This window comes from Vibrio sp. HENC-03, from assembly GCF_000305755.2.
GTDB lineage: Bacteria > Pseudomonadota > Gammaproteobacteria > Enterobacterales > Vibrionaceae > Vibrio > Vibrio owensii.
Map to the genome: position 1 here is coordinate 181,217 of NZ_JH976128.1, position 57,671 is coordinate 238,887.

Below are 57,671 nucleotides of genomic sequence, written 5' to 3' on the forward strand. Positions count from 1 at the left end.
GCGCGAACGTATTTTATTTGTGAAAATTGAGCGCCTAGTACAGAGTCATCAGCGGGTGGGGTAGATAAAAAGCCAGACACATCGACATTCGCCCCTGTGGCATCGAGGTAAGTGATTTCTAAATTATTCGCACTAAATCCAGAGGGGTACAGATCTGATACTGCGGGTAAGTTAGGAATATCATCCCGATCTGCGATGTAACATACCGTCGCTAATCTGGCAGCTCGACGCGTCACTTCATTGACCATCTGAACAGAAAAGAAGTACACCGCAAACTCCATGATCAGAAAGAGCACTAATATGACGGCCAATGCGATAAGAGAGAACTCTACTTGGGTAACACCTTTTTGCTTAAAGCGATTTATGATCATGGCCCTGTCCTCATCGTCGTTGTTGCACCGATACTGAACTGCAATGATTGACCGGAGAACGGTAAGCTAGAAAAGATAGGGACATAATTGTAAGTCGCAGAAAGTGTCACGACCTTGTTGGCCAATGTAGGCTGCGTAATCGTAATGTCACCGACGGATATATGATCGATGATCGGCGTCGTACTCGCTGTTGGGCTGCCGTAAACGACGACATTTTTAATGCTCGTTTCATCGGCTATGGCGTCAAAAGTTAGCGTGCCATACGTGTCGACAACCGCATAACGAGCACCATTTTGTAGTGCTTTATTAACCTCAGTGTATTGAATAAAAGCTCGACACACATCAATCACCAGCACAGTAAGCATCAGCAATATTGGCAGCGCCACAATAAACTCAACGATCGCGAGGCCCGCTTGTTTTTTTTGCTTAATAGTTTTATTCAACATATCAAGATGCCCCGCTAAACGGATCTTTGTAGAGTTGGATGCGATAGAAGCCTTTGTCTGTCGGATCAACACCAGTAGAGCCGTTATTGATTAAGCAATCATATAAGAACTGCCCAAATACTGAGGATTGTCCTGAGTTACTCACTTTCTGTAATAAGAAGAAACAGCCAAATCCCAAAACATCAAAGTCAGTTTTACCTGTCGACTCGGTGCAGTTGACAATAGGAATGCGCAAAATACGACGTCCATTTAATCCGCCATCACCCATGTAACTCGAAGTATCACACGGAGACGACCCACCACTACATGCACTAAGCTCTTGTAAGTAATTTGCGTAATACAAATTACCGGCATAAGTCTCATCCGTTGCCGCTAATACGTCGGGCTCTCGTACATACTTATCCGGCAAAACGGTACCATCATTTTTGATCGGCCCAGAAAAGTCGTTCAGCCGAACATTTAAACCTTGAGCGACAGGACCAGCACTATTACCAGGTTTGGTTGTTACCGTATCGCCTATTGCAGCGCAACCGTTATATGCACCGGACAAAGCATCTCTCACTAATGCGGCACCGCTGTTGCCTGTTCCCTGACCAAAATCCAATAGTTGGAAGTTACCGGGCCCCATGTCTGTATTGTTCTGGTCTCCGACTTTTAGTTCATGTACCAAAGATGGATCCGTGTCCACATTAGGATCATAGTTAGCAGGTTTATATCCCCATGCATCTTCTGCACTGCCTGTCGGCTCACCGCACATGGCGATCGGCGTCAGGTTGCATGACTGGGTAAACCCTGCACTTCGCCCTGCCATTGCACTTGCCGAAATGTTTTTGTTAATCCCAAACACACCACTCAAAAACTGTGTCAATCCAATCTCGGTAACAGCAACACGAACGTAGATATCATAAGCGCCAGCAGGAGCAGTAAAACTCGCAGCGTCAACAAACGTCGTTCTATCAAGTGAGAAAGTTATGGATGTATTACTGTCATCAAACACCAGTTCTGAGTTACCGGACGAAGCACTAATACCGTTCAATGTGGCAGTTGCAACGGCCTCTGCCGCTACCACGTCGCCATTTTCATCTGCGGCAACCGCGCCAGCCAATGCCGCTGCATCAACGGCATTTTGAAGACGCGTTTTATTTAGGACTTGGTGGTTAAGGTCAATACCAAACGCCGCCACGCCCAATAGGATCAGCAATACCATGCTGATCAGCACCAAGGTAATCCCTTTTTGGGCTCGTCTTGTTGCCCTTTGCATTTTCCGTCGCATAGCCCCTCCTAAGTGAATAAATCACTTAATCATCTTTGGCTACCCCATTATTGTCGTATACCTCTAAACTCGTTTGCGTACGTTGTCCGCTACCTTCTGGTAAATATCCCAAATTCTCATACCAAGCTTCTGGATTAAGAGTTTGCTCTGCACGCAATTGACTGACAGAGATACCAAGCTCAGGGTCATTCGCACAGCCAAACAAGCCGAATGAAGTGAAACAAATGGTCATTATCATTATGTTTTTCATCTTATTCTCCACTTATAAGCTGTGCCCAAATTTGCCCTCAGAGCCACCATCTGACGAACCAAACTGATCGAAACTTTCAAACGTTTCTTCTTCTCTTATGTCGTTGAGTTGGTATCGGTCGAAATCCAACTCAGCACCTTTACCTAACAAATAAAACTCAACATCGTTAGGGCTTACAAAACCATCGGTCGGCAAGGTAATACGACGACGGTCAATAGGTGTTGCAAGTCTTGGAGTAACTAGGATAACGAGTTCGGTTTCACCAGAAGTGAACTCTTCACTCTTAAATAGTCGGCCAAGTACCGGTAAATCACTCGCTCCCGGAATACCATCGGCAACATTACGTGCGTTCTCACTCAATAAGCCCGCAATACCGATCGTCTGCCCGTCAGCAAGCTCGATGGTGGTTCCTGCACTTCGTTTTGTAATCGGTGGGATGAAAAAGGTCGCATTCACTTCATTAGGATTGAAGGTCAATACACCAGAGTTGGAGATTTCACTGACGTTGACGTTCATCTTTAGATTGATGCGCTTATCACTCAAGATGTACGGAACAAAGTCCAGTTGTACACCGTACTCTTTGTAGTCAATGGTAATACCATCTTCGTTTGGCACAGGGATTGGGAACTCACCACCAGCAACAAACTCAGCTTGGGTTCCGCTCAGAGCCGTCAAGCTTGGCTCGGCAAGGACTTTTGCTACACCGTTTTGACGCGCAACGTCTAACGCGAAGGTAAACAGTGTATTACTGTCGATAAAGGAACCGAGGAAACCAAAATCATCCACTGCAGGCACATTTAGAATTGGCCCAATATTGTCGATGCCACCACCAGCGGTAGTTGCCCCCCAAGTGAAGTCTCCGCTTTTCTGGAAGAAGTGGAAGTTCGAATCAAAGCGACGTACTAACGTGCGCTGCACTTCGGCAACCGTGACTTCTAGAGTAACCTGTTGCGCGCCACCAATGTTCAAGAGGTTAATGACCATGCTGTCGTCTCTTGAATCGTCTTCCCCTTCATCCGCAGCATCGCCTGCGGCAAAGGTTTCAGCAATCTTAACGGCGGTATCCATGTTTTGCTGAGTGCTGACCAAACCTCTTAACACGACTTTTTCTTGGGCGCTGTGCACCTCAATACTTTCATCTGGTAAGAATTGATAAAGTTTGGATTTTAGGGTGTTTAAGTCGTGAGTGACTTCAACGTTAAACTGCTCAATTAAGCGGCCTCGACTGTCCCAAACAGACACATTGGTTGTTCCAAGCTTTTTGCCCACCAAGAACAACTCATTGGAACGCAGCACAATAATATCCAGAACTTCCGGATCCCCTAACGTCACTTTTTTCGCTTTACCCGAAATAATCAATTGTGTTGATTGGTGGTGTGCAACGCTAACTAACTTCCCTGACTGCGCAGGCGCTGCATTTACAGACAAGCTGACAAAAAGTAACTGGCTAATGAGTAATATTATTCTTTTCATAAGTCACCTAATTACTGACTCGGACATTCGATGCCTGAGATCCCTTAATAATGGTCACACTAGGTCGAGGTGTATATTTGCGTGCAACAGGTGGTTTATCGACTTCATGAGGGTTACGTAATGCAAGTTGAATCTTGCCTTTACTGTTCTCCGATAAGAGTTTTTCCGCTTCTTTTGGTGTGACTTCTAACGTCACTGCTCGAACAATAACTGGCTTGTTATCGTTGGTTTTTGCGGTTTGGTCGACGGCCAGTACTTTAATATTTTTGAGCACGGTTTTAGTCGAAGCACTTTTCCCCTTACCCGAGCTGATGGTATTGAGGATATCGACCTTGTTACCCGGAAGTAGGAAACCAGCCACACCAATAACGTCGTTAACACGAATGGTAATCGCACGTTTGTTTTCAGGGATCAGGGCTGCTAATGTCGCCCCTTCACCAGGTAATGCAAGTCGGTTTGGGTTCACCATTTCACCGGAGTAGATGGTGTTGGCAACAATACGCCCCAACGCTTGCTCAGAGACTTTTAAGGTATCTTCTTCAATCCACTCCACTTCCATTAACTTGGTCGTGAGGTGTTTTTCTTCTAAAACCGTTCCTGGCTCCAGCTCCATCGCAGCCACTAATACTGGGTGCCTTTCTATCTCTTCAAGCTCTACTGTTGGTTGGTTTTGCCCATCAACCCACTGCTTTGCAATCAAAACAGCCGCAAGACCAAACACAATGGAGAGCAGTAATAGCATGACAACTTGCGTCTTACTCATAACGAAATCTCCCTATTCATCCACTGTAAAATACAGCGCCCAAGCACGGGTTAGTGTGTCTGCAGAGACAAGCTTCTTTTTGTCTTCAAACACTAAAATATCGCGGCTTATCCCTAGCAAATCTTTTGGCAAACATGGAAAGAAAGGGACGTTGTTGTCGCGGTGCAACTGATGTAACTGGTCGAAAAAATCTGGGGCAAGCGCCATTTTCAAGTCGCCGGACAAACTCAACCATAGCGCCTTGTAGTCCTCAGGGCTCAAAGGGCTAAACTCGATTTTGTATCCTAGACGACGTAAAAAGGCGGGATCGGCTAACTGGCTCGGGGCAAAGTTGGATGAGAATGCTAATGTCAGCATAAATGGAACCGTGATCTGCTGCCCATTGGGTAGTGCCAAGTGATCGAACAAGTATTCCATCGGCACTATCCAGCGGTTTAGCAATGCATCGACGGGCATTGCCTGACGCCCCAAGTCGTCAATGACCAAAATGCCGTTGTTTGCCATCATTTGCAGAGGCGCATTCCAGACTCGGTTGTGCTCACTGTGGTTGACTTCCAACATATCCATGGTCAGCTCACCACCAACCTGAATATTTGGGCGTTCACACAAAACCCAGCGTTTGTCATAGTGGGTTTCAAGCTTAACAAACACTTTAGAATGGGAGTTGTCCAATCGACGATGGTGCTGCTCAGAAAACACTTTGATGATGTTCCCATCAGCATAAACCGCATAAGGAATGAACACAGACGTGCTCATTGCGTTGAGCACTCTTGCCGCAACGTAACTTTTACCCGTGCCGGCATGGCCGTAGAGTAACATTGCTCGGCCAGAGTTAATGGCAGGTCCTAAAATAGGAATCAACCGCTCAGAGCCAAAAACATCACTAAGAGCGCGTTCAACATCCACACGAGTAATAGGATGCTTGCGGAGATCTTGCCCTTCCACCACTTCCCAGTACTCTTCCAAAGAAACAGGAATAGGGCCAACGTAGGCATCTTTACGAAATGCAATATCGGCTTCCGCTAAACCAAGCTCAGTCAGGCTGTATCGAACGTTAGTGTAAGAGCTAGACAATTTTTCTGCTGTCGGCTGATACACTTCAACCCAACTGCGTTTTCTCAGCTGTGCTAACGCTAAATCGACGATCGTAGAGACGACTCCCAATCGCTGAGTCAACTCGACTAAATCGATTTTAGGAAAAGCAGAAAGATGTTTTAGTACCAAATTTTCGACAACCGAAGCCGGTATGCCAAGCCCTTCTATATTAGCTGGTACTTTAGGCGGCGTTATTTGTGGCACGAGCTTATCCCAATACACTGACCCCATGACAATTCCCCTCTGTCGTTGCCTAGTCAACTGATGTCTAACGCCAAGTTATTTATTTTTATTAGATTTAGTTTAAGTAAGAAAAGTAAGCTAATCCGATAACGATCACGGGAGCAAAAGGAATGACTAGCGGTTTTGATGCTTTTAACCCAGGCGTTACTTTTTCCAAGCAATAACCTTTTACTTGGTCGGATAGATTAATATTAGAAGACGCAATATGGAGAGCGAGGTAAAACAAGCTCACTACTCCGCCAGCCATCACAATACCTATTGACGCTGCTCCTAAGTTACTCAGCCCTATCCAAGCCCCTAATACGGCGAGTAACTTAACATCTCCTCCAGCCATCACTTTGCACAGGTATAGAACAAAGCAGACTGCAAACGCGACCAGTCCACCATACAAATGATCTAAACCATTCGAATTAGGAACGAGTACTACGCTTGCAGCGACTACGACTAATAAAAGCAATACGGCTTTGTTAGGGATCTTATGCTTTTGTGCATCAGATACTCCTATAGCGAACAGCAATGACCAGATGACAATCTCTAATGTCATTACGAACTGCTGATACGTGATGCAACAGATGAGAATTTGCTAGATAAAGTATCCCAGAAGCCTGAGGTCAAGAATGCAGTAACGATAAGTGCCGCACCTAAGATGTATTCTAGAAGCGTTAGACCCTCTTCGTCTTCCATGAAGTCATTGATTAGTTTGCGAAAGTTTTCCATAAGATTTCCCCTCTTTAACAGTCTCGCTTGTTGATGATTCGACGCGTGGGTGTGTCTGAATCATGACTAAACCTTAGTCATCGAGAATGTTGGGGGTTAGGACTTTTTTGCCAAACACTAGCACTTTCTTGCTAGATCTGCTGGCAAAGCACGAATGTAGCATTTTTGAGACACCCCTTCGGGCGATATGTGACGTATTTCACACTTGCAGACTTTCTATATAAGCCTAAGCTTAATAAACGAAAGGTTTAGTTTTTGCTCGCAAGGATGCGGGTCAGTTGAAGCCTTCTACGAACACCCTTCGGCAAAGTTCACTATAAATGGAAATAATATGACAGAACTTATCAAAGCCTACTGGATCGGACAAAGCCCACAAGCTCTTAATCACGATTTTCGTTCAGAACTGGAAAAGTCCTTTACTCTCATTAAGAGCGAAGGAGATGTCTCCGTGCTAAGCGATAAAGAGTTCACCCACTTCTTTTACTGTCCAACATCGGAGCATCGATGTTTACAAAAGAGTTTGTTGACCCTTTGTGAGAACCTAGATAAAAAACTCATTGTGATTCATGACGGAGAAGACCATAGCCGTCTCCCCCCCAAGCATATTGTCGCCGAATATTGCCAAGCAAACGCATGTTCACCAAACGAGTGGATATCGCAAGTAAAACTCAAGTACTTCTCACCTACGGCACTCGATGAGCAATACTTGTCATCCGACACCATGCTATTCAAAAGTGGCAAATCAAACTTTGTCGATGTGGTCCATTACATTGCAAATAATGTACATAAAGATTTAAGAGAAGAGGAAGCTGCGGCACTTTGCCACTACTCTCCAAACTATTTTTCGAAGCTTTTTCGTAGAAAGGTTGGTATGTGTTTTCGTGATTACGTCACAGAAAAGCGCATTTCTCTAGCGAAGAAGATGCTACTCGAAGAGGATTCGATGAAGATCGCCTACATCGCTTATCAGTGTGGCTACCGAGACGTTTCATATTTTTCTCGTATCTTTAAAAAGAAAACTGGGCTCTCCCCGGCGACCTATCGGCAACAATTTTAAGTAATGATAACTACGGCAGCTTTATCCTCTCTAACGCTACCTTTCCCACAGAATTCATCAAAATGCATTCCCGTATAATGATTTAACATGCTAAAGTTAACAATGTTTTAACAACTATAAATACAAACGAGAGAAGACATGGAGTCATCTACAATGAATCAGCCTAACCTAGAACATACCGCTGGTTGCGCTCTCCCGCCGCCGAATGAAATGATCCTTAAATGGGCAGAGGAACGCCCAAATGAGGTTTACTTAAAACAAATCATTAATCGACAGTTTGTTGAATTTACTTACGCCGACGTAGCCGATAAGGCGCTTAAACTGGTTACAGCCCTGCGCAACTTGGGTGTACAGCCCGGTGAAAAAGTCGCATTAGTATCGAAAAACTGTGCAGAGTGGTTCATCTGCGACTTGGCCATGATGCTTGGCGATTACGTGAGTGTGCCAATTTTCCCAACAGCCGGTGCAGACACCATTGAGTACTGTGTGACCCACAGTGAAAGTAAAGCACTGATTGGCGGTAAGTTAGATGATCCAGCGGCAACGCAACAAGTGATCGATTCAATGCCAGATTTAATTAGCATTGCACTTCCTTACGACACGGCGCCGAAATGCCAATATCAATTTAACGAGATTATTGCGGACGTTGAGCCAAGTGCAGAGCGCCCTCAACACCATGATGACAAGCTAATGTCTCTCGTTTACACCTCAGGTACGTCAGGCCTGCCGAAAGGGGCAATGCTGACGTACGGCGCGTTCAGTTGGTCCGTTCAACAACTGATCAATCACATTGGCATCCAAGAAAACGATCGATTGTTCTCTTATTTACCACTCGCTCATATCACAGAACGAGTTTACATCTTTGGTTCATCGATTATGGGTGGCGTAACGACGGCTTTCCCTGAGTCACTCGATACTTTCATTGAAGATGTAAAAATGCACCGCCCGACACTCTTCATCTCAGTACCTCGACTATGGACATTGTTCCAACAACGTATTCAAGACAAGCTTCCACAGAAAAAGCTCAACATCCTGTTGAAGATCCCATTCGTTAATTCATTGATTAAGAAGAAATTGGCGGACGGTCTTGGCTTAGATCAAGCTCGCGTGCTCGGCTGTGGCTCTGCCCCAGTGTCACCAGCACTACTTGAGTGGTACCGCAGTGTTGGCCTGAACATCACTGAAGCTTGGGGTATGACAGAGTCTTTCGCCTACAGCACACTAAACTACCCATTCCGAGCCGATAAAATTGGTTCTGTTGGTAACGCCGGACCAGGTATTGAACTTAAGATCGCCGACGATGATGAAATCATGGTACGCGGCAAAGGCTTGTTCTCTGGTTACTACAAAAACGACATCGCGACACAAGAGTCATTTGATTCAGAAGGATGGCTTCATACTGGTGACATTGGCTCAATTGATGCGGATGGTTACCTCACCATTCAAGGTCGTAAAAAAGACACCTTCAAGACTGCCAAAGGTAAGTTTGTTGCTCCTGTACCTATCGAGAAGAAGCTGTTTGAGTACAGCCGCGTCGAAATGATGTGTTTGATCGGCTTAGGCTTACCTGGACCAATATTATTGGTTGTGCCACATGACTTCCCGAACTTTGATAAGGAACGTTACGCCCGAACAACACGTAAGGTTGTTGCTCGCATGAACGAAGAACTGGAGTCACACGAGCAGATTAAAGGGGTATTGATGATCCAAGACCCGTGGAGTATTGAAAACGGCATTCTAACGCCAACCTTGAAAATTAAACGCCACGTTCTTGAACAGAAATATCATGAAATCGGACACAACTGGCCAAAAGGCGAATTGGTTGTGTGGGAAGAGGATTTGTAATTCTTACCCACCTAGGTAATCAATAAATCAAACGCTCCCCACAAAGGGAGCGTTTTTCATTCCCACGTTAATCAATCTCGCCAAAACGGTTTCTGAATCTCCTTTTGGACTTCGGTTTCGTTGTAACCGATATCATCCAAAAGGTGGCGAGGTAACTCAGACAAATGACGGCGTGTACGATAGTTCTTTCTCCATATGGCTAACTTGGAAAAGATATACTGAACTAAACTCTTGCGTGGCTTCGACGCTAACTGGCCACAGGTTTGCGTTGCATTGTTCATATATCCTCCTCGATTCATTCACATTGACCACTTAATAATCAGTGACTACCCTGCTATTCTCAAACGATAGAATCTGACACTGAGTTAAGGAAAACTAATGTGAAAGAACGTATGCCTCCGTTACAAGGGCTGTACTACTTCTACATCGCGGCAAAGGAAGGCAGTTTTAAAGCCGCTGCCAAATACTTATTTGTCACACCAGCCGCGATTAGTCAGCAGATACGTCAGTTGGAAGAGTTTCTTGGTACCGACTTATTTGTCCGCCAACATAGAAAGATACTCCTTACCGCAGAAGGCGATTTACTGTTTGCCCAAACTGAGCGAGGGTTCAACCACCTTCAGCAAGGTGTACGGCTGATTAATCAAGATCCCAACCCGAACCACCTCTCCATCTCTACGCTTCCCTCTTTTGCACACCATTGGTTAGTACCAAGAATCACCGCTTTTCGGCTGCGTCATCCGGATATCTCTTTACTGATGGAGCCAACCAACGAGTTGGTGTCATTTCAAGACAGTCAGATAGACCTTTGCGTTCGCTATGGGCATGGCGACTATCCGAACCTTGAATCACAGTGGTTGATGGATGAAGTTTTCTACCCTGCTTGCCATCCCATTTACCAAAAAGAGCACGGTATCTACCGCGTTGAAGATTTAGGTAAAGCAGAATTAATCGAAGACCTCTGGCCAGATTTAGACTGGAACTTGTGGCTCAATACACTAGGTCATCAAGCGGCGAAGCCAACCCTCAAATACAGTGGTTCACATTTGGTCTTGGAAGGCGCTTTGTCGCTGCAAGGCGTAGCTTTGGTTAAGCACAGTTTGGCTTATCGATATATCCAAGAAGGAAAACTGGTAAGAATTGGAGACATAGGCATTCAACCGAAATACGCGTATTACCTTTGTGCACCGACTGGTTACTTAAAGCGCCAAAAAGCACAGCTGTTTAGCCAGTGGATAAAAGAAGAGATTGCTGATTTCGAACGCAACACTGTCCGAGATTTTGAAACGATTCAGTTAAAAGAAGAATAAAGTCAGTAATCGGTATAGCAAGGCCCCATAGATGGGTTTACCGACAGACAGTAAAAAGCCCCGCACTAGGCGGGGCTTTGATGTCTTACAGAGTTAACTTAAGAATTACTTCTTAGCGTTACGCTCTTTAACGTCAGCAATTACTTGCTCAGCAACGTTGTTTGGACATGGCGAGTAGTGTGAGAACTCCATAGAGAACTGACCACGGCCAGAAGTCATAGTACGTAGAGTACCGATGTAACCGAACATTTCTGATAGAGGTACATCACCCTTGATACGTACGCCAGTAGTACCAGCTTGTTGGTCTTTGATCATACCACGACGACGGTTAAGGTCACCGATTACATCACCAACGTGATCTTCTGGAGTGAACACGTCAACTTTCATGATTGGCTCAAGAAGTTGCGCGCCAGCTTTAGGCATAGACTGACGGAATGCGCCTTTAGCAGCGATTTCGTAAGCGATAGCTGAAGAGTCAACTGCGTGGAAACCACCGTCGAATAGTTCAACTTCTACGTCTAGAGTTGGGAAGCCAGCTAGAACACCAGTTTCCATCATAGATGCGAAACCTTTCTCAACTGCAGGCCAGAATTCTTTAGGTACGTTACCACCAACAACTGTTGATTTGAACGTGAAGCCTGAACCAGTTTCACCTGGTTTGATACGGTAGTCGATCTTACCGAACTGACCAGAACCACCAGACTGCTTCTTGTGCGTGTAGCTGTCTTCGATTGCTTGAGTGATTGTTTCACGGTAAGCAACTTGAGGAGCACCTACTTCTAGCTCAACGCCGTAAGTACGTTTTAGGATATCTACCTTGATGTCTAGGTGAAGTTCACCCATACCTTTCAGGATAGTTTCACCTGAATCTTCATCAGTCTCTACTTGGAATGATGGATCTTCTGCAACCATCTTACCGATCGCGATACCCATCTTCTCAGAACCGCCTTTATCTTTAGGCTTAACTGCGATAGAGATTACTGGATCTGGGAAGATCATTGGTTCTAGAGTACATTCGTGCTTAGGATCACATAGAGTGTGACCAGTTTGAACGTTCTTCATACCAACTACAGCGATGATGTCACCAGCTTGTGCTGAATCGATTTCGTTACGCTCGTCTGCGTGCATCTCAACCATACGGCCGATACGCTCAGTTTTACCAGTTGCAGAGTTAAGGATTGTGTCACCCTTCTTCATGCGGCCTGAGTAAACGCGGATAAACGTTAGAGCACCGAAACGGTCGTCCATGATCTTGAACGCAAGCGCTTTTAGTGGCTCGTCTGCAGATACTTTTGCAACTTCGCCAGTTGGTTCGCCAGTCTCTGGGTTAGTTAGAGGCTGAGGATCAACTTCTGTTGGTGATGGTAGGTAATCTACTACCGCGTCAAGAATAAGTTGGATACCTTTGTTCTTGTACGCTGAACCACAGTAAGTTGGGAAGAATGCTAGGTCACGTGTACCTTTACGGATACAACGTTTGATGTCTTCTAGAGATGGCTCTTCGCCTTCTTCTAGGTAAGCCATCATTAGATCTTCGTCTTGCTCTAGAGCAGTTTCGATTAGCATTTCACGGTATTCAGCCGCTTTCTCAACTAGATCAGCAGGGATGTCTTGAACTTCGTAGTTCTCTGGCTGGCCAGACTCGTCCCATACGTAAGCTTGTTGGCTTAGTACGTCAACAACACCTACGAAATCTTCTTCGATACCGATAGGTAGAGTCATTACTAGTGGAGTAGCACCTAGAACGTTTTGTACTTGGTCAACAACTTTGTAGAAGTCAGCGCCCATACGGTCTAGTTTGTTAACGAAGATCAGACGAGATACGTGTGATTCGTCAGCGTAACGCCAGTTAGTTTCTGACTGAGGCTCAACACCACCAGAACCACAGAATACACCGATACCACCGTCAAGTACTTTTAGAGAACGGTAAACTTCGATAGTGAAGTCAACGTGTCCAGGAGTATCGATGATGTTTAGACGGTGATCGTTCCAGAAACAAGTTGTTGCTGCAGACTGGATTGTGATACCACGCTCAGCTTCCTGCTCCATGAAGTCAGTAGTAGTTGAACCGTCGTGAGTGTCACCGATCTTATGGATCTTACCAGTTAGCTTTAGGATACGCTCTGTAGAGGTAGTTTTACCCGCGTCTACGTGAGCAAAAATACCAATGTTTCTGTATTTTGATAAATCAGTCATTGTCTTACTCTGTTAATAAGGTATAAAGTGCGCGCAGAGTATATCACATTCTGTCAATACTGATACCCTTGCGTGCGGATGGAAGAAAAAAAATTTTAACGTAAATTTTCCGTCCTCAAATAATAGTCAAACTTAGCAATTTGTGTGCTCTATTCGATAATAATGAGGACAGATTCAACATTATTGTTACCCCTTAAATTGGGGCACAAAGTGGCGTTTACAACTCATCAAATGCTTCAATCGCTTCTGATAATTTTTTCACGCCGTGGATTTGCATACCAGGAATGCCACCTTTAGGCATATTTGCCGCAGGGACGATTGCTTTCTTAAAGCCATGCTTGAATGCTTCATTTAAGCGTTCTTGTCCACTTGGTACTGGGCGAATCTCACCCGCCAAGCCAACCTCACCAAATACGACCACATCTTTCGGTAATGGGCGATCGCGGAAGCTCGACAAAAGCGCCATAACTAACGCAAGGTCAGCACTGGTTTCTGTCACTTTTACGCCACCGACGACATTCACAAATACATCTTGGTCAGCCATTTGAAGGCCACCGTGCTTATGCAGGACAGCGAGTAATAAAGAGAGGCGGTTTTGTTCCAAGCCAACGGCAACACGACGAGGGTTGGCCAGTTGCGAATAATCCACCAGCGCTTGAATCTCTACTAATAGAGGGCGCGTGCCTTCCCATACCACCATAACAGAAGAACCCGAAGTTTCTTCTTCACCGCGGGAAAGGAAGATAGCCGATGGGTTATTGACCTCTTTCAGCCCCTGCCCCGTCATGGCAAATACACCTAACTCATTCACTGCACCGAAACGGTTTTTGTGACTGCGAAGTGTACGGAAGCGACTATCGGTGCCACCATCGAGCAGCACAGAACAGTCAATAATATGCTCAAGCACTTTCGGACCTGCAAGGGTACCATCTTTTGTTACGTGACCAACAATAAAGACGGCAACATTGTTTTGCTTTGCGTAGCGAGTCAAAGCGGTCGCTGATTCACGCACCTGCGCCACACTGCCCGGAGAAGACTGAACATCCGAGACGTGCATTACCTGAATCGAGTCGATAACCATAATTCGAGGCTGCTCTTTCTCTGCGATTTGGCAGATTTTATCGACATTGGTCTCCGACAACATCTTTAGATGCTCTTTTGGTAAACCAAGACGAGAAGCACGCATCGCGACCTGCTGAAGGGATTCTTCACCCGTTACATAAAGCGTTGGCATTTGCGCTGAGAGTAAACACATGGTTTGCAATAGCAAGGTCGACTTACCTGCACCTGGGTTACCACCGATCAGAATGGCAGCACCAGGCACCACGCCCCCACCCAGCACGCGGTCGAGCTCTTTAAAGCCACTGGTGAATCGCGGAACTTCTTGCAGATCAATCTCAGACAGAGTTTGAACTTTTGATTCCGTTGCAGATCCTGCATAACCAGATAAGCGCTCGTTGCGCGCGACAGTTGGCGATGCCGCTATGCGAACTTCGGTAATCGTATTCCATGCACCACACGCATTACACTGCCCCTGCCAACGTGGGAAATCCGCGCCACAATCATTACAAACATACGCTCGTTTTGCTTTCGCCATGATGCCTCGATTTTTTCAACAAATGTGACCAAACACAGCCATGTCTGACCTTATCGGACATGAAGTATTGATATACTTAAGTTTTGCTTTGCTTAGCCGATATAATTCGAATAACGACATACTTTAACAGAAATAATGCAGCAATCTGAAATTCTCTCGCTCGCAGAACGACTCATCCCTGTTTATGGCACTGATGACTTTGACTTTGTCCTTGGTCAATTGACCGAGGGTGAGCCGCCGTCAGCCAAAATCCTAGTTAAGATGGAACTCAACCGTGTCATGGCACCTTGTAAAAAGAGCATTGATTTACGAGGTCGAGTGAAAGGTGAATGTCGTGAATACCTATTAGATGGCATCCCGCATTGGTTGGATGACGTTGCTTTTAATGCTTACCACAAGAACCTGAAGAAGTTTGGCGCTTATACCGAAGGTATGTGGGAAGCCTTGGTCAACACGCGCAATAACTTCCGCGTGATGAGTAAAAACAATGGTAAAAGTGAAGAACAATCACTGACCGATCCGAAAAGCCCATTTCTGGCAGAACCTGTCCACCTTGGTTATGACCTAAAACGCCAAGAAAAACGCTTAAAGGTACAATCTCAAGTCGAAATCATCCGCCCTAAAGGGCAAGTGATTCACGGTTTGAGTATCGATCTTTCCAGTTCAGGCGCAAAATTCAAGGTTCCAAGCGCTTTCAAATACAGTTTGGGCGAAGTCATCCAAGTCACTTTTACTGAGTTTGCTAGCAAATCTCAGGTTGCGGGCGTAGAAAAGCCAATCACTTATCGCGTCTTAGCCGTGGACGATTGCTACGAAAATGATGCCGTTCGTTACTTAAGAACCATTCGTTTAACGGAAACGAATGTCGTTGCTCGTGTGATTGACGAAGCACTCAACAGCGCGGCAAAACGCGCTCGCCATGACAATCAAGATAAAATCATCCGTGCCCGCACGCGTGGTTATGAGCACATTGCACTCAAGCACACCAGTAACCTACCGCTGTTTTTCGAAGGCAGTGAACTCAAGCTGGCAATGCTAACGCCAAACAACCAAAAGCTTTGGCAATACTGGCATGATGAACGTAACCAACAAGTGTTTGGTTCGCTATTCAATCCAAAGAGAATGGCTTCCCTGATTGCACCCGGCGTGAAAGGTGCAACGAACGTGTTGTATTCCTTCACTCATGAACATGAGAGCAAAACCTACTTCTATTCAATGCTGCGCCCAGAGGCAACCAGAGAACAACGTCAATTGTTCTGGCACCTAGGAGCAAAACGAGCAAGTTGGCGTGCTTTCCGTATCTCGATTTTCGAGCTGTCACAACAGGAGAAAGAAGACCTTGCAGCGTTTTCTTCTGAGTTGGCCGAAAGCTCACAAAAGCTGACTCACGTGGGTATCTTGCAAGAAATTGCCGATGAGAAGTCAGGCCAAGATTACTTGCTGACCGAAAAGCCTCGTGTACCTGCAAACACCTTGAATGAGTTTAGGCAACCAAGAAAAATCCTTGGTAATCCAAAAGGAATTTACTTCGATGCTCAATCTCGCCGTAAAGAACCACGCTACCGTTTTAAAACCCCTTTGGTTCTTGATACTGGTAACACTAAAGCTGCTGGCTTTACCGCGGATATTTCTAAGCGAGGTTTAGGCCTCAGATTGGATGAACCGACCGCGCTGCGTTCAGGACAAGAGGTTCGGATAAACTTTAGAGAGTTACAGCTTTACGATAAGAAGTTGCCACTTTCAGAGGTGCCTTACCGTGTCATTCGCGTTAGCCCTGATGGTCGAAGTGTCCAACTGGTGATTGATGAACAAAGCAAGACCATGAAAGTGATCGCTTTCTTCAACAGTATTATTGAGCACAACCAAGACAAGCTGATCCCGCAGAAAGAGATGCTGCCAAGCAATGCGCTACTAGAAAGACTGCACAGTGTGTTGTTATCACGAACGCTGAGCACGCCAATCTTCATCAGTAAAAGTGCCGCATCTTCAGTGAAGACCCCTGTAATTGGGGTGAACTTACCGTTAGCAAAACATATCGAGTTGTATGCTCGCCTTGGTCACAATCAGCAATATTCGTTAGAGCCCCTTTTTAAAGGACGCTCAAACACATTAATTGCCGACCCAATAAAGCGTATTGATGGAGCACAAGCTCGACACCAAGACATTTATATTAGCGTAAGTAAAGTAGGCAATAAGATCACCGCTATTGAATCGAAAATGCAGCAAGACTTCACCAGCGTCAAAGAGCGTATTCAGTTCATTAAGAAAGCGCGCATGATGGGTGAGTTTTACGCGACACGAATTTCAACGGCGCCGATCTTCGATCCAATGACATCATTACTACGCCAAGACTTGAGCGACTTAACCCAATTTGGTGTTCATCAGGCGAGTAAGTTAGAAAAAGAGCTGACCGCCCTAGTTGGTTACAGCGAATTTGAAGACATTACTGAAGAAGTGATTGTTCGCTTAGAGCTAACGGAATAACAAAACACCGCCGAGATGGCGGTGTTTTTCTATGTTAATTTGGAAGAAGCTCCAGCTAAGGTTTCGCTTTCCAGCTGATTTTCTGCTGCTTAACCAAAGCGCCAGAAAGAATACACAGCACACCACCAAGACCTGCAAATCGAACAGCGGTTTGCGCTTGTTCTTCAACCTTAGGTTTAGCGTGATAAGCCACACCAAGGCCAGCCGCAGCCATCATCACCAAATCGTTCGCACCATCTCCCACGGCAACGGTATTGTGTTGTTCGATTTCGTACTCTTCCGCAAGTTCAACCAAGATATCCGCTTTTGTCTGAGCAGAAACAACCTCACCCAGTACTTCACCGGTCAATTTACCATCCACGATTTCCAGTTGGTTGGACTGCGCAAAGTCTAATCCTACTTTGTCTTTAATGAAGTCTGAGAAGTAAGTAAAACCACCCGAGGCAATGGCGGTCTTCCAGCCAAGCGCTTTAAACGTTGCAATCAGCGCTTCGAAATCTGGCATAAATGGGAGTTGGCCACGTACCTGTTCAAGAATGGCTTCATCGGCGCCTTTCAGTTTACCCACACGTTGACGTAAGCTTTGTTCGAAATCCAACTCACCTTGCATGGCGCGCTCAGTGACTTCTGCAACTTCTTCGCCGACACCGGCCAGTTTAGCGATTTCGTCAATACACTCGATTTGAATCGCAGTTGAGTCCATATCGAACACGACCAAACCCGGAGCAGAAAGATCTGGCACTTCTTGCAGAGCGGCGTAATCCAGATTTAAGCCTTTCAGAATGGTTTCATGCTCTGGTGTCAGGTTGCCCGCCATGAGAGCCACTTCATATTGACCAACTTTCCAAGTGTCTAAAATCGGGTTGTAGAAGCCAGTAAAGAAGTCGATGTCTTCAAAGTTGCGGGGTTCAAGATGTTCACCAAACACAATCCAATTCGCCTTGGCTTTATCAAGCTGTGTCGCGAAGCGAGTTTCGGGTAGTCGTTTTAAAAGAGTCGTATGCCTTCTGATAGGCAAGCTTTTTGACGCGTCCATGTATATAATCCCTTGTGACTTTGCTAAAACGTTACCTTAACAAGCTAAAAAGGCAAGTCTTTGTTTTGATTTGAATGGACGAGTAAAGAGCATGAGTGAATCCTTGTTCTCAGTAAGGAATGCCCTACGAATTCTGGCTCTGATCCTGTTATGTGTGATGCTTTTTGTCACCATCAAAAACAGTGTCGTGATCAGTAAGGGTAATGAGAAGATACAAGCACAGCAGCTTGAAACCCTGACCAAAGTTTTGATTTCGCAGGCGTCATTATCAGCCGGCGAGATGATCATCAATAAAGACCAAGAACGTCTACTCAAGCTCACTAACCAGCTTGCCCAAGACCGCTTGGTATTTGATGCAACCATTTATGATGCGCAAGGTGTGCGTTTGGCATCGAGTGAAGAAGCATTGTCAGTACGTGAGGTGTTGGGATTAGATACCCCACTCGCGACCGCCTCGATTGGCCGCCAACAGCTCGTGGAGCCAGTGTTGTCGGATGGCGCAGTGATTGGCTTTGTGCGAGTGACCTTCGAAACTGGTCGAGTCACCGCTATTTCTGATCACCACTACCGCAAGAGTGATCGCTACATGTACATGATGGTACTAATGAGCTTCGCGTGTGGCATGTTGTTCATCATGATTTTACGCAGACAACCGATCCGTCGTAAGAAAGGCGAAAACTTGTTGCTAACCAAGTAACTCGAAAAGCAAATTCCGAAAACAAAACAGCCCGCGACATGCGGGCTGTTTTTTTATGCTAATAAGCAAAAGAATAGAAGACTGTTCGTCCTTATTCTTCGTCACCTAGCAATACTGAATCTAGTGCGATTAGCATCATGTCGTTGAACGTAGTTTGACGCTCTTCAGATGTCGTTTGCTCGCCGGTTTTGATGTGGTCAGAAACAGTACAGATAGTCAGAGCTTTCGCGCCGTACTCTGCTGCAACGCCGTAGATACCAGCCGCTTCCATTTCAACACCCACAATACCGTACTTGTCCATTACGTCGAACATTTCTGGATCTGGCGTGTAAAACAACTCAGCAGAGAATAGGTTACCTACTTTCACGTCTACGCCGCGAGCTTTTGCTGCTTCTTCTGCTGCGCGAACCATTTTGTAGTCAGCGATAGCGGCAAAGTCATGACCTTTGAAGCGAATGCGGTTCACTTTAGAGTCTGTACATGCGCCCATACCGATAACAACATCACGTACTTTGATGTCTTCGTTCACAGCGCCACAGCTACCTACACGGATCACTTTCTTCACACCAAAGTCTTTGATCAGTTCAGTCACGTAGATTGAACAAGATGGGATACCCATACCGTGGCCCATTACCGAGATCTTGCGACCTTTGTAAGTGCCTGTGTAACCAAACATATTACGAACGTCACACACTTGAACTACATCTTCAAGGAAAGTCTCTGCGATGTATTTTGCACGTAGTGGGTCACCCGGCATTAGAACGACGTCTGCGAAAGCACCCATTTCTGCATTGATATGTGGAGTTGCCATGTTTCTTTTCCTTAACCTGTCTCTAGCGATCCGCACTGCTATCGGCGGCTTAAGCTAGAATATTCTCATTTCCGACAAGCAACATTTTCATGCTGCGAACATAAAACTAGGAGCAATCAAGCTCCTAGTTTTCAAAAACCTATCTAATTATAGGAAGTTCTTACCGTAATCCATTGGAGAAGTACCGAAGTAAGTCGCCAATGTTTGGCCGATGTCTGCAAAGCTATCGCGACGGCCTAGTGAACCTGCTGGTACTTTCTTACCGTAAACAATCACTGGGATGTGCTCACGAGTGTGGTCAGTACCTGGCCATGTTGGGTCACAGCCGTGGTCTGCCGTTAGAATAAGCACATCGTCTTCTTCCATAATATCCAGCACTTCATTGATGCGACCATCGAAGTACTCAAGCGCAGCAGCGTAACCCGCTACATCACGGCGGTGACCGTAAGCTGAGTCGAAATCTACAAAGTTAGTGAATACGATGGTGTTGTCGCCCGCTTCTTTGATTTGCTCTAGCGTTGCTTCGAACAATGCAGGGATACCTGTCGCTTTCACTTTCTTAGTGATACCGCAGTTTGCGTAGATATCAGCAATCTTACCGATAGAAACCACGTTGCCTTGCTTCTCTTCAACAAGTTTCTGTAGAACCGTTGCTGATGGTGGCTCAACAGAAAGGTCACGACGGTTACCGGTACGCTCAAATTGCCCTTTACCAGCACCAACAAATGGACGCGCGATAACACGACCAATGTTGTAATCTTCTAGCTCTTCACGTGCGATTTGGCAAAGCTCTAGTAGACGATCTAGACCGAAAGTCTCTTCGTGACATGCGATTTGGAATACAGAGTCAGCAGACGTGTAGAAGATTGGTTTGCCAGTCTTCATGTGCTCTTCACCAAGATCGTCAAGAACTTGAGTACCAGATGCGTGGCAGTTACCTAGGAAACCATCAAGACCAGCACGCTCAAGAATGCGGTCAGTCAGTTCTTTCGGGAAGCTGTTTGCTTTGTCAGTGAAGTAACCCCAATCAAACAGAACAGGCACACCTGCGATTTCCCAGTGACCAGACGGTGTGTCTTTACCTGAAGAAAGCTCTGCAGCGTGACCGTATGCACCGATGATTTCAGCGTCTGCGTCTAGGCCAGGTGCGAAGCGACCTGTTGACTCTTTATGTGCCATTGCCAGACCAAGCTTAGATAGGTTTGGAAGACGAAGTGCGCCTTTACGCTGATCGTTATCCGCTAAGCCTTGCTCACACTGGTCAGCGATATGACCTAGAGTGTCTGAACCTACATCACCAAATTGCTCTGCATCTGCAGCTGCGCCGATGCCGAATGAGTCTAGTACTAAAATAAATGCTCTTTTCATTGCTCGTTCCTTAGGCCCACTCGGCTTCTTATTATGGTTGAGTAGGCCTTGTGTAATTACTTATTCGATTAAAGATCTTCTGCACGGATTTGACGGTAAACCTCTGGAGTTGGTGTGTACTCACCACCTACAGTGATTGCACTGCGAAGTGCTTTTGCTGCTTCTTCCCACTGCTCTTCAGTGCGAGCGTGGATAACCGCAAGAGGTTTGTCGCTATCTGCTACTTCACCAAGACGGATGAAGTTATCGAAACCAACCGCGTAGTCGATTTCATCTGTCGCAACGCGACGACCGCCGCCCATTGAAACCACAGCCATACCGATAGCGCGAGTATCCATCGCAGATACAACGCCCGTTTCTGTTGCGTATACTGGTTTGATGATTTCCGCTTTCTCTAGGTAATTATCGTAGTTTTCTACGAAGTCCGCAGGACCACCTAGACCAGCGACCATCTTACCGAAGCACTCAGCCGCTTTGCCGTTATCTAGCGCTTCCATTAGTTTCGCACGCGCGTCTTCTGTGTTCTCAGCCAGTTTGCCAAGTACTAACATTTCAGCACATGAAGCCATGGTTACTTCAAGTAGACGAGGGTTACGGTATTCACCTGTTAGGAAACGAACCGCTTCGCGTACTTCCACAGCGTTACCCGCAGAAGATGCCAATACTTGGTTCATATCCGTTAGGATAGCGGTTGTCTTAGTGCCAGCACCGTTTGCTACCGCAACGATTGATTTTGCTAGCTCTTCAGACGCTTCGTAAGTTGGCATGAATGCACCAGAACCTACTTTTACGTCCATTACTAGAGATTCAAGACCTGCAGCAAGCTTCTTCGATAAAATCGACGCCGTGATCAGTGAAATGTTATCTACTGTCGCTGTGATATCGCGAGTCGCGTAAACGCGCTTATCCGCTGGCGCTAGGTCACCAGTTTGACCGATGATCGCCACACCTGCGTCTTTGGTTACTTGACCAAATACGTCGTTTGTCGGCGTGATGTTGTAGCCCGGAATAGACTCAAGCTTATCCAGCGTACCGCCCGTGTGGCCAAGACCACGACCAGAGATCATAGGTACGAAACCACCACATGCTGCCACCATTGGGCCAAGCATTAGAGAAGTCACGTCACCCACACCACCAGTAGAGTGTTTATCGACAATTGGACCACCAAAGTTCATGTGGCTCCAATCGATAACCATACCTGAATCACGCATTGCACAGGTTAGTGCGATACGTTCTGGCATCGTCATTTCATTGAAGAAGATTGTCATAGCGAATGCAGCGATCTGACCTTCAGACACACTGTTGTTTGCTACGCCTTGAATAAAGAAGTTGATTTCGTCGGCTGTTAGAACTTCGCCGTCACGTTTTTTACGGATAATTTCTTGTGGTAAATACATTAGTGCCTCCCAAGCTCACTTTGAGCCATGGTATAAGTAGGATAGAAGAGGTTTGGTAGCACCAAAGCTGGTGCTACCGTTCAGACGTATTGTTGGAATTAGTACGCTGTTGGATCAGCGACTTCGTCCGATACTTCTAATGTATTTAGTAGGTTTGTTAGCAGGCTAGACGCACCAAAACGGTAGTGACGAGCATCAACCCAGTTGTCACCTAGGATTTCGTCAGCCATTGCTAGGTATGCCGCTGCATCTTCAGCAGTACGCACACCACCTGCTGGTTTGAAACCAACAGTTTCTGCAACACCCATGTCACGAATAACTTCAAGCATCATGCGAGCGTATTCTGGTGTTGCGTTTACTGGCACTTTACCAGTTGAAGTTTTAATGAAGTCAGCACCTGCTTCGATACAGATTTGAGATGCTTTCTTGATTAGTGCTTCTTCTTTAAGTTCACCTGTTTCGATGATCACTTTAAGAAGAATGTCACCACAAGCTTCTTTACATTGCTTAACTAGTTCGAAGCCAACTTTCTCATCACCCGCCATTAGAGCGCGGTATGGGAAAACTACGTCTACTTCGTCTGCACCGTAAGCAACCGCCGCTTTTGTTTCAGCAACTGCGATTTCGATATCGTCGTTACCGTGTGGGAAGTTCGTTACCGTTGCGATACGAACTTCTGGCGTACCTTGCTCACGAAGTGTCTTCTTAGCAATAGGAATAAAGCGAGGGTAAATACAGATTGCAGCTGTGTTGCCTACTGCTGATTTCGCGTCATGACATAGTGAGATCACTTTTGCATCAGTGTCATCATCATTTAGCGTAGTAAGGTCCATAAGTTTCAGTGCACGTAGCGCTGCTGCTTTTAAATCGCTCATTTCTATCTCCGATCAATATTCAAAAAATTCACTACTCAGCTTCACATCGCTTCTCTAACTATAATCAACAAGTAGAGACAGCGTGAGATTTTAGCTAAGCAGTCTATTAATGAACGGACTTGGTTCCCTGAAGACTCGGCATATACTGCGAAAAATCATATACCAATTGCTATCCTTGTCACCGCACAGTACCAGTTTGGCCTATGGCACAACAATCTATGATTGCGGTGTCTTTAATATCACATCAAACAATAAAACGCTTGTGAGATTTGATATTGCAGGGCAATTCATTTGCCCATCGAGTATGTAGTATTCACTCTGTGATTAAGTGGTCATCATAACCACGAATTCGTGATTACTACATTATAGAGTTTCACCGCAAAACTGTAGCACCAAATAGAGCGCAAACGGTTTGTATCTCAAAATTTCCCAGCCCCTATTCCACCGACTGCGTAAGCTACTCACGTAGACCTACGTGCGGTTAATTTTTTAGGCCCGAAAAACGAAAAATGCCCCGCAGCAATCTCTTGCTACAGGGCATGATTTAAAACGGCGTCTATATATTAAGAACCGATTCTAATTAAAGTGCTGCAAGGCTAAGGCAGAAGCCTGCAATAGTCGCTGCCATTAGGTTAGACAACGTACCAGCAAGAACTGCTTTAATACCCATGCGAGCGATATCTGAACGACGGTTTGGTGCAAGGCTACCTAGACCACCAAGTAGAATCGCGATAGAAGAAAGGTTCGCGAAACCACATAGTGCGAATGAGATGATAGCTGTTGTCTTCTCAGACATTACTTCACCAGTTGCCGCAACAACTTGAGCGCCTTCACCTAGGTAAGGTGTGAAGTTCAAGTATGCAACGAATTCGTTGATTACTAGTTTCTGACCGATGAATGAACCAGCAACAACTGCTTCGTCCCATGGAACACCGATTAGGAATGCTAGTGGAGAGAACGCGTAACCTAGGATTAGTTCTAGTGTTAGTTCAGGCATACCAAACCAACCACCGATGCCACCTAGCATACCGTTAACAAGAGCAATAAGACCTACGAACGCGATTAGCATTGCACCAACGTTTAGTGCAAGTTGTAGACCAGAAGCCGCACCGCCCGCTGCTGCGTCGATTACGTTAGCTGGTTTGTCGTCGCCACCGTCCATTGCTTCTTCGATGTCTTCGTGAGGCTGGTCAGTCTCTGGGTGAAGAATCTTAGCGAATAGTAGACCACCAGGTGCTGCCATGAATGACGCTGCTACTAGGTACTCTAGTGGAACACCCATTGAGGCGTAACCTGCTAGTACACCACCAGCTACAGATGCTAGACCACCACACATTACCGCGAATAGCTCAGATTGAGTCATTTTTGGTACGAATGGACGAACAACTAGAGGTGCTTCAGTTTGACCTACGAAAATGTTAGCAGCTGCAGACATTGATTCCGCACGAGAAGTGCCAAGCGCTTTTTGTAGTGCACCACCAAGAATCTTGATAACCCACTGCATTACGCCAATGTAGTAAAGAACTGAAATCAGTGCAGAGAAGAAGATCAGTGTAGGAAGAACGCGGAATGCGAAGATGAAGCCGCCGCCGCCGAATACTTCGAACATCTTGTCAGAAACAAGACCACCGAATAGGAAAGATGAACCATCGTTACCGTAGTTGATAACGTTAGAAACACCAGTAGAGAAACCGTTTAGTAGATCACGGCCCCAAGGTACGTAAAGAACAAATGCACCAAGGATGAATTGGATAGCAAATGCGCCACCCACAGTTCTAAAGTTGATAGCTTTGCGGTTAGATGAGAATGCAAATGCAATAGCAAGAAGCACTACCATACCGACTAGGCTCATAAACAGGCTCATAGTTTATGACTTCCTTATAAGTTATTTATTGGCGTGTTACAAAATGGAGCTATAAAGCGGGGGCAATTATACTCATGCAGAATCAATTAAAGTAATGCCACCCTCACACTTTCTTATAAGATTCATCATTGATTCACTCCCGTTTGTGAGTTATCTCACAATAAGCAGGAAAACGTTTTCGCTTTTAAACACCATCTTTAGATTTTATTCACATATAAAGAAGGCCGAATTGCTATTTTCCCATAGCTGAGAGGCAATCGATTGCTTACTTTCTGTGCGCAACAGAGCCAGCTCATTCAATACATGAATCAGTTTTGAAGGGTGATTAGGCTCGCCCTGATAGCCAATTATAGGCATATCCGGAGCGTCTGTTTCTAAAACGATATTCTCAAGTGATAATCTTTGAATCGCGTCGCGAGTTTTATTCGCTCGTGGGTAGGTAATTGTGCCCCCAACTCCGATAAGAAAACCTAATCGAATCCATTCCATTGCTTGCTGATAACTGCCAGAGAACGCGTGCAATACACCACCTTTAGGAAGCTTGGCTGCTTTGACTAGTTGGATGAGACGATTATGTGCTTTTCGGCTGTGTAAAATAACGGGCAGATCGAACCGTCTTGCCAGTTCGAATTGCAACTCAAGCGCCTGCTCTTGAAGCTCGACAGGCACATCTATTGCGAAGTCCAAACCGCACTCCCCTATCGCGACGCATTGTCGGTGGGACGAGGAAAGTAACGATTCCAGCTCTGGGGCAAACTGCTCAAACTCTTGTTGTAGAAAATAGGGGTGAAAACCCAACGCGTAATAAAGGTAAGAGTATTGATTAGCCAACTCTTGAATACGAACCCAGTTACTCGGTCCGACAGAAGGAATCAAGATACGCTCGACCCCTTGCTCACGAGCGAGGTCAAGTTGGTGAGCAAAATCCTCTTGAAACACATCAAAGTCGAAATGGCAGTGGGTATCAAACAGCTTCATTGTTCGGTTTCTCTTGCTCTGCTTTTTCAGCAGGCTCGTCTTCATGAACTGGGTCTTGTTTATACGGCACACAACTGCGCTTTTGATCAGGCGTCAGCCCCATCTCTTTACACCAATCGTCGTAACGCTTGAGTCCTTTCTTAAACCAGTTCATTGCAACCTCTTCTGTTTAACAAACAAAAACCGATTTTCACCAAATAAAAAACCGCCGTTAGCTAAGTGTATAGCTAACGGCGGCTTATGATCTAGTACGCGATATAAAGCGAGTTAGATTCGATTAGTGCTCACGAGTCGCACGGAAATCGATATCTGGGAAACGCTCTTGCGCTAGGTTTAGGTTAACCATAGTTGGCGCGATGTACGTTAGGTTATCACCACCATCCAGTGCTAGGTTAGTTTGGTTCTTACGTTGGAACTCATCCAGTTTCTTCGCATCGCCACACTCAACCCAACGCGCAGTTGCAACGTTAACGCCTTCGTAGATCGCTTCAACGTTGTATTCTGACTTCAAACGAGCCACAACCACGTCAAACTGAAGCACACCAACCGCACCAACGATCAGATCGTTGTTTTGCAGTGGACGGAATACCTGTACCGCACCTTCTTCAGAAAGCTGAACCAGACCTTTCAGTAGCTGTTTCTGTTTCAATGGATCTTTTAGACGAATACGACGGAACAGTTCCGGAGCGAAGTTTGGAATACCCGAGAACTTCAGTGCTTCACCTTGAGTGAACGTATCACCAATTTGGATAGTACCGTGGTTGTGTAGACCAATGATGTCACCCGCGTAAGCGTGTTCTGCACGAGAACGGTCACCCGCCATAAAGGTAACCGCATCTGAGATACTTACTTGCTTGCCAAGACGAACGTGGTTCATCTTCATGCCTTGTGTGTAAGTACCCGATACGATACGCATGAATGCGATACGGTCACGGTGTTTTGGATCCATGTTTGCTTGGATCTTAAATACGAAGCCAGAGAACTTGTCTTCTGTCGCTTCAACATCACGCTCAACCGCTTGACGAGTTTTCGGCGCTGGCGCCCACTCAGTCAGACCGTCTAGCATGTGGTCAACACCAAAGTTACCCAATGCAGTACCGAAGTAAACTGGCGTTAGTTCACCAGTAAGGAAAGCGTCATGATCAAATTCAGGGCAAGCGCCCATCACAAGTTCAAGCTCTTCACGAACGCTTGCTGCTAGGCTTTCACCCACTTTCTCATCAAGCTCTGGGTTGTCTAGACCTTTGATGATGCGAACTTCTTGGATCTCATGACCGTGGCCTGATTCGTAAAGAATAGTTTCGTCGCGGTGGATGTGGTAAACACCTTTAAACTCTTTACCACAACCGATTGGCCATGTGATTGGCGCACACATCATGCCCAACTCATTTTCTACTTCGTCCAACACTTCCATTGGATCACGAACGTCACGGTCAAGTTTGTTCATGAAGGTTACGATTGGCGTGTCACGCAGACGCGTTACTTCCATCAGCTTACGAGTACGGTCCTCAACACCTTTCGCCGCATCGATAACCATCAGACAAGAGTCAACTGCCGTTAGAGTACGGTAAGTATCTTCCGAGAAGTCTTCGTGTCCAGGAGTATCAAGTAGGTTTACCAGACAATTGTTGTAAGGGAACTGCATTACAGAAGTAGTAACCGAGATACCACGTTCCTTTTCCATTTCCATCCAGTCTGATTTTGCGTGCTGTGCGTTACCACGACCTTTAACCGTACCTGCTTTTTGGATCGCGTTTCCGAATAACAGTACTTTTTCAGTAATGGTGGTTTTACCCGCATCCGGGTGAGAAATAATAGCGAACGTTCTGCGCTTAGAAACTTCGCCTAGAAAAGGTGTATTTGACATGAAACTGGTCTTCTTTGATGTCTGATGTCTTGTTCGAAATTCAAACAAGCTTTATTCGATTCAATATTGCGCGGTATTCTCGCTTATTATTGCTTTAGGGGCAACTTTCCTAGCGTGTTTAAAGGAGGTGACCTTGCTGAACTTCATTTTGCCAATCCAACACTTCTGGCTCAACAGTAGCCTTTGAAGCCACCACAACTTGGTCACGCCCGTTTTGCTTTGCATCGTACAAAGCAATATCCGCACGTTTCAACCACAGATCGGGCGTATCGCCTTCCAATAAACACTCAGCCACACCTACGCTTAGCGAGACATGTGCATGACGCGCAAAGTGCTTCGAACGAACCTTGTCGCTGATGCTGCTCATCATAAAGTGGGCCGTTTGTTCAGAAAGCCCTTCAAACAGGAGTAGAAATTCATCTCCACCTAAGCGAAACACTAAATCGTATTCTCGCGAATAATCATTAAGAATGGTCACGGTTTGGTTGATCACCTCGTCGCCAACATCATGACCGTACAAGTCATTGACCTGCTTAAAGTGATCGATGTCGATCACGGCGATCGTCGACGCTTTGCCTAATCGTTTGTCATCCAATGCTCGATGTAAAAACGCTTCTAGTTGCCCACGATTCAGCGCTCCAGTCATGGAGTCTCGTGTAGACAGGAACGTCAATTTATCTTGCAGCTCTAGGATTTTATGTACGGCGACATGCGCGACGATCGCACAGCAAATCACGGCAAGAACAAAACGCAAAGTCACGTTCCATTCAAGCTGGTGCCAAGCAGAAATCGTACAACCAACAATGATCCAACCATTAGTGACCAAAGCATCTTTAGTCGGAATGATAAATACCAGCGCGACAATCACAGGGAACACCCAGTACGTCGCGATGATGCCAAAGATGTGCACACTCAGAACCACCGACAACCAGAGCAAAAACAATGGAATGCGATAGCCTATCTTGCTTTCTCCCAGAATAAAGAGCGCCGCCAGTTCAATAATGAAGCTGAGTTGGAAGGTAAGCAGAACAACACCAAGGAAAGTCTCCCCGATGATTAGATTCTTGATACCAAGTGGCACAAACGTTGCCAAGGTGACCAACATTAAAACTTTAAGAACGGTTCCCCTGCTTTGCTCATCGAACAGTTGAGCGACAGGAGTGTCGAATTTTTGCGGATACGGCATCGTAAATCCTTCCTCCTGTTCAGATCTTGTTTCATATAATTTATAAACTTATAACTTGTATGGTAATAAAGCGAACAAAAATAAGCTCAACAAATATGTCAAAAGAATGAATTCGGAAGAGAGAAAGCCATGTTTTCAGGTGGGAGAAAGTAAAAAGCCCCGGAAATTCCGAGGCTTGTTGATTTGGCTTAGCGTCCTGAGAGCGATGCAATCTGTTGGTTACAAAACACTTTATTCGTTAAAGAACAGATAGCTCATAATAATGGCGTCTTCCTTACCATTACCGTTTTTCGCTGGGTAATAGTTGTAACGACGATCCACTTCATTGAAACCCGCTTGTTCATAAATATGGATAGCGGGGTGGTTGCTTTCACGCACTTCCAACCAAGCACTCTCGGCTTTGGCCTGCTCACAATGCTCGATGAATGCATCCAGTAATTTTTGCCCTAACCCTTTGCCCTGTTGAGAAGGCGATATGGCAATATTCAATAGCGTCACTTCCCCGACAATATTCTGCCCGTAGAAGTAACCCACCACTTGAGCGTCTTCAAGCATAACATGATGACAAGCGCCGCGACTGGATAAGTCACGAACTAAAGATTCAGCCCAAGGGTGAGAATGCGCTTGTTGTTCGATTTGCCAAACTTGGTCGAGGTGCTCAGCACGCATCGGCGTAATTTCAATTGTCACGCGGTCGCTCCGTTAAGAGTACGAACAGATTTGTTGCCACAATGCGCGGCGTTGTTCGTTATTGCCATCAATATCTTGTAATAGCGGTGAAGTCAGTTGCTTGGCATTGATGCTGGCGTCTGCCTCACAACCTGCGAACCACACCCACTCTAGTTGATGTTCACCCAACATGGATAAACGCTCAGGCTCTAGGTGCAGTGCGTCGTCGAGCGTGAGCTTAATGCTTTTTAATACGCGCTCAAACATCAAAGCTGTCTCGTTTTCTGGACACATTGGCGATACCAATAGGAGTTTACAAGAACTTTGCAAATCCAATAATGGCGATTGATAGCCTTCCAGCCTTTCTGGGTGACTCAGCTCCCAAGTGCTGATCCCCATTTCATGTAAATATTGTTTCTCGTTAATTGACATCTTTTGTCACCTATTTGAACGAGGCAATCCTATCAAAATTTCGCATTTAAAGTCAGAGGTGTTATGAAGCTTTTCCAATCACTCGCTATTACGTTACTTATCGCCACCACCAGCTTTACCGCTTTCGCTAAGGATAGCAACGATGGCTGGGAGCTGATCGCCGAGAAAACCGTAAACTTCCAAACAGAGACCGACACGGTAGAACCAAACGGTCTGTTCAAAAACCGTAAGTTCAGCAAAATCAAAATCAAATGTACTCAAGGCACCATGAGCATTAAGAACATGAAAGTGACCATGACGGATGGTAGCGAGAAAAAGCTCAAAACCATGGTTGGAACACTAACGAATGGTATGTCGACACGCGCTTGGACACTACCAGGTTCTGAAGATGCGAAGTTCAAACGTCTAGAGATGGAATACAAAAGCTGGGGCAGCATGACATTGAATGCGGCTGGTATGAGTAAAAAGGCAAAAATCGAAGTTTGGGGCAAAAAACGCGTCCAAGAACAGGATTAAACCACTTTTTCTCTGTACGACTCACTAAGAGCTCAAAAACAAAGCCCGCTTTTTACAGCGGGCTTTGTCATTCAATATTGGCAATTATAGCTCAGAGAATTCTGGAGAATAATCGATGCGACCAGAGCGTCCGTCACACTGACCTTCGACCAATTCTGCTACGCGGAACGCACCTTGTGGCACTTCCCATGCGCAATCGAAGCCCATATCTTCAGCAGCGGTAAAACCTTGGCGCGCGTAGTAATCTGGCTCACCTAATACCACACATACTGGGTAACCAAAGTCACGTAGCGAATCAAAGCCTTCTTTGATTAGCTCAGCAGCAATGCCTTGACGGCGGTAATCTTCATGCACAGCCAAAGGCGCAAGACCTTGCCAAGATAAATCTTCACCATTCAACGTCACAGGGCTAAACAGCGCATGACCAACCACTTCACCTTCATCAGTACAGGCTACCAAAGACAAAGTGAGCTTGCCGTTTTCACGCAAACGCATCACTAGGTTGGCTTCCGCATCTGTTGGGAAAGCGTGTTTTAATAAGCGGTCAATGGTGAGAATGTCCGCAGGGGCTTCAGTTCGAATAAGCATTCGCTACTCCGGTTTCTTGTGCAGGCGCTTGAACCCCTTTCTGAACAAAGTCAGCCAGTTGGTTCAGTGCTACTTGCATCGCTTTTGGTAACTGCTCTAAGTCGACACTGTCCATCAGGTTTTTCACTTCTAAGCCAAGCTCAGTATCGCCCTCGATAGAAAGGCGACGTTGGAAGAACAGTGTATCAGGGTCTTCTTTACGACCAGCAATAAGTACTAGGTCGTTAAGGTTACCACTAAAACTCACATCTTCCTGAACCGGTTTCTCTGCTACCACTAATTTTTCATCTTGGTAGCTGATGTACCATGCTAAGTTCAAGTCTTTAATCGCAACTTTTAACCACTTGTCTTCAAGGAACTCAAAATCGCCATCTTCTAGGGCTTCTTTGAACACCATTTTCAAACCTTCCAATAAGGCTTTTTTCTGAACAGTTTGTGGCAATAACTGGACTGGAGATCGCAAAATTGATGCTGCGTTCTTTACTAGTTGACTGCGAATCTTGTTTAACACGCTAATTATCCGTTACTTTGTCATAAGGTTGTCTATCTTACGCAATAGAGTAATACCAGTACCTGTTATGTATCAATAAATCTGTTTGTTTTAGAAGTAGGCGGTTTACTCACTCAAACGTCGTTTTTTTGACCTTACGTGTATTATTGACGCTAAGTCGTGGATAAACGCTTTAATAACGGTATGTTCAAAGTTATAGTTATCAAAATAGCGTTTTTATTACACGGACGAATAATCAGGCTCATTGGAGATCGGTAACACCTTAATGCCTTCCCAGCAATTACAACATTGGTTTGCAACGCTTACCTCAAATAGCCCATTCTTTTTTGCCATTCTTGATAAGAAACACAATTATCGAATGGTGAGTGATCGCTATTGTGACATTGCAGGCTTAGGACACGACGAGATCGTTGGTCTGAACGACAGCCAAGTACTGGGAGAGCAGTTCTACAAGAAGCTCGCGCCCTACTACCAACGCGCGTTCAAAGGTGATCATGTTGAAGCGGAAATTACGCTCGACGAAACCGATCTTGAAACCAGTCTTCACTTCAGCCTTTCTCCCGTTCATGAAGAAAACGAAATTCGCTTTGTGGTCTTTCATGCCATCGACACGTCTGAAAAACAAATTCTGGTTCGCTCGTTAGAAGAGTCCGAAAGTAAGTTCGCCAAGCTCACTCAACTGTTGCCCGACGGTTTGTTGTTGGTCGAAGATGACATCATCATTTCTGCCAATCCAGCCTCCGCACGTTTACTCGGGTTAAACTCGCCTCATGAGCTACTTGGAGAAGAGCTGACTCGTCTGTTTATCGATGAAAACAGCAAAAAAGTCTTCACTCATCGCATCAGCACGTTACTTTCTGAAAAACCTTTTGTGTGTCTGACCAGCGCTCGTTGTGGTTTCGAACGTAAAGTTCAATTGCATGCCGATACCACAGCAATTCTCGGTAGTGAATCTCAAATCATTTTGATCCAAGACGCCGACGATGCGCCCAAGCTGCTTTCTTCCAATTCCAATGAAGACGCGCACATTGATTCGCTGACCAAGCTGTATAACCGCTTTGGCTTTACGAAACGATTAGAGCAACTCATCAAGAGCCAGACGCCGTTGCTGGTTTTCTACCTCGACATCGATAACTTTAAGAATATCAATGATTCACTTGGCCATCACATCGGTGACAAAGTGATTCAAGAAGTTTCCGCTCGTCTAAAACGTTCTTTACCAAATCAAGCAATTATTGGCCATTTAGGCGGCGACGAATTTGGCATCATCCTGCCTGAGCCAGAAAACACTCGTATGGCGGAGATTTTATCTGAGCGCATTATTTCTCTGATCAACCAACCTTTCGATCTGCATCATTTCAGCAAGCGCCTAGCATGTTCTATTGGTAGTGTGCGTTACCCAGAAGACGGACAAGACGCGCGCATTCTGCTGCAAAATGCTGATACCGCGATGTACGAAGCAAAAGACCGTGGTCGTAACCGCCTGATCAAATTTAACGATCAGATGAACAAAGAAGCGCGTATGCGTTTGTGGTTGGAGATCGAGCTACAAAAAGCATTGCAGCAAAACGGCTTGGAAGTATGGTACCAACCAAAAGTTAACGCCCGTGACTTCAGCATTAACGGTGCCGAAGCGCTAGTACGTTGGAAGCATCCGGTCGAAGGTTACATCAGCCCGGGCGCATTTATACCTGTAGCTGAGCGTGCAGGCTTGATTGAACACCTTGGTCGCGTGGTCATGCGTGATGTGTTTAACACAGTAAAACGCTGGAAACTGCAAGGCATTCTACCGGGACGCGTGGCGATCAACCTCTCTCCAGAACAGTTCGGGAACCCACAACTGATCGACTACATGGAGAAGCTACTACGCACCACCGAACTTGACCCAAGCTGCATTACCTTCGAGCTAACAGAAAGTGCGGTAATGAGCGACAGCGAACACACACTGCAAATGCTTAATGCGATCAAGAAGCTTGGTTTTGCATTATCTATCGATGACTTCGGTACGGGTTACTCTTCCCTTTCCTACTTAGCACGGTTCCCTATCGATGAACTAAAAATCGACCGCGCGTTTATCAACGACATCGATACGCTCCCAAAACAGGTGACGGTGATTGAGAACATCATCAACCTTGGTAAATCATTGGATTTGACCGTGGTCGCCGAAGGTGTGGAAACCCACCAACAAGCGACACTGCTCTCGAACCTGCAATGTAACTCGATTCAGGGCTTCCATTTTTACCGTCCTCAACCTAAACACGAGGTTGAAGAGTTGTTTGCGCAAAACCGCCGTCATAAGAACTGATCTCAACTGCAACAAAATCTGAGTGTTACCCCTTACTCTCAAGGGGTAAATCTCAACTTTATTGAGCTAAACCTAACTTAGGTCAATTTCGCTATTCATAATTCTTCATAAAATGCGGGCACCTTTTTATTCTCTATGATTGTGAGCATATGGAACTCTTGTGTCCTGCGGGTAACCTGCCTGCGCTAAAAACCGCGATTGATTGCGGTGCAGACGCCGTATACATCGGCTTTAAAGACGATACCAACGCTCGTCACTTTGCTGGTCTGAACTTCAACGGCAAGAAGCTTGAAAAAGCGGTGCAATACGTTCATGACCGCAACAAAAAGATCCACGTTGCATTAAACACGTTTGCCCACCCAAATGGTTTCGAGCGTTGGACAAATGCGGTCGACAATGCCGCAGCCTTGGGTGTGGACGCGCTTATCGTGGCTGATATTGCGGTACTTGAGTACGCTGCTCGCAAATACCCAGAACTCGAACTGCACCTTTCTGTACAAGCATCAGCGACCAACGTTGCAGCGGTAGATTTCTACAAGCAAAACTTCAACGTCAAACGTGTCGTACTGCCTCGCGTATTGTCTATCCATCAGGTAAAACAGCTTTCTCGCAACATCACTAGCGATGTCGAGCTGGAAGTCTTTGCTTTTGGTAGCCTGTGCATCATGTCAGAAGGTCGTTGCTACCTGTCCTCTTACATGACTGGCGAATCACCAAACACCGTTGGTGCCTGTTCTCCGGCGAAATACGTTCGCTGGCAAGAAACAGAAAACGGTCTGGAATCGCGTCTTAACGATATTCTGATCGATCGCTACAGCGCCGGTGAAAACGCTGGCTACCCAACTTTGTGTAAAGGTCGTTTCGAAGCTGAAATTGAAGGCGAGAAAAAACGCTACCATGCACTGGAAGAACCAACCAGTTTGAACACCCTTTCTATGTTGCCTGAGCTATTTGCAGCAAATGTGGCTTCCGTAAAAATTGAAGGTCGCCAACGTAGCCCTGCTTACGTAGAACAAGTAACGCGTACGTGGCGTGCAGCGATTGATCGCTACCAAGCAAACCCAGAAGCTTACCAAGTTGAAGCGGCTTGGGATGCAGCGTTGGCAAACGTATCTGAAGGTACGCAAACCACACTTGGTGCTTACCACCGTAAATGGCAGTAGAGGTTAAGATGGATAACTCAATGAAATACGCACTTGGTCCACTGTTGTACTTCTGGCCAAAGCAAGACGTTGAAGCGTTTTACGAACAAGCGAAATCAAGCTCTGCGGACATCATCTACCTAGGTGAAACCGTGTGTTCAAAACGTCGTGAAATGAAACCTGCACATTGGTTCGATATCGCGAAAGAATTGTCTGCATCTGGTAAACAAGTCGTGCTTTCCACGATGGCACTATTAGAAGCGCCAAGTGAAGTGAACATCATGAAGAAATACATCGACAACGGTGACTTCGCGATTGAAGCTAACGACGTGTCTGCGGTTCAATTGGCTTCTGAGCATAAAGTGCCATTCGTCGTTGGCCCTGCGGTTAACACTTACAACGCGCATACGCTTAACTTGTTCCTAAAACAAGGCATGATCCGCTGGTGTATGCCTGTAGAGCTGTCTCGTGAATGGCTCAGCAACACATTGGTTCAATGTGATGAACTCGGTATTCGCAATAAGTTTGAAGTGGAAGTTTTCAGCCACGGTTATCTGCCACTGGCTTACTCGGCGCGCTGCTTTACCGCTCGAGCAGAAAACAAAGCTAAAGATGATTGCGAAACTTGCTGTATTAAGTACCCAACGGGTATCCAAGTAAGCAGCCAAGAAGGCCAGGAAGTGTTTAACTTAAACGGCATCCAAACTCAGTCTGGTTACTGCTACAACCTGATCAACGATCTACCAAGCATGGAAGGTCTGGTTGATGTGGTTCGTTTAAGCCCGCTCGGTCTTAGCACCTTCTCTGAGCTAGACCAATTCCGCTCAAACGAGAAAGGCACCAACCCAGGCAAGATCCAAGACCGCCAATGTAACGGTTACTGGCACCAACTTGCAGGTCTAGAAGTGAAGAACATCTAATCCCTGCTTACGGTTTCAAAGCAATAAAAAAGCGAGGTACTGTCCTCGCTTTTTTTACATCTTTTCGTCGTTAAGACGCTTGAATACTTGGCTCTGCTGAACTCTCGTTCATTAGCTTCTTAATATCACGCCACAACATTGTCATCACCACTAAACTCAAGGCGATGTTAGACAGTGGGAATGCAATCCAAATACCCGTTACGCCTAGAAGTTTTGGCATGATGAACAAGAACGGCAATTGAATTGCCATATTACCAATGGTCACAAACATCGCTTTGCTGCCTTTGTTTACCGATTGGTAGTACGCCGCAGCAACCACTAAGAAACCATCCAAGAACAATGCAAACATATGGAGGCGAATCCCCACTACCGTCGCATCAATCAGGTTTTGATCGGCATTGTTGAATACCGACACAAACTCGTATGGGAAGATGTTCATCAAAATAACAAACGCGACACCGCCGAGCACTGACGTGCCCATGGCGACCTTCAATAGCTTACGAATATTGTCTTGGTTGCGTGCACCATGGTTATAGCTCACTAAAGGCTGCATACCATTAGCGATGCCTTCCGCGATCAAGTAGTAGACCGTCACGATATAACCCAAGATGGCGTAAGCACCAATCAACAACGCACTACCGTACTGGGCAAACAGTGCATTATGCAGAGCGACCATCATCGAGCCGTATGCGTACATAAAGAAGCTCGACGTGCCGATCATGACGATTTTAGGGATCACGTCAAATTGCATCTTCAAGTCGCCAGTCGACAGACGCATCTTCGCTCTTGAAGTAAAGAAGTATCCCACACCAAGAATGGTGACCACCATCTGTGCTAACGCAGTCGCAATAGCCGCACCTTCAAGCTCCCAACCAAGCCAAGCAATAAACAGGTAATCAAGCACGATATTAATCACGGCACCAATCACCATCAAGATAGTGGCTAAGTTCGGGCTATCGTCGTTACGCAGCAAAAACGGCACTGCAATTGAACCAAGCGAGAACACACATGCCACGCTTAAGATGTGCAGGTACTGCAAACCAAGTTCGTATACTCGCCCTTCAGCCCCTTGCCAACGAATAAAGTCATCAGCGAAGAAGAACAAGGTTGTCGCTACGACAGGCATCAAAGCAACTAAAAGCAATAGACCGGTTGAGAGAATACGTTTAGCACCTTCACCGTCTTTTTCACCTTGTTTGATAGAGGCGAGTGCCCCCGTACCTACGCCCACCATCATACCGATACCAAGTATCGAGCCAATGATCGGCCACGCGACGTTGATCCCGGCTAATCCATCAGCCCCCACATAACGACCAATAAAGATACCATCAACGACTTGGTATAAACCGTTCACCAACATGGCTGCGACGGTCGGAATTGTGTATTTCCAAAACTGTTTGTATATAGAGTTTTGCATGACTACCACCAATAGTTAGCAAAGCTAACTAAATAGATAAAAGAATAAAATGTATGTTTAGTTTCCGAGCGCTTTATCCAGTAGCGCTTTCAGTTGCTGTGCTTCTTGCTTATCAAGTTTACGCACGAGTTGTTCAGAAATATCCTTGTATACCACCTGTTCAAGGGACATCTCTGCTATCACTTCTTCCGTTAGCAAAACGCGCTTTGAACGCGCATCTTCGTTACAAGCGATGCGTCTAACCAACCCCTTTTTCTCCAAACGAACCACCATATTTGAAGCTGAAGGTTTGGTGACTTGCAGCTCTTCAGCCAAGTCTGTAATACGCACACCTTCTGGATGAAGCTGAATCACTCGTAAGTAATCGAACTCATTAAAGCTCAAATGTGAAAGCGGATCTTCCTTGGCATAAACACGCCACGCTTTGGCACAAAATCGTTCTAACTCAATCAGGCTTTTTTCTAGTGCCATTGTGTTTTGCTCATTTAGTTAGCAAGGCTAACTATTTTAGAGAACCTATCCAAATTCTTCAAGCACAAAAAAGCCGCTCTAGTTGAGCGGCTCATGGTTATTTTTCTTCTTGTTGCTGTTGCTCGGCTTTGAGCTTAGCAAGTTGTTCTTGCTGCAACTGATCGTAGATTTGCGCCAGCTCCAAGAAAGAGTAACGGTGTTCTACGTATTCATAAACGTTGAAAGAGATTGCTAACTTGTACAATGAAATCGCATCAGCAATATCACCTTCTAGTTGGTAACGCTTACCAAGGTAGAAGTAAGTTTCTGTTAAACGTTCAGCAAGACGGTAGTTTTCACGCGTACCATCCATGATGGCTTTAAGCGCAGCATCATCAGACACGTCACGCAGCATGATCGCAACTAAAACCCAACCCCACTCTTCACTGCGGTCACGTTGGTAACGTTTCTCTAAGTTCGCTTTTGCTTGCTCTGGGTTTTGTTCAGCTTCAATGATGTAAAGCCATAAAGCACGGAACGGGTCACTCGGCATTTCTTCATAATGCTTAGTCATGTCTTCCAGAGCAAGGTCGATGCGGCCACCGTAATACAAGGCAATTGCACGGTTACGCTCTGCATATGAATTCTGTGGCGCGAGCTCAAGTGTTGAATCAAATGCTTCGTAAGCGGCATCAAATTCACCTACTTGGGTAAAGTAAACACCCAATAGGTTGAAGATATCTGGTTGAGCAGGGTTCAGTTGTAGAGACTGATTAAAGTCCAAACGAGCCAAATCACGCAGGCCTACGCTGTCGTAGTAGTTACCACGCTCGTAGTGCATCTTAGCGCGAACTTCATCGCTCAAGTCTGGACGCTGTAAAAGCTGGGAAAGACGTGCAATCTGAACTTCTTGCTGAACGCTTGGCTGTAGCGGCACCGCCATCGGAGGATAGATCCACTTTTGTGCCGAATGTTGAGAGGTATTAGCACAACCGGTCAGCGCGATAGCGACACATAAACTTGCGGTTTGAAACCATTTCACTAATTGGTACTCCTGTTTGGACCGCTCTGGGTCTGTTTCTCTTTATGCACTATAGGATATATAACTTCGCTTGAGGCTAAACTTGTCGAAACAGGCCAAAAAAAAGGGGAGCGAAAATGCTCCCCTTTTATAGCATGCTTTCAGTCTCTTAAGCTAATAAAAGACCAAAAGTCGAAACTTAGATTACTCGCCTTTTGCTTCAGAAGCGTCGTTTGCTTCTTCTGCTGGCTTCTCTACTGCTTCTTTCATACTTAGACGTACACGGCCTTGGCGGTCGATTTCAAGAACTTTAACTTGAACTTCTTGACCTTCAGTTAGGTAGTCAGACACTTTCTCAACGCGTTTTTCAGCGATTTGAGAGATGTGTACTAGACCATCTTTACCTGGAAGAACCGTTACGAATGCACCAAAGTCAGCTAGACGTGCAACCTTACCAGTGTAGATACGACCTACTTCAACTTCAGCAGTGATCTCTTCGATGCGGCGGATAGCTTCTTTCGCTGCTGCACCTTCAGTTGCTGCAATCTTGATAGTACCGTCGTCTTCGATTTCGATAGTTGTACCAGTCTCTTCAGTTAGAGCACGGATAACTGCACCACCTTTACCGATAACGTCTTTGATCTTCTCTGCGCTGATCTTCATTGTGTGAATGCGAGGAGCGAATTCAGAGATGTCTTCACGAGCACCAGAGATAGCTTCATCCATTACAGATAGGATGTGCTTACGTGCACCTTGAGCTTGGTTAAGCGCAATTTGCATGATCTCTTTAGTGATACCTTCGATCTTGATGTCCATTTGAAGTGCTGTGATACCAGTGTTAGTACCCGCTACTTTAAAGTCCATGTCACCTAGGTGGTCTTCGTCACCAAGGATGTCAGAAAGAACAACGAAGTCGTCGCCTTCTTTAACAAGACCCATTGCGATACCCGCAACAGAAGACTTGATTGGCACACCTGCATCCATAAGAGCAAGAGAAGTACCACATACAGAAGCCATTGAAGAAGAACCGTTAGATTCAGTGATTTCCGATACAACACGTACTGTGTATGGGAACTCATCAACAGAAGGCATTACTGCTGCGATACCGCGTTTAGCCAGTTTACCGTGACCGATTTCACGACGCTTAGGAGAACCTACAAAACCAGTTTCACCAACACAGTATGGAGGGAAGTTGTAGTGTAGTAGGAAGTGATCTTTACGCTCACCTGTTAGCTCGTCGATGATTTGAGCATCACGCTGCGTACCTAGAGTCGCAGTTACTAGAGCCTGAGTTTCGCCACGTGTAAATAGTGATGAACCGTGTGTACGAGGAAGAACACCAGTACGTACGTCTAGCGCACGAACCATGTCTTTTTCACGGCCGTCGATACGTGGGTTACCAGCGATGATGCTGCGACGTACAACTGTCTTCTCTAGATCGTGGAAGATAGTGTGGATTTCTTTTGTGTTCGCTTCTGGATCTTCAGCAAGTAGCACTTCGTTTACTTCACCAGCGATCTCGTGGATGCGATCGTAACGAGCCATCTTCTCAGTGATTTGGTAAGCTTCAACAAGCTTAGCTTCAGCCAGTTCAGCGATCTTGTTTACAAGCGCTGTGTTCTCTTCTGGAGCAACCCAATCCCAAGCAGGAGTCGCAACTTCAGCAGCAAACTCGTTGATTGCGTTGATCACTGTTTGTTGTTGGTCGTGGCCGTAAACAACCGCTGATAGCATTTCTTCTTCAGTTAGGTTGTCAGCTTCTGACTCAACCATTAGTACTGCAGATTCAGTACCCGCAACAACTAGGTCTAGCTTAGAAGCTTCTAGCTCTGTGTTGCTTGGGTTAAGTACTAGTTGACCGTCGATGTGACCAACACGTGCAGCACCGATAGGACCGTTGAACGGAATACCAGAGATAGCTAGCGCCGCAGAAGTACCGATCATAGTTACGATATCAGGTTGAACATCTGGGTTAACAGATACTACCGTTGCGATAACTTGTACTTCGTTTTTGAATGCATCTGGGAAAAGTGGACGGATTGGACGGTCGATTAGACGAGCCGTTAGCGTTTCACCTTCAGATGGACGACCTTCACGCTTGAAGAAACCACCAGGGATTTTACCTGCAGCGTAAGTACGCTCTTGGTAGTTAACTGTTAGCGGGAAGAAGTCTTGACCTTCAACTGCTTCTTTTTTACCAACTACAGAAACGAATACTGCTGTATCGTCCATAGTCACCATAACGGCTGCCGTAGCTTGACGTGCGATAACGCCAGTTTCTAGAGTAACTGTGTGGTTACCGTACTGGAACGTTTTAACAACTGGTTTTTCGAACATTGTTATTCCTTGTTTCTAAGCGCATCGATGGACTTGCTCAGAGAGTATTGATTGATACTCAAGACATTACGAATCGCGACTAGTGAAAACAAACTGACATGGTGTGCAATTCGCTTTTAATAGTCGCGACCTTTTGGTCGACGTGGTTGACTGTAATGCAATGAGTCTTTGTGAAAATCTCAAAACGAGATTTAGCCGCGTGTAGTATAACGGCATAAGTTTGATTTGGCTAAGCTATAGCAGTGAAAATAAGTAACGGGCAACAAAAAAGGGGCATAAAGCCCCTTTTAGACAAACTGCTATGCAGTCGCTGATTAGCGACGTAGGCCTAGACGCTTGATTAGGTCTTGGTAGCGAGCTAGATTTTTACCTTTTAGGTAATCTAGAAGCTTACGACGACGAGAAACCATACGTAGAAGACCACGACGGCTGTGGTGATCGCCTTTGTGTGCTTTGAAGTGACCTTGTAGGTGGTTGATAGAAGCTGTAAGTAGAGCTACTTGAACTTCTGGTGAACCTGTGTCGCCTTCGCCTTGTGCGTATTCTGCAACGATTGCTGCTTTAGTTTCTGCATTCAGAGACATAATTCTCTCCTAATAAGAGTAAGTTTAAAGTTGTAGCAGCCAATCTCTGATTCAGCCGCTACGCGAAGCGCGAATTATAGGGAAGTTTCCTCACCCGCGCAATATAAAAATACCGGCATTACAGCCGGTATTTTCTAGAGCTTGATGAAGTTACTCTTCGTCGCGGAAAACCACCAAACGTTTTGGTGCCACTTTTCCATCGTCGTTCACTTCAGCAACGCCAATAAACAGCTTATCTTCACCAGAAGTCATGCGAATTGGCGTCCCTTCTGGCGCGCCAAACACTTGTACTGGCATACCATGCTGTACCAAGTTGGTTAGCTCTGCGTTTAGGTTTACCTCAGGTAACTCTTCAACGGCAGTATCCATTGGCAACAACAGTGGATCAAGCAACTCTTTTGGTGCTACTTCGTCACGATGCGCTTGCTCTAGCAACTCATTAAGTTGCTCTAGCGTTACCATTTTTTCGTACGGATATTTTGCAACACCTGTACGACGAAGCATGGTCACGTGTGCACCACAACCAAGCATTTCACCTAGGTCATCAACGATAGTACGGATGTAAGTGCCTTTCGAGCAGTGTACTTCCATCTCAACTTCGTCACCTTCAAAGCGGTGAAGTACGATTTCGTATACGGTGATCTTGCGCGATTCACGTGGTACTTCAATGCCTTTACGAGCGTACTCGTACAATGGCTTACCTTGGTATTTCAATGCAGAGAACATTGAAGGTACTTGGTCTGATTCACCACGGAACGTGTCGATGCACGCTTCTAACTTCTCAAGGTTCACGTCAACTGGACGCGTCTCTACCACTTCGCCATCAGAGTCAGACGTATCAGTACGCTCACCTAACTTTGCGATTACGCGGTAGCGCTTGTCTGAATCCAACAAGAACTGAGAGAACTTAGTTGCTTCGCCTAAGCAGATTGGCAACATGCCCGTCGCTAGTGGGTCCAATGCACCCGTATGACCCGCTTTTTCAGCAAAGAAAATACGTTTTACTTTTTGCAGTGCATCATTTGAAGAAATACCTGTTGGTTTGTCCAACAAGATAACGCCATTAATTGGACGACCTTTACGACGACGAGCCATTACTCTTCCCCTGCCTGATCTTCTTCGCGACCTGAATCTTGCTGTTTACGTTTATCTTCGTTAACAACTTCAGAAACTAGGTTCGACATACGCATACCTTCTACTAGTGTGTTGTCGTAGTAGAAACGGATTTCAGGCGTCAGACGTAGGCGAATACGCTTACCAAGCATCATACGGATGTGCACTTCGTGCTCACGTAGTGCTGCTAGGCATGATTCTGGCGTTTGCTCACCCACACATAGGAAAGTAACGAATACTTTTGCGTAAGCAAGATCGCGTGATACTTCTACATCAGAAATCGTAACCATGCCTAGGCGAGAGTCACGAACTTCACGTTGAAGGATCATCGCAAGTTCTTTTTGCAGCTGCTGTGATACGCGCTGCGTGCGGCTAAATTCTTTTGACATATTCATTCTCTTAAATAGAAAGAATGGGGGGATGGTCAAGCCAGCCCCCCATGGTGTATTCAACAACCAATTACTATTTGTCTTTCAGACGTTTAGTAATTTTAGTCAATTAGTCTAGAGTACGTTTGATTTCAACGACTTCGAATACTTCGATCTGGTCGCCAACGCGAACGTCGTTGTAGTTCTTAACGCCGATACCACACTCGTAGCCATTCTTAACTTCTTGAACGTCATCTTTAAAGCGACGAAGTGACTCTAGTTCACCTTCGTAGATAACAACGTTGTCGCGTAGAACGCGGATTGGGTTGTTACGCTTAATTAGACCTTCAGTAACCATACAACCAGCGATTGCACCCAGTTTCGGTGACTTAAATACGTCACGTACTTCAGCAAGACCAATGATTTCTTGCTTGAATTCTGGAGCAAGCATACCGCCCATTGCTTGTTTAACTTCGTCAATCAATTGGTAAATGATTGAGTAGTAACGTAGGTCAACGCTTGCTGCTTCAATCGCACGACGAGCAGATGCATCCGCACGTACGTTAAAGCCAAGGATGATTGCGTTTGAAGCTTCTGCAAGAACTGCGTCAGTCTCTGTAATACCACCAACACCAGAACCAACGATGTTCACTTTAACTTCGTCAGTAGATAGTTTCAGTAGAGAGTCTGCGATTGCTTCTACAGAACCTTGTACGTCAGCTTTCAGTACTACGTTTAGTTCAGCAACTTCACCAGCAGTCATGTTAGAGAACATATTCTCTAGTTTAGATTTCTGCTGACGAGCAAGTTTCACTTCACGGAACTTACCAGCACGGTAGTTTGCTACTTCACGCGCTTTACGCTCGTCACGTACTACTGTTGCTTCGTCACCTGAAGATGGTACGCCTGAAAGACCTAGGATCTCTACAGGAATAGATGGGCCAGCTTCTGTGATTTCTTGACCTAGTTCGTCACGCATTGCACGGACACGGCCGTATTCTTGACCACAAAGAACGATGTCGCCTTTGTTTAGCGTACCTGATTGAACAAGTACTGTTGCAACTGGACCGCGACCTTTATCTAGGCGAGATTCAACAACAACACCAGATGCCATGCCTTCAGCTACAGCGGTAAGTTCAAGAACTTCAGACTGAAGAAGGATTGCTTCTAGAAGACCATCGATGTTTGTACCCTGTTTAGCAGAGATGTGAACGAACATGTTCTCACCGCCCCATTCCTCAGGGATTACGTCGTATTGAGCTAGCTCATTCTTAACGTTGTCTGGGTTCGCGTCTTCTTTATCGATCTTGTTCACAGCAACAATCAGAGGAACGCCTGCCGCTTTCGCGTGCTGGATCGCTTCAACTGTTTGTGGCATTACGCCATCGTCTGCTGCAACTACAAGAACAACGATATCTGTCGCTTGAGCACCACGAGCACGCATAGCAGTAAACGCTGCGTGTCCAGGAGTATCAAGGAACGTGATCATGCCGTTGTCTGTTTCAACGTGGTAAGCACCGATGTGCTGTGTAATACCACCCGCTTCGCCTGAAGCAACGTGTGTACGACGGATGTAGTCAAGTGTTGACGTTTTACCGTGGTCAACGTGACCCATGATAGTTACAACTGGAGCACGTGGTACTGCTTCTGCGTTTGTATCACGATCAGATAGTACTGCTTCTTCCAGTTCGTTCTCTTTACGAAGAACTACCTTGTGACCCATTTCTTCAGCAACAAGCTGTGCTGTTTCTTGGTCGATCACTTGGTTGATAGTCGCCATAGCGCCCATCTTCATCATTACTTTGATAACTTCTGTCGCTTTAACCGACATCTTGTTAGCAAGTTCAGAAAGAACGATTGTTTCACCGATTACTACGTCTTGTTTTGCTACAGTCGCAGACTTATCGAAACCGTGTTGCATTGAAGTTGGCTTAGCAAGTTTGCCTTTGTTACGGCCTTTGCCACCACGTTGGTTACGACCACCGCGTGATTGCTCTTCTTTTGCTGGCTTCTTCTTCTTACGACGAGCACCGCCTTCTTCTTTACGGTCAGCTGCATCTTCAGCTTCACGAGCGTAACGAGAAGTGGTTACGTGGTAGTCAGAGTTTTCAAGTTCTTTCTTCTTAGACTCTTCTTCAGACCAACGAGCTTCGTTCTCTTCTGCAAGTTTACGAGCTTCTTCAACAAGCTTCGCGGCTTCTTGCTCAGCTTTACGTTGGGCTTCTTCTTCCTGACGACGCTTTAGCTCGTCAGCTTCTTTCTTCGCTTGCGTATTAGCATCCGCATTTTTTGCATTCATGTCTTTCTTAGCCTTTTCAGCTTGTGCGCGTTTTGCCTTTTCTTCAGCTTCACGTTTTGCATCCGCTTCACGTTTCGCTTTCTCATCGGCTTCGCGCTGTGCTTTCTCTGCAGCTTCACGTTTGGCTTGTTCTTCTGCCTCACGCTTCGCAAGCTCTTCAGCTTCACGCTTTGCTGCTTCCTCAGCCTCACGTTTTGCGTCGTCTTCGATAGTGCTGCGCTTCACATATGTGCGCTTCTTACGCACTTCTACTTGAACATCCTTACTTTTGCCGCCACCTGCTGCAACACTTAGCGTGCTACGAGTCTTACGTTGAAGCGTCAGTCTAGTAGGTTCAGATTCGCCCGACTTATCGCCGTGCTCTTTCTTCAGGTGAGAGAGAAGCTTTTGCTTCTCTTCATCCGATACATGGTCAGAACTCGCTTTGTTCATGCCAGCGTCAGCAAGTTGTTCCATTAAGCGGTCGACTGGAGTACCAATCTCTTCACTCAGAGCTTTAACTGTTAATTGTGTCATGCCGCTTCCTCCTTGCTGATATTATGCTTCTTCGCCGAACCAACAGATGTTACGTGCAGCCATGATAAGCTCACCTGCGCGTTCTTCTGTCAGGCCTTCAATACCTTCTAAATCGTCGATACCTTGGTCGGCTAGATCTTCTAGTGTTGCTACACCTTTTGCTGCCAACTTGAATGCCATCTCACGCTCTAGACCTTCAAGGCCTAGTAGATCTTCAGCAGGCTCTAGACCTTCAAAAGACTCTTCTTGCGCTAGGGCAATTGTCGTTAGTGCGTCTTTCGCACGGCTACGAAGTTCTTCAACAAGCTCTTCGTTTAGGCCGTCTACGTCTAGCAGTTCGTTAACTGGAACGTATGCGATTTCTTCTAGCGTTGAGAAACCTTCTTCAACAAGTAGTTGAGCGAAGTCTTCTTCAATGTCTAGGTACTTCATGAAGTTTTCGATAGACGCTTGAGATTCTTCAGCGTGTTTCTTCTGAAGATCTGCCACAGTCATTACGTTCAGTTCCCAACCAGTTAGTTGAGATGCTAGACGTACGTTTTGACCGTTACGACCGATAGCTTGCGCTAGGTTGTCAGCTTCAACTGCGATGTCCATTGAGTGTGCATCTTCATCAACGATGATAGAAGCAACGTCAGCTGGCGCCATTGCGTTGATAACGAATTGAGCTGGGTTATCGTCCCAAAGAACGATATCGATACGCTCACCACCAAGCTCACCAGATACTGCTTGTACACGTGCACCACGCATACCAACACACGCACCTACAGGGTCGATACGTTTGTCATTTGTTTTAACAGCGATCTTAGCGCGAGAACCTGGATCACGTGCAGCACCTTTAAGCTCGATGATTTCTTCAGCGATTTCTGGTACTTCTACACGGAATAGTTCTGCCAGCATTTCTGGCTTAGAACGTGTAATGAACAGTTGGAAACCACGCGCTTCTGGAGCAACTTTGTACAGAAGACCACGAACACGGTCACCTGGACGGAAGTTTTCACGAGGAAGTTGGTCATCACGTAGGATTACCGCTTCTGCGTTGTTACCTAGATCCATTACAACTGTTTCACGGTTTACTTTCTTAACAACACCAGTGATTAGATCACCTTCGTTGTCGATAAACTGTTCTACGATTTGTGCACGCTCAGCTTCACGTACTTTTTGTACGATAACTTGCTTAGCAGTTTGAGTCGTAATACGGTCAAATGTAACCGATGGGATATCGTCTTCTACGAAATCACCTAGTTGAATGTCTGCATCTTCATACTGTGCAGCTTCTAGAGAGATTTCTTTTGTTGGGTTTTCTACATCTTCTACAACCAACCAACGACGGAAAGTTTCAAACTCACCCGTTTTACGGTCGATAGCGACACGTACATCGATTTCGATTTCGTATTTTTTCTTTGTAGAAGTTGCTAGAGCAATCTCAAGAGCTTCAAAGATACGCTCACGAGGTACCGCTTTTTCGTTCGATACCGCTTCTGCTACCGCTAAAATTTCTTTACTCATTGTATTTAGCCTCTAAGCTTCAAATTTTTTAGGGAACTAAAATTTAGGGATCAGGTTAGCTTTTGAAATGTTACTTAGAGCAAACTCTTCTTGTTGCCCATCAACAGTAACTGCAATTGTCTCACCATCTACGCTGTGGATAATACCTGCCCACTTACGACGGTTTGCAACAGCCATTTTCAAAACGATGCTGACCTCGTGACCAATAAATTGCTCGTAATGTGCTGCTTTGAAAAGTGGTCTTTCTAAGCCTGGAGAAGAAACTTCTAGGCTGTAAGCAACAGAAATTGGATCTTCAACGTCTAGTACTGCGCTAACCTGATGGCTTACTTCTGCACAAGCGTCTACATTGATGCCATTTTCGTGGTCAATGTAGATACGTAACGTTGAGTGCGCACCCGCACGAATAAATTCTAATCCAACCAACTCATAGCCTGATGCCTCTACTGGAGCTTCAAGCATTTCAGTAAGTTGTCTTTCTAAACCAGTCATTTGAACCACTCCAGAAACAAAAAAAGGGCTCAGAGCCCAATCAAAAAACCAAGCAGTGATCCGAGTTAAATTACAAAAACTCAGATAACAAAAAACCCCGAAAGTCGGGGTTTTATGCTGCTGGACCCTGATACGTTAAGAATAGCCAAAAATTTGCTTTTCTTAACTCACAGTGTGGTTAGCACTGTGCAAACTTGCCAATCGAATCATTCTTTCCAATGAAAGAAGAGATTGGTTGCGGGGGCCGGATTTGAACCGACGACCTTCGGGTTATGAGCCCGACGAGCTACCAAGCTGCTCCACCCCGCGTCCGACTTGCTGAGCATTATACGCTCAACTAAGTGATTTACAAGTTTGTAAATTCATGGTGCCGAGAGAGGGACTCGAACCCTCACACCAAAGGCACTAGCACCTCATGCTAGCGTGTCTACCAATTTCACCATCTCGGCTACATAAACCTTTACAGCTTATTGTGGAATCTCATCACCTGCTGGTGCTGGAACTTCACTTGCTGCATCTTTAACTTGTTCTACAACTGGTTGACCTAGTGTTGGGTCTACCCATTGTGACTCAGTCTTGTGCGTAGACATACGACCAAGTAACAAGCTAATGATAAAAAATACGGTTGCTAAAATAGCAGTTGTTCGGGTTAAGAAATTACCTGAGCCGCTTGCACCAAACACTGTGTTTGAAGCACCTGCACCGAACGAGGCTCCCATATCTGCGCCTTTACCTTGTTGAATCAACACAAGGCCAATCACACCAAGCGCCGCCAACAGGTAAATCACAAGTAGAACTGAAAACATTTTTTTCCACCTATGTTCCAAATTGTTGAGCCAGCGCCGTTCAAAAACAATGATGTTTATTTATGAACAAGGCTAGCGACCTCCTAACGGGAGGCGGAGCAATACTAGCGAAAGCCAGTAACGCTGACAAGGGAAAATTAGCAAAAAGTCAGCGCTAACGCATTAAGCGCTCAAAAAAAGGGCAAAAGATGCCCTTTTCTCTCGCAAAATAGGTTAACGCAATGATTAACAACTTGCTTTTACTGCATCTGCAATTTTAAGCGCAGAGCTTTGAACAAGCTCGGCATCTTCACCTTCAACCATCACTCGGATCAGAGGTTCAGTGCCTGATTTGCGAAGCAGCACGCGACCTTTGTCACCAAGCTCAGCTTCAACCGCTGCTACTGAGTCTAGTACAGCTTGAGCTTCAAGTGGGTTGCTTTCACCAGCAAAGCGCACGTTTTCTAGCACTTGTGGGTAAAGCGTCATCCCTTGAGACAAGTCGTGTAGTGTCATATCACTGCCGACTACAGAAGCAAGAACTTGCAACGCGGCAACAATTGCATCACCCGTTGTGACTTTGTCTAGCAAGATAACGTGGCCTGAGTTTTCCGCGCCAATCTTCCAGCCTTTCGCAAGTAGCTGTTCCATTACGTAGCGGTCACCTACTGCTGCACGTACAAATGGAATACCTAATTGCTTTAAGCCATTTTCCATACCTAGGTTTGTCATTAGCGTGCCAACAACACCACCTTTTAGTTCACCACGACGCAATGCATCGCGTGCGATGATGTAAGCGATTTGGTCACCGTCGATCTTGTTACCTAAATGGTCAACCATGATGATACGGTCACCATCACCATCGAACGCTAGGCCAAGATGAGCTTGCTCTTCTACCACACGCTTTTGTAACGCACGAACGTCAGTCGCGCCCACTTCAGCGTTGATGTTAGTGCCGTTTGGCTCAACACCCATTGCGACAACTTCTGCACCTAACTCTTTGAATACGTTAGGAGCAATGTGGTAAGTCGCACCGTGTGCACAGTCAACAACGATTTTTAGGTTTGCAAGGCTCAACTCAGAAGGGAAAGTGCTCTTACAAAATTCGATGTAACGACCTGCTGCATCATTTAGACGAGTCGCTTTACCTAGTTCAGCAGATTCAACACATTCGATGTCTTTGTCTAGCTCAGCTTCAATAGCAAGCTCGATATCATCCGGAAGCTTAGTACCTTCAGACGAGAAGAACTTAATACCGTTGTCATAGTACGGGTTGTGAGACGCTGAAATAACGATACCAGCTTCCGCACGAAAGGTTTGCGTTAGGTAAGCGACTGCCGGTGTTGGCATTGGACCAGTAAAGGTTGCTTTCAGGCCAGCGGCTGCAAGACCGGCTTCAAGAGCAGATTCAAGCATGTAGCCAGAGATACGCGTATCTTTACCGATGATAACTTTCTTAGTGCCTTGTTTTGCTAGTACACGACCAGCTGCCCAGCCAAGCTTTAGTACGAAATCCGGAGTAATTGGGTATTGACCAACTTTACCGCGCACACCGTCAGTACCAAAATAACGTCTTTTATCAGACATAAAACTTTCCTTAATTCTTTTTGATATTTTTGTTCGTCATCTCAACCACCTTCATTGCTTCAATGGTTTCTTCAAAGTCATGAACTCGAATGATCTGCGCACCTTTCATTGCAGCGATAGTCGCACAGACCACGCTTGCATTAGTACATTCCGCTGCGGGTTTATCCAACAGTTTGAAGATCATTGACTTACGCGACATACCAGCAAGTATTGGTAAACCGAATTCATGGAACTTATCGAGATGAGCGAGCATATGATAATTGTGTTCTATGGTTTTGCCAAAGCCAAAACCTGGATCTAGGATAAGTTGAGACTTATCAATACCCACCGCTTCACAAGCAGCAATGCGTTCTTTGAGAAATTCTGAGACATCTTCCATCAGATCATCATACTGTGGATTTGCCTGCATCGTTCTAGGTTGACCTTTCATGTGCATCAAGCAAATTGGCAATTTAGCTTCTGCTGCTACCTCTAATGCTACTGGCTCTTGAAGTGCACGAACATCGTTAATGAGGTCAGCACCAGCAGCAACCGCTTGGCGCATCACTTCAGCTTTACTGGTGTCGACAGAAATCCAAACATCGTATTTTTTGCGAATCGCTTTGATAACTGGAATGACGCGTTGTAGTTCTACCTCGAGCTCAACATCTGGGGCGCCAGGACGCGTCGACTCGCCACCGATATCGATAATACTGACACCAGCAGCAATCATTTTCTCAGCTTGGGCAAGCGCAAGATCGAGTGAGTTGAACTTACCGCCATCGGAGAAGGAGTCAGGGGTTACATTGAGAATCGCCATGACGTGAGGGCGAGAAAGGTCGAGAGATTTGTTGTTTGCTTTAATAATCATAGCTTTAATAATCACAACATATACAAAAACCCCGAGCTTAACTCGGGGTTTATTATCAAAGGCTACTCTTTATTCAGAGTCTTTCTTTTCTGGCGCTTCGCTTGAAGTCGCTTCTTGAGAAGCAGGTTGCTCTACTGGTTTTGTAGGTTCTTCTGATTTCTCTTCAGCTTTTACTTCAGGTTTCGCTTGAGGCTTATCGTTGTCTTCTGGTTTGTTTGCAGGTTTGTCACCCCAACCAGCAGGCTCACGAATGTCCGTCTTACGCTCCATCAGGTCATCAATCTGGCCAGCATCAATGGTTTCATACTTCATTAGCGCATCTTTCATCGCATGCATGATATCCATGTTGTCTTGCAAGATTTGTTTCGCACGGTCGTAGTTACGGTCGATGATCTTACGAACTTCATCATCGATTAGCTTCGCTGTGTCATCAGACATGTGTTTAGTCTGAGTCACGCTACGTCCTAGGAACACTTCACCTTCTTCTTCCGCATACAGTAGCGGACCAAGTTTCTCAGAGAAGCCCCACTGCGTAACCATCTTACGAGCGATGTCTGTTGCGCGTTCGATATCGTTCGATGCACCTGTCGATACCTTGTCAGCACCGTAGATCAGCTCTTCCGCTAGACGACCACCGTACAAGCTAGAAACCATTGATTCTAGGTGTTGGCGAGACATACTCACACGGTCTTGCTCAGGTAGGTACATCGTCACACCCAACGCACGACCACGTGGAATGATAGACACTTTGTACACTGGATCGTGTTCAGGAACCAAGCGACCAACAATTGCGTGACCCGCTTCGTGGTATGCTGTTGATTCTTTCACTTCTTCAGACATCACCATTGAACGGCGCTCTGCACCCATCATGATCTTGTCTTTAGCCAGTTCAAACTCAACCATAGAAACGTTGCGCTTGTTGCCGCGTGCAGCAAATAGAGCAGCTTCGTTAACTAAGTTTGCTAAGTCAGCACCAGAGAAGCCTGGAGTACCACGTGCAATTAGAGATGGCTCTACGTCGCCCGCTAGAGGCACTTTGCGCATGTGTACTTTAAGAATTTGCTCACGACCACGTACGTCTGGAAGACCTACAACGACTTGACGGTCAAAACGGCCAGGACGCAACAGCGCAGGGTCAAGTACGTCAGGACGGTTCGTCGCAGCGATAACAATGATACCTTCGTTACCTTCAAAACCATCCATCTCTACAAGCATTTGGTTTAGTGTTTGTTCACGTTCATCGTGACCACCACCAACACCTGCACCACGTTGACGACCAACCGCATCGATCTCATCGATGAAGATGATACAAGGTGCCGCTTTCTTCGCTTGTTCAAACATGTCACGTACACGAGATGCACCAACACCTACGAACATTTCTACGAAGTCAGAACCAGAGATAGTAAAGAATGGTACTTTTGCTTCACCAGCAATGGCTTTCGCTAGTAGCGTTTTACCAGTACCAGGAGGACCAACCATTAAAACACCTGTTGGAATCTTACCGCCCAGTTTTTGGAAGCGGCTTGGATCACGCAGGTAGTCCACCAATTCTTTTACGTCTTCTTTTGCTTCGTCACAGCCTGCAACGTCCGCAAAAGTTGTCTTGATCTGCTCTTCGCTCATCATACGAGCTTTGCTCTTACCGAAAGACATAGCGCCTTTACCGCCGCCGCCTTGCATTTGACGCATGAAGAAAATCCATACACCAATCAGTAAGATCATTGGGAACCAAGAAATGAAAATAGTGCCTAGCAGGCTTTGCTCTTCAGGAGGCGTACCTTGCACTTTCACGTTTTGATTAATTAGGTCATCTAGAAGCTTTTGGTCATACACAGGCATGTAAGTAACCATTTTGGCACCGCCGCCGCGACGAACAAAGCTAATCTCACCGTCTTTAAAAGTTGCTTCTTGAATCTGGCCTTGGCCAACTTCCTGTACAAACGTGGTGTAATCCACGGTTCTGCCATTGCTCTCTCCAGGGCCAAAGCTCTGGAATACCGACATCAATACGACAGCGATAACAAGCCACAGAATTAAATTTTTTGCCATGTCACTCAAGGTGTCAGCCTCTCGATAACTAATTGTAATTAAAGGTAGGGTACTACAGTTCATTTCCTGTAGCTATAGTGTTAACCATGCTCTAAACAAGCGAAATAGTTAACCTTTGTAACCAGTGGCTACAACGAAGACTTCTCGGGAGCGAGCTCGCGATGAGTCTGGTTTTCTGATTTTTACGACTTTAAACATGTCTCGGACTTCTTTCACAAATTGATCGAAGCCTTCACCCTGGAAAACCTTTACGACAAAGCTACCATTAGGTGCTAGAACTTGTCGACACATATCTAAAGCCAATTCAACTAAATACATAGCTCGTGGCTGATCTACAGAGTTATTACCAGCGATGTTAGGCGCCATATCAGACATTACTACGTCAACCATCGAAGGTTGGATTCTTTCTAATAGAGCATCTAAAACCGCCTCGTCACGAAAGTCACCTTGCAGGAAGCTTACACCAGCGATTGGATCCATAGGCAATAAGTCACATGCAATGATTTGACCTTCTTCACCTATTATCTTAGCAGCATATTGAGACCATCCACCTGGAGCTGCACCTAAATCGACGACAGTCATCCCAGATTTCAACAATTTATCTTTCGTTTGGATCTCTTCGATTTTGAAGTAAGCACGAGAACGGTAGCCTTTTTTACGAGCTTCGTTTGCGTATTTATCATCAAAGTGTTCTTTCAACCAACGACCAGAACTAGCCGAATGTTTTTGTTTACTCATTTTAATCCCAACAAGGCGTAATTAGGAGCTATTGTTCTAATAGGCTCAACCTATTACTCAATAAATTATAGTCTTCAGCAATAGATGGCGTTAAAATAGCTTTTTTCAACCCTTATTTTAAAGAAAATTGGCCGCGTAATGAACCTAAGCACCAAACAAAAGCAGCACCTAAAAGGCCTGGCTCACAGTTTAAAACCTGTTGTGCTAATGGGCGCAAATGGACTTACAGAAGCCGTGCTAGCAGAAATTGAAATCGCTCTTGACCACCACGAACTGATCAAAATTAAAGTTGCATCAGAAGACCGTGAGACAAAACAGCTGATCATCGACGCTATCGTACGTGAGACGGGCGCTGAAAAAGTTCAGACAATTGGTAAAGTACTTGTGCTATACCGCCAGTCTGAAGAGCGTAAAATCGAAATCCCACGTAAGTAATCCCTACTTACGCAGAGGAAGAAGAAAAGGTCGCCATGGGCGACCTTTTTTGCATCTACTATTTAAGCCTAATTAAAACAGACTGGTTTTAATTAGATATATTCAACGCTATCGATTTCGAAGTCTTTCGCACCGCCTGGGGTTTGAATAACGACTTCATCACCTTCCATCTTACCGATCAAGCCACGTGCGATTGGAGAACTGATTGAAATGCGGCCGGCTTTGATATCTGCTTCATCGTCACCAACGATTTGGTACGTTTTCTCTTCTTCTGTATCACAATCAATTAGAGTAACCGTTGAACCAAAAATCACTTTACCAGTGTTGTCCATGGTTGTTACGTCAATGACTTGAGCTACAGATAGCTTGTATTCAATGTCACGGATTTGTGCTTCACAGATACCCTGCTCTTCACGAGCTGCGTGGTATTCTGCATTTTCCTTCAAGTCGCCTAGTTCACGCGCTTCTGCGATTGCTTCTGAAATTTGTGGGCGAAGCTTTAGTAGACGATCTAGCTCAGTACGTAGCAGTTGTTCGCCACGCAGTGTCATTGGAACTTTTTCCATTATATAACCTCAAGGCCAAAGGTGTCTTTGGACAAAAAAAGCCCACCCAATCATGGTGACTGGGTAGTACGTTCAAAGATTCTGTTTTGATTAGTTTAAACAAACTAGGGTATGAAATCACCTTAATTCGATTTTGCTGCCTAGTTGTGTGGTTAATAACGCGCCATCAATTGTTTTTAGATTTAACCATCATCGCAATTTATTGAAAAACAACACTGTTCATTACATAAAAAACCTCAAGAAAGATAAAAACAAATCAATGTCAGGCTAATGTCATGCCGACACAAACCATTAAAATACAACCACTTGAGACAAGCAATCACACAATTGAACACTGTTCATTAGTTGGATTTATATCATTTTACTAACTCATAAGGAAACTTTAGCAGTAAAACATGTCCGGCAAGTTGTTACGTCATAGCTTTTTCGAATGTGGGCGATTCTCACGAGTGAAACTATACGCACAACAACAACTTGTGAGAGATAACCTCTCCCCCATAAAACAATGATTATGGACAGCTAACTAGGACAAATAAGATGAAAAAGACTCTAATTGCTCTTTCTGTATCTGCAGCAGCTATGGCAACTGGCGTTAACGCAGCTGAGCTTTACAACCAAGACGGCACTTCTCTAGAAATGGGCGGCCGTGCTGAAGCACGTCTATCTATGAAAGATGGCGACGTAGCGGACAACTCTCGTATCCGTCTAAACTTCCTTGGTACTCAAGCAATCAACGACAACCTATACGGTGTTGGTTTCTGGGAAGGTGAGTTCACTACAGCTGAAAACGGCGGCGTAGACGGCAACAGCAATCTAGACACTCGTTACGCATACGCTGGTCTAGGCGGTGCTTTCGGTGAAATGACTTACGGTAAAAACGACGGTGCGCTAGGCGTTATTACTGACTTCACAGATATCATGGCTTACCACGGTAACTCTGCTGCTGACAAACTAGCTGCAGCTGACCGTTCTGACAACATGTTCTCTTACAAAGGCCAATTCGAAAACCTAGCTGTTAAAGCTAGCTACCGTTTTGCTGACCGTGAAGAAGTAAACGGCGAATACAAAGACAACGGCGAAGATGGCTACTCTCTATCTGCAATCTACACTCTAGGCGACACTGGTCTTGACCTAGGTGCTGGTTACGCAGACCAAGCTGACGCTAACGAATACATGCTTGCTGCTTCTTACACTATGAGCGACCTATACTTCGCTGGTGTATTCACTGACGGCGAAAAAGAAGCTGACTTCAAGAACACTGTAGACTACACAGGTTACGAACTAGCGGGTGCTTACACTCTAGGTCAAACTGTGTTCACTTCTACATACAACAACGCAGAGACAAACGGCGAAACTTCAGCAAACAACTTCGCTGTAGACGCATCTTACTACTTCAAGCCTAACTTCCGTGGCTACGTATCGTACAACTTCAACCTAATTGATGCTGGCGATTCAATGGGCTCAACTACTGCTTCTAACTACAAAGCTACTAAAGCTGATGCAGAAGACGAGCTAGCTCTAGGTCTACGTTACGACTTCTAATTAAGTCTTAAGACTTGAAGATAAAATGCTCGCACTATGCGGGCATTTTTTATATCCAGAATTCTGCGATTTTTCGGTATATACTCAATTGCATAACTAACCTCACGAACTGTCACTATGCGCTTACCTTGGTCTTTATTACTTTTTTCTAGTCTCGCCCCACTCACATCAATGGCTTATCCTCATCAAGAGGTTTTGCCAGAAGGTTCTCGTGTCAGCTTGATTGCTGAAAAGCTCAACGACCAAAGCGAGCTAACTGGTATTCACCCAACCGATCAGTATTTCCCACCAGCCAGCACCTTAAAAGTGGTCACGGCTTTAGCGGCAAAACTTGAACTGGGGAATAGCTTCGCATTTCGTACCACATTAGAAAGCTCGAGCTCAGATGCTGTACTTACCTTCTCTGGCGACCCAACCCTGCTCACTCAAGATCTAAAAACGATGCTGACGCGAGCAAAGAAAAATGGGCTAAGCCAAATTAAAGGCGATCTTTGGTTAGATAATAGCGCCTTTACTGGGTACAACCGCGCTGTAGGCTGGCCATGGGATATTCTGGGGGTTTGTTATAGTGCGCCAGCGTCAGCAATCACTCTAAACGACAACTGTGTTCAAGCTTCCATCTACACTAAGAAAAACGGCTCAACACGGGTTTATGTCCCTGAACATCAACCAATTAATGTCAGCACGAGTGTCAAAACCGTCTCTAGAAGCGTTCAGAAGAGCCGTCACTG

The 57,671-nt window shown here is 45.6% G+C and carries 54 protein-coding genes and 2 tRNA genes (1 of these 56 cut by a window edge); 12 read left to right on the top strand and 44 right to left on the bottom strand.

Annotated features, from left to right (window positions below):
* The 9 genes from VCHENC03_RS0126195 to VCHENC03_RS27555 all read right to left on the bottom strand — a co-directional run.
* Positions 1-371, bottom strand: a 371-nt coding sequence (locus VCHENC03_RS0126195; RefSeq protein WP_009707500.1) for a TadE/TadG family type IV pilus assembly protein, incomplete at its 3' end; no start/stop codon positions are given.
* The gene (locus VCHENC03_RS04205; protein WP_009707501.1) at positions 368-817 is read right to left on the bottom strand and encodes a TadE/TadG family type IV pilus assembly protein; all 450 of its coding nucleotides are present in this window, start codon (positions 815-817) and stop codon (positions 368-370) included. The genes VCHENC03_RS0126195 and VCHENC03_RS04205, both read right to left, overlap by 4 nt.
* 1 nt (position 818) lies before the next feature.
* Positions 819-2,090, bottom strand: coding sequence for a pilus assembly protein TadG-related protein (locus tag VCHENC03_RS04200; RefSeq protein WP_009707502.1), 1,272 nt, complete (start codon positions 2,088-2,090; stop codon positions 819-821).
* 25 nt (positions 2,091-2,115) lie between these two features.
* Entirely contained in the window at positions 2,116-2,340 is a 225-nt protein-coding gene (locus VCHENC03_RS04195; protein ID WP_009707503.1) for a hypothetical protein, read from the bottom strand.
* A gap of 12 nt (positions 2,341-2,352) precedes the next feature.
* Positions 2,353-3,813 carry a type II and III secretion system protein family protein gene (locus VCHENC03_RS04190; RefSeq protein ID WP_009707504.1) on the bottom strand — a complete coding sequence of 487 codons (1,461 nt, stop codon included), beginning with the start codon at positions 3,811-3,813 and terminating at the stop codon, positions 2,353-2,355.
* A gap of 7 nt (positions 3,814-3,820) precedes the next feature.
* On the bottom strand, positions 3,821-4,576 hold the full coding sequence (gene cpaB / locus VCHENC03_RS04185; protein ID WP_009707505.1) for a Flp pilus assembly protein CpaB: 756 nt from the start codon (positions 4,574-4,576) through the stop codon (positions 3,821-3,823).
* A 12-nt stretch (positions 4,577-4,588) separates the two neighbouring features.
* On the bottom strand, positions 4,589-5,902 hold the full coding sequence (locus tag VCHENC03_RS04180) for a hypothetical protein (RefSeq protein WP_009707506.1): 1,314 nt from the start codon (positions 5,900-5,902) through the stop codon (positions 4,589-4,591).
* A 67-nt stretch (positions 5,903-5,969) separates the two neighbouring features.
* A complete protein-coding gene (locus VCHENC03_RS0126200) occupies positions 5,970-6,458 on the bottom strand; it encodes an A24 family peptidase (protein WP_032803021.1) in 489 nt (162 codons plus the stop codon).
* Positions 6,458-6,631: a Flp family type IVb pilin gene (locus tag VCHENC03_RS27555; protein ID WP_009707508.1), complete on the bottom strand. Its 174-nt coding sequence runs from the start codon at positions 6,629-6,631 to the stop codon at positions 6,458-6,460. Before VCHENC03_RS27555 ends, VCHENC03_RS0126200 begins: the two co-directional genes overlap by 1 nt.
* A 331-nt stretch (positions 6,632-6,962) precedes the next feature.
* Between VCHENC03_RS27555 and VCHENC03_RS04170 the strand changes: the two genes are divergently transcribed.
* Together VCHENC03_RS04170 and VCHENC03_RS04165 are read left to right on the top strand one after the other, a co-directional pair.
* Positions 6,963-7,688, top strand: a complete 726-nt coding sequence (locus tag VCHENC03_RS04170) for a helix-turn-helix domain-containing protein (RefSeq protein ID WP_009707509.1) — start codon at positions 6,963-6,965, stop codon at positions 7,686-7,688.
* A 153-nt stretch (positions 7,689-7,841) separates the two neighbouring features.
* The gene (locus VCHENC03_RS04165; RefSeq protein WP_009707510.1) at positions 7,842-9,533 is read left to right on the top strand and encodes an AMP-binding protein; all 1,692 of its coding nucleotides are present in this window, start codon (positions 7,842-7,844) and stop codon (positions 9,531-9,533) included.
* Positions 9,534-9,604: 71 nt separating this feature from the next.
* On the opposite strand, the gene VCHENC03_RS0126205 is transcribed toward VCHENC03_RS04165, so the two are convergent.
* Positions 9,605-9,814: a DUF1127 domain-containing protein gene (locus VCHENC03_RS0126205; protein ID WP_032803024.1), complete on the bottom strand. Its 210-nt coding sequence runs from the start codon at positions 9,812-9,814 to the stop codon at positions 9,605-9,607.
* A gap of 99 nt (positions 9,815-9,913) precedes the next feature.
* Here VCHENC03_RS0126205 and VCHENC03_RS04160 point away from each other — a divergent pair, with 99 nt between their 5' ends.
* Positions 9,914-10,843: a LysR substrate-binding domain-containing protein gene (locus tag VCHENC03_RS04160; RefSeq protein ID WP_009707511.1), complete on the top strand. Its 930-nt coding sequence runs from the start codon at positions 9,914-9,916 to the stop codon at positions 10,841-10,843.
* A gap of 105 nt (positions 10,844-10,948) precedes the next feature.
* On the opposite strand, the gene fusA is transcribed toward VCHENC03_RS04160, so the two are convergent.
* Both fusA and radA read right to left on the bottom strand, forming a co-directional pair.
* Positions 10,949-13,039, bottom strand: a complete 2,091-nt coding sequence (fusA, locus tag VCHENC03_RS04155) for an elongation factor G (RefSeq protein ID WP_009707512.1) — start codon at positions 13,037-13,039, stop codon at positions 10,949-10,951.
* 217 nt (positions 13,040-13,256) lie between these two features.
* Positions 13,257-14,636 carry a DNA repair protein RadA gene (gene radA / locus VCHENC03_RS04150; RefSeq protein ID WP_005439523.1) on the bottom strand — a complete coding sequence of 460 codons (1,380 nt, stop codon included), beginning with the start codon at positions 14,634-14,636 and terminating at the stop codon, positions 13,257-13,259.
* A gap of 135 nt (positions 14,637-14,771) precedes the next feature.
* On the opposite strand from radA, the gene VCHENC03_RS04145 reads away from it, so the two are divergent.
* Positions 14,772-17,120, top strand: coding sequence for a PilZ domain-containing protein (locus tag VCHENC03_RS04145; RefSeq protein WP_009707513.1), 2,349 nt, complete (start codon positions 14,772-14,774; stop codon positions 17,118-17,120).
* Between the two features lie 55 nt (positions 17,121-17,175).
* On the opposite strand, the gene serB is transcribed toward VCHENC03_RS04145, so the two are convergent.
* Complete coding sequence (serB, locus tag VCHENC03_RS04140) at positions 17,176-18,156, bottom strand: phosphoserine phosphatase (protein ID WP_009707514.1); 981 nt, start codon at positions 18,154-18,156, stop codon at positions 17,176-17,178.
* 91 nt (positions 18,157-18,247) lie between these two features.
* Here serB and VCHENC03_RS04135 point away from each other — a divergent pair, with 91 nt between their 5' ends.
* On the top strand, positions 18,248-18,853 hold the full coding sequence (locus tag VCHENC03_RS04135; protein WP_027726522.1) for a YtjB family periplasmic protein: 606 nt from the start codon (positions 18,248-18,250) through the stop codon (positions 18,851-18,853).
* Positions 18,854-18,944: 91 nt separating this feature from the next.
* On the opposite strand, the gene deoD is transcribed toward VCHENC03_RS04135, so the two are convergent.
* The 11 genes from deoD to VCHENC03_RS04085 form a co-directional block, all read right to left on the bottom strand.
* Positions 18,945-19,664: a purine-nucleoside phosphorylase gene (deoD, locus tag VCHENC03_RS04130; RefSeq protein ID WP_005439515.1), complete on the bottom strand. Its 720-nt coding sequence runs from the start codon at positions 19,662-19,664 to the stop codon at positions 18,945-18,947.
* Positions 19,665-19,811: 147 nt separating this feature from the next.
* Positions 19,812-21,032, bottom strand: a complete 1,221-nt coding sequence (locus tag VCHENC03_RS04125; RefSeq protein ID WP_009707516.1) for a phosphopentomutase — start codon at positions 21,030-21,032, stop codon at positions 19,812-19,814.
* 68 nt (positions 21,033-21,100) lie between these two features.
* Entirely contained in the window at positions 21,101-22,429 is a 1,329-nt protein-coding gene (gene deoA / locus VCHENC03_RS04120) for a thymidine phosphorylase (RefSeq protein WP_005449121.1), read from the bottom strand.
* A gap of 98 nt (positions 22,430-22,527) precedes the next feature.
* Positions 22,528-23,304, bottom strand: a complete 777-nt coding sequence (gene deoC, locus VCHENC03_RS04115; RefSeq protein ID WP_005449122.1) for a deoxyribose-phosphate aldolase — start codon at positions 23,302-23,304, stop codon at positions 22,528-22,530.
* 580 nt (positions 23,305-23,884) lie between these two features.
* Positions 23,885-25,168: a NupC/NupG family nucleoside CNT transporter gene (locus VCHENC03_RS04110; protein WP_005439507.1), complete on the bottom strand. Its 1,284-nt coding sequence runs from the start codon at positions 25,166-25,168 to the stop codon at positions 23,885-23,887.
* Between the two features lie 204 nt (positions 25,169-25,372).
* A complete protein-coding gene (locus tag VCHENC03_RS04105) occupies positions 25,373-26,146 on the bottom strand; it encodes a TatD family hydrolase (protein WP_009707517.1) in 774 nt (257 codons plus the stop codon).
* Positions 26,133-26,300, bottom strand: coding sequence for a DUF5363 family protein (locus tag VCHENC03_RS27855; protein WP_009707518.1), 168 nt, complete (start codon positions 26,298-26,300; stop codon positions 26,133-26,135). Before VCHENC03_RS27855 ends, VCHENC03_RS04105 begins: the two co-directional genes overlap by 14 nt.
* Before the next feature lie 123 nt (positions 26,301-26,423).
* Positions 26,424-28,013: a peptide chain release factor 3 gene (gene prfC, locus VCHENC03_RS04100; RefSeq protein WP_005439503.1), complete on the bottom strand. Its 1,590-nt coding sequence runs from the start codon at positions 28,011-28,013 to the stop codon at positions 26,424-26,426.
* A 118-nt stretch (positions 28,014-28,131) separates the two neighbouring features.
* A complete protein-coding gene (locus tag VCHENC03_RS04095) occupies positions 28,132-29,199 on the bottom strand; it encodes a GGDEF domain-containing protein (protein ID WP_009707519.1) in 1,068 nt (355 codons plus the stop codon).
* Between the two features lie 231 nt (positions 29,200-29,430).
* On the bottom strand, positions 29,431-29,889 hold the full coding sequence (rimI, locus tag VCHENC03_RS04090) for a ribosomal protein S18-alanine N-acetyltransferase (protein ID WP_009707520.1): 459 nt from the start codon (positions 29,887-29,889) through the stop codon (positions 29,431-29,433).
* A 12-nt stretch (positions 29,890-29,901) separates the two neighbouring features.
* Entirely contained in the window at positions 29,902-30,300 is a 399-nt protein-coding gene (locus VCHENC03_RS04085) for a DNA polymerase III subunit psi (protein WP_005431900.1), read from the bottom strand.
* A gap of 63 nt (positions 30,301-30,363) precedes the next feature.
* On the opposite strand from VCHENC03_RS04085, the gene VCHENC03_RS04080 reads away from it, so the two are divergent.
* Complete coding sequence (locus VCHENC03_RS04080) at positions 30,364-30,816, top strand: hypothetical protein (RefSeq protein ID WP_009707521.1); 453 nt, start codon at positions 30,364-30,366, stop codon at positions 30,814-30,816.
* Positions 30,817-30,900: 84 nt separating this feature from the next.
* On the opposite strand, the gene VCHENC03_RS04075 is transcribed toward VCHENC03_RS04080, so the two are convergent.
* Positions 30,901-31,404, bottom strand: coding sequence for a GNAT family N-acetyltransferase (locus VCHENC03_RS04075; RefSeq protein WP_009707522.1), 504 nt, complete (start codon positions 31,402-31,404; stop codon positions 30,901-30,903).
* Entirely contained in the window at positions 31,388-31,915 is a 528-nt protein-coding gene (ubiT, locus tag VCHENC03_RS04070; protein WP_005431915.1) for a ubiquinone anaerobic biosynthesis accessory factor UbiT, read from the bottom strand. The genes VCHENC03_RS04075 and ubiT overlap by 17 nt, the downstream gene beginning before the upstream one ends.
* 265 nt (positions 31,916-32,180) lie before the next feature.
* Here ubiT and VCHENC03_RS04065 point away from each other — a divergent pair, with 265 nt between their 5' ends.
* The 3 genes from VCHENC03_RS04065 (at position 32,181) to VCHENC03_RS04055 (ending at position 36,282) form a co-directional block, all read left to right on the top strand.
* Complete coding sequence (locus tag VCHENC03_RS04065) at positions 32,181-34,220, top strand: sensor domain-containing protein (protein ID WP_005439475.1); 2,040 nt, start codon at positions 32,181-32,183, stop codon at positions 34,218-34,220.
* Positions 34,221-34,369: 149 nt separating this feature from the next.
* Positions 34,370-35,383 (top strand): ubiquinone anaerobic biosynthesis protein UbiU, encoded by a 1,014-nt coding sequence (gene ubiU / locus VCHENC03_RS04060; protein ID WP_005431919.1) that lies wholly within the window; start codon positions 34,370-34,372, stop codon positions 35,381-35,383.
* A gap of 20 nt (positions 35,384-35,403) precedes the next feature.
* Positions 35,404-36,282: a U32 family peptidase gene (locus VCHENC03_RS04055; RefSeq protein ID WP_009707523.1), complete on the top strand. Its 879-nt coding sequence runs from the start codon at positions 35,404-35,406 to the stop codon at positions 36,280-36,282.
* Between the two features lie 70 nt (positions 36,283-36,352).
* Here the strand turns inward: VCHENC03_RS04055 and vmrA are convergent, their stop codons facing one another.
* The 17 genes from vmrA to rlmE form a co-directional block, all read right to left on the bottom strand.
* Entirely contained in the window at positions 36,353-37,699 is a 1,347-nt protein-coding gene (vmrA, locus tag VCHENC03_RS04050) for a sodium-coupled multidrug efflux MATE transporter VmrA (protein WP_005439472.1), read from the bottom strand.
* A gap of 57 nt (positions 37,700-37,756) precedes the next feature.
* On the bottom strand, positions 37,757-38,170 hold the full coding sequence (locus tag VCHENC03_RS04045; RefSeq protein ID WP_005439471.1) for a MarR family winged helix-turn-helix transcriptional regulator: 414 nt from the start codon (positions 38,168-38,170) through the stop codon (positions 37,757-37,759).
* 97 nt (positions 38,171-38,267) lie between these two features.
* Positions 38,268-39,191 (bottom strand): lipoprotein NlpI, encoded by a 924-nt coding sequence (gene nlpI, locus VCHENC03_RS04040; protein WP_005439469.1) that lies wholly within the window; start codon positions 39,189-39,191, stop codon positions 38,268-38,270.
* A 183-nt stretch (positions 39,192-39,374) separates the two neighbouring features.
* Entirely contained in the window at positions 39,375-41,507 is a 2,133-nt protein-coding gene (pnp, locus tag VCHENC03_RS04035) for a polyribonucleotide nucleotidyltransferase (RefSeq protein ID WP_009707524.1), read from the bottom strand.
* A 314-nt stretch (positions 41,508-41,821) separates the two neighbouring features.
* Positions 41,822-42,091 carry a 30S ribosomal protein S15 gene (gene rpsO, locus VCHENC03_RS04030; RefSeq protein ID WP_005380094.1) on the bottom strand — a complete coding sequence of 90 codons (270 nt, stop codon included), beginning with the start codon at positions 42,089-42,091 and terminating at the stop codon, positions 41,822-41,824.
* Between the two features lie 150 nt (positions 42,092-42,241).
* Positions 42,242-43,186, bottom strand: a complete 945-nt coding sequence (gene truB / locus VCHENC03_RS04025) for a tRNA pseudouridine(55) synthase TruB (RefSeq protein WP_009707525.1) — start codon at positions 43,184-43,186, stop codon at positions 42,242-42,244.
* A complete protein-coding gene (gene rbfA, locus VCHENC03_RS04020) occupies positions 43,186-43,593 on the bottom strand; it encodes a 30S ribosome-binding factor RbfA (RefSeq protein WP_005431935.1) in 408 nt (135 codons plus the stop codon). Before rbfA ends, truB begins: the two co-directional genes overlap by 1 nt.
* Before the next feature lie 109 nt (positions 43,594-43,702).
* Complete coding sequence (infB, locus tag VCHENC03_RS04015; RefSeq protein ID WP_009707526.1) at positions 43,703-46,387, bottom strand: translation initiation factor IF-2; 2,685 nt, start codon at positions 46,385-46,387, stop codon at positions 43,703-43,705.
* A 21-nt stretch (positions 46,388-46,408) separates the two neighbouring features.
* Positions 46,409-47,896, bottom strand: coding sequence for a transcription termination factor NusA (gene nusA, locus VCHENC03_RS04010; protein ID WP_005439457.1), 1,488 nt, complete (start codon positions 47,894-47,896; stop codon positions 46,409-46,411).
* A gap of 36 nt (positions 47,897-47,932) precedes the next feature.
* Entirely contained in the window at positions 47,933-48,388 is a 456-nt protein-coding gene (rimP, locus tag VCHENC03_RS04005; protein ID WP_005439455.1) for a ribosome maturation factor RimP, read from the bottom strand.
* Positions 48,389-48,620: 232 nt separating this feature from the next.
* Positions 48,621-48,697: transfer RNA gene (locus VCHENC03_RS04000), tRNA-Met, on the bottom strand.
* A 56-nt stretch (positions 48,698-48,753) separates the two neighbouring features.
* A tRNA-Leu gene (locus tag VCHENC03_RS03995) sits at positions 48,754-48,837 on the bottom strand.
* Between the two features lie 18 nt (positions 48,838-48,855).
* Positions 48,856-49,194 (bottom strand): preprotein translocase subunit SecG, encoded by a 339-nt coding sequence (gene secG, locus VCHENC03_RS03990; protein WP_005439454.1) that lies wholly within the window; start codon positions 49,192-49,194, stop codon positions 48,856-48,858.
* A 225-nt stretch (positions 49,195-49,419) separates the two neighbouring features.
* On the bottom strand, positions 49,420-50,760 hold the full coding sequence (glmM, locus tag VCHENC03_RS03985) for a phosphoglucosamine mutase (protein ID WP_009707527.1): 1,341 nt from the start codon (positions 50,758-50,760) through the stop codon (positions 49,420-49,422).
* A gap of 10 nt (positions 50,761-50,770) precedes the next feature.
* Positions 50,771-51,610 carry a dihydropteroate synthase gene (gene folP, locus VCHENC03_RS03980; RefSeq protein WP_009707528.1) on the bottom strand — a complete coding sequence of 280 codons (840 nt, stop codon included), beginning with the start codon at positions 51,608-51,610 and terminating at the stop codon, positions 50,771-50,773.
* Positions 51,611-51,679: 69 nt separating this feature from the next.
* Positions 51,680-53,659: an ATP-dependent zinc metalloprotease FtsH gene (gene ftsH, locus VCHENC03_RS03975; protein ID WP_009707529.1), complete on the bottom strand. Its 1,980-nt coding sequence runs from the start codon at positions 53,657-53,659 to the stop codon at positions 51,680-51,682.
* A 108-nt stretch (positions 53,660-53,767) separates the two neighbouring features.
* Entirely contained in the window at positions 53,768-54,397 is a 630-nt protein-coding gene (rlmE, locus tag VCHENC03_RS03970) for a 23S rRNA (uridine(2552)-2'-O)-methyltransferase RlmE (protein ID WP_005439450.1), read from the bottom strand.
* A 138-nt stretch (positions 54,398-54,535) separates the two neighbouring features.
* On the opposite strand from rlmE, the gene yhbY reads away from it, so the two are divergent.
* Positions 54,536-54,832: a ribosome assembly RNA-binding protein YhbY gene (gene yhbY / locus VCHENC03_RS03965; protein ID WP_005425257.1), complete on the top strand. Its 297-nt coding sequence runs from the start codon at positions 54,536-54,538 to the stop codon at positions 54,830-54,832.
* A gap of 92 nt (positions 54,833-54,924) precedes the next feature.
* On the opposite strand, the gene greA is transcribed toward yhbY, so the two are convergent.
* A complete protein-coding gene (gene greA, locus VCHENC03_RS03960) occupies positions 54,925-55,398 on the bottom strand; it encodes a transcription elongation factor GreA (protein WP_005439449.1) in 474 nt (157 codons plus the stop codon).
* A gap of 537 nt (positions 55,399-55,935) precedes the next feature.
* On the opposite strand from greA, the gene VCHENC03_RS03955 reads away from it, so the two are divergent.
* Together VCHENC03_RS03955 and dacB are read left to right on the top strand one after the other, a co-directional pair.
* A complete protein-coding gene (locus tag VCHENC03_RS03955; RefSeq protein ID WP_009707530.1) occupies positions 55,936-56,940 on the top strand; it encodes a porin in 1,005 nt (334 codons plus the stop codon).
* Positions 56,941-57,057: 117 nt separating this feature from the next.
* Positions 57,058-57,671, top strand: partial view of a serine-type D-Ala-D-Ala carboxypeptidase gene (gene dacB, locus VCHENC03_RS03950; RefSeq protein WP_009707531.1) — the beginning only. 811 nt of this gene lie beyond the right edge of the window; the window shows 614 of its 1,425 coding nt (coding positions 1-614); the start codon lies at positions 57,058-57,060; the stop codon falls past the right edge of the window.

Bases quoted from the DNA above. Each gene is read 5' to 3' on its own strand.
- VCHENC03_RS04205 (WP_009707501.1), bottom strand. From the start codon at position 817: ATGTTGAATAAAACTATTAAGCAAAAAAAACAAGCGGGCCTCGCGATC.
- VCHENC03_RS04200 (WP_009707502.1), bottom strand. From the start codon at position 2,090: ATGCGACGGAAAATGCAAAGGGCAACAAGACGAGCCCAAAAAGGGATT.
- VCHENC03_RS04195 (WP_009707503.1), bottom strand. From the start codon at position 2,340: ATGAAAAACATAATGATAATGACCATTTGTTTCACTTCATTCGGCTTG.
- VCHENC03_RS04190 (WP_009707504.1), bottom strand. From the start codon at position 3,813: ATGAAAAGAATAATATTACTCATTAGCCAGTTACTTTTTGTCAGCTTG.
- cpaB (WP_009707505.1), bottom strand. From the start codon at position 4,576: ATGAGTAAGACGCAAGTTGTCATGCTATTACTGCTCTCCATTGTGTTT.
- VCHENC03_RS04180 (WP_009707506.1), bottom strand. From the start codon at position 5,902: ATGGGGTCAGTGTATTGGGATAAGCTCGTGCCACAAATAACGCCGCCT.
- VCHENC03_RS0126200 (WP_032803021.1), bottom strand. From the start codon at position 6,458: ATGACATTAGAGATTGTCATCTGGTCATTGCTGTTCGCTATAGGAGTA.
- VCHENC03_RS27555 (WP_009707508.1), bottom strand. From the start codon at position 6,631: ATGGAAAACTTTCGCAAACTAATCAATGACTTCATGGAAGACGAAGAG.
- VCHENC03_RS04170 (WP_009707509.1), top strand. From the start codon at position 6,963: ATGACAGAACTTATCAAAGCCTACTGGATCGGACAAAGCCCACAAGCT.
- VCHENC03_RS04165 (WP_009707510.1), top strand. From the start codon at position 7,842: ATGAATCAGCCTAACCTAGAACATACCGCTGGTTGCGCTCTCCCGCCG.
- VCHENC03_RS0126205 (WP_032803024.1), bottom strand. From the start codon at position 9,814: ATGAACAATGCAACGCAAACCTGTGGCCAGTTAGCGTCGAAGCCACGC.
- fusA (WP_009707512.1), bottom strand. From the start codon at position 13,039: ATGACTGATTTATCAAAATACAGAAACATTGGTATTTTTGCTCACGTA.
- radA (WP_005439523.1), bottom strand. From the start codon at position 14,636: ATGGCGAAAGCAAAACGAGCGTATGTTTGTAATGATTGTGGCGCGGAT.
- VCHENC03_RS04145 (WP_009707513.1), top strand. From the start codon at position 14,772: ATGCAGCAATCTGAAATTCTCTCGCTCGCAGAACGACTCATCCCTGTT.
- serB (WP_009707514.1), bottom strand. From the start codon at position 18,156: ATGGACGCGTCAAAAAGCTTGCCTATCAGAAGGCATACGACTCTTTTA.
- VCHENC03_RS04135 (WP_027726522.1), top strand. From the start codon at position 18,248: ATGAGTGAATCCTTGTTCTCAGTAAGGAATGCCCTACGAATTCTGGCT.
- deoD (WP_005439515.1), bottom strand. From the start codon at position 19,664: ATGGCAACTCCACATATCAATGCAGAAATGGGTGCTTTCGCAGACGTC.
- VCHENC03_RS04125 (WP_009707516.1), bottom strand. From the start codon at position 21,032: ATGAAAAGAGCATTTATTTTAGTACTAGACTCATTCGGCATCGGCGCA.
- deoA (WP_005449121.1), bottom strand. From the start codon at position 22,429: ATGTATTTACCACAAGAAATTATCCGTAAAAAACGTGACGGCGAAGTT.
- deoC (WP_005449122.1), bottom strand. From the start codon at position 23,304: ATGAGCGATTTAAAAGCAGCAGCGCTACGTGCACTGAAACTTATGGAC.
- VCHENC03_RS04110 (WP_005439507.1), bottom strand. From the start codon at position 25,168: ATGAGCCTGTTTATGAGCCTAGTCGGTATGGTAGTGCTTCTTGCTATT.
- VCHENC03_RS04105 (WP_009707517.1), bottom strand. From the start codon at position 26,146: ATGAAGCTGTTTGATACCCACTGCCATTTCGACTTTGATGTGTTTCAA.
- VCHENC03_RS27855 (WP_009707518.1), bottom strand. From the start codon at position 26,300: ATGAACTGGTTTAAGAAAGGACTCAAGCGTTACGACGATTGGTGTAAA.
- prfC (WP_005439503.1), bottom strand. From the start codon at position 28,013: ATGTCAAATACACCTTTTCTAGGCGAAGTTTCTAAGCGCAGAACGTTC.
- VCHENC03_RS04095 (WP_009707519.1), bottom strand. From the start codon at position 29,199: ATGCCGTATCCGCAAAAATTCGACACTCCTGTCGCTCAACTGTTCGAT.
- VCHENC03_RS04085 (WP_005431900.1), bottom strand. From the start codon at position 30,300: ATGTCAATTAACGAGAAACAATATTTACATGAAATGGGGATCAGCACT.
- VCHENC03_RS04080 (WP_009707521.1), top strand. From the start codon at position 30,364: ATGAAGCTTTTCCAATCACTCGCTATTACGTTACTTATCGCCACCACC.
- VCHENC03_RS04075 (WP_009707522.1), bottom strand. From the start codon at position 31,404: ATGCTTATTCGAACTGAAGCCCCTGCGGACATTCTCACCATTGACCGC.
- VCHENC03_RS04065 (WP_005439475.1), top strand. From the start codon at position 32,181: ATGCCTTCCCAGCAATTACAACATTGGTTTGCAACGCTTACCTCAAAT.
- ubiU (WP_005431919.1), top strand. From the start codon at position 34,370: ATGGAACTCTTGTGTCCTGCGGGTAACCTGCCTGCGCTAAAAACCGCG.
- VCHENC03_RS04055 (WP_009707523.1), top strand. From the start codon at position 35,404: ATGAAATACGCACTTGGTCCACTGTTGTACTTCTGGCCAAAGCAAGAC.
- vmrA (WP_005439472.1), bottom strand. From the start codon at position 37,699: ATGCAAAACTCTATATACAAACAGTTTTGGAAATACACAATTCCGACC.
- VCHENC03_RS04045 (WP_005439471.1), bottom strand. From the start codon at position 38,170: ATGGCACTAGAAAAAAGCCTGATTGAGTTAGAACGATTTTGTGCCAAA.
- pnp (WP_009707524.1), bottom strand. From the start codon at position 41,507: ATGTTCGAAAAACCAGTTGTTAAAACGTTCCAGTACGGTAACCACACA.
- rpsO (WP_005380094.1), bottom strand. From the start codon at position 42,091: ATGTCTCTGAATGCAGAAACTAAAGCAGCAATCGTTGCAGAATACGCA.
- truB (WP_009707525.1), bottom strand. From the start codon at position 43,186: ATGGCTCGTCGTCGTAAAGGTCGTCCAATTAATGGCGTTATCTTGTTG.
- rbfA (WP_005431935.1), bottom strand. From the start codon at position 43,593: ATGTCAAAAGAATTTAGCCGCACGCAGCGCGTATCACAGCAGCTGCAA.
- infB (WP_009707526.1), bottom strand. From the start codon at position 46,387: ATGACACAATTAACAGTTAAAGCTCTGAGTGAAGAGATTGGTACTCCA.
- nusA (WP_005439457.1), bottom strand. From the start codon at position 47,896: ATGAGTAAAGAAATTTTAGCGGTAGCAGAAGCGGTATCGAACGAAAAA.
- rimP (WP_005439455.1), bottom strand. From the start codon at position 48,388: ATGACTGGTTTAGAAAGACAACTTACTGAAATGCTTGAAGCTCCAGTA.
- secG (WP_005439454.1), bottom strand. From the start codon at position 49,194: ATGTTTTCAGTTCTACTTGTGATTTACCTGTTGGCGGCGCTTGGTGTG.
- glmM (WP_009707527.1), bottom strand. From the start codon at position 50,760: ATGTCTGATAAAAGACGTTATTTTGGTACTGACGGTGTGCGCGGTAAA.
- folP (WP_009707528.1), bottom strand. From the start codon at position 51,610: ATGATTATTAAAGCAAACAACAAATCTCTCGACCTTTCTCGCCCTCAC.
- ftsH (WP_009707529.1), bottom strand. From the start codon at position 53,659: ATGGCAAAAAATTTAATTCTGTGGCTTGTTATCGCTGTCGTATTGATG.
- rlmE (WP_005439450.1), bottom strand. From the start codon at position 54,397: ATGAGTAAACAAAAACATTCGGCTAGTTCTGGTCGTTGGTTGAAAGAA.
- yhbY (WP_005425257.1), top strand. From the start codon at position 54,536: ATGAACCTAAGCACCAAACAAAAGCAGCACCTAAAAGGCCTGGCTCAC.
- greA (WP_005439449.1), bottom strand. From the start codon at position 55,398: ATGGAAAAAGTTCCAATGACACTGCGTGGCGAACAACTGCTACGTACT.
- VCHENC03_RS03955 (WP_009707530.1), top strand. From the start codon at position 55,936: ATGAAAAAGACTCTAATTGCTCTTTCTGTATCTGCAGCAGCTATGGCA.